This is a genomic window from Polyangium sp. 6x1 (assembly GCF_029946515.1).
In the GTDB taxonomy this organism is placed as follows: domain Bacteria; phylum Myxococcota_A; class Polyangia; order Polyangiales; family Polyangiaceae; genus Polyangium.
This window is the reverse complement of record NZ_JARZHH010000037.1, coordinates 57,422-110,129: the sequence shown is the minus strand read 5'-3', so window position 1 is coordinate 110,129 and position 52,708 is coordinate 57,422. Positions and strand designations below refer to the sequence as shown.

The following is a 52,708-nucleotide window of genomic DNA, read 5'->3' as shown; positions in this document are numbered from 1 at the left end:
AGGTATATTCAGCCGACCAGGCTGACCCAGCGACGATGGCGCAAAGCCTGGAGCAGGCGCGCACGAATGTCGAGCAGGCGAAGAGCGGCAAGGACCGCGATTCGGACGACGAGCCGCCCCCGGAGGGCGGCATCAGCGACGCACAGCGCGAGCGAACCGTCATCGAGGTCGTGGCGGACAAGGGGTATCACAAGGCCGAGCTGCTCCTATCGTTGAAGGAGTCCGGTTACCGCACCTATGTCCCCGAGAGGAGCCAGCCCGTCCGCAAATGGGTCGACAAGGGCTGGGATATGCAGCAAGCGTTTTACGGGAACCGAAACCGTGTGCGTCGTCCGAAGGGGCGCGCTCTTCAACGCAAACGTGGAGAGCTCATCGAGCGAACATTCGCCCATGTATGCGAGACGGGCGGAATGAGGAGGGTGCGAGTCAGGGGCCGGGAGAATGTGCGAAAACGCTACCTGGCCCATGTCGCCGCGCTCAACTTGGGGCTCGTACTACGCCAAATCCTCGGCGCAGGGACTCCGCGGGGCCTGGCCGCGGCCCGGAAGGGCTCTGCCCTTGCAGTTTTGGTGATATGGGCAGCCATGGTGGCTCTGGTGCGGGGCATGTCGAGACAACTGGCACGGTTTTCCCGGGCCGCGTGGCGCGGGATGCGCCCGGGTGAGGTGGGCAATGTTGGGAGCGCGATTGCGGTCGCGTAGATCCACGGGCTGCTAGCCCATGCGGGGATCTTGCTTCTGTCTTGTAACCCCTTCTGATTTCCGCGATGTCGAATCAGGAGTGCCCGTGCATGATATCGTCCAGCACCTCCCTCTTCGAACTCCACCTCGGCCCCCTCGGCGCCCTCTCCCTCGCCGTCGTCTCCTTCCGCGGCCGCGAAGCCCTCTCCAAACCCTTCTCCTTCGACCTCCTCGCCACCGCCCCGCCCCCGTTTGACCTCCTCGAAACCTCGCTCCTCGGCCAACCCGCGACCCTCGTCATCCGCGTCCACGACCAGAACCCCCGCATCGTCCACGGCGTCGTCGCCAGCATTTCCCCCGAGGCCACCACCAAGGCCCGCGACCGCTACGCCATTCGGATCCGCCTGGTCCCGCGCCTCTGGCTCCTCAAGCACCGCGTCACGAGCCGCATCTTCCAGAACCGCACCGTGCCCGAGATCATCGGCGCCGTGCTCGAGCAGGCTGGCGTCCGCGCAGCCTTCAAGCTCTCGCGCTCGTACCCGGCGCGCACCTACTGCGTGCAGTACCAGGAGTCCGACTACGCGTTCATCCAGCGCCTCATCGCCGAGGAAGGGATGTTCTACACGTTCGAGCAGCCCTCGGGCCTCCTGGAGAACTTCGTCCCCGGCGCGGCCAGCGGCGTGATCGCCGCGGCGCTCGACCACGCGGAGACGGTCGTGTTCGGCGACAGCGCGGAAGCGTACGCCGCGCTCCCCGGCGGAGCCTTGTTCAGCGCGGAGATCAACGCATCCGTCTCGCCAAGCGGCGACGTGTCGATGTACGCGTCCGCGACCACCACGCCGAGCCCGCACCTCCCGCTTCGGGACATCTCCGGGACGAACGCCCCCGAGGACGTGGTCACAAGCTTTTCGCTTCGCCGCAAGGTTCGCCCGAGCTCCACGCTCCTGCGCGACTACGACTTCCGCCGCCCGCTGCTCGACCTGCGATCCGAGGCGAAAGCCTCCGCAAACGGCCTCAGCCTCAGCGCCTCGGCGAGCGCCGATCCGCGCGTCGGCGTGAAAGCTTCCGTCGACCTACGCACGAGCGACACGCCCACGACCGTTGCGGGCGATCTGCGCGTCTACGAGCATCGTGGCGAGTACGATGAACCCGAGGTGAACCCCACGCGCGCCCGCGTCGAGCTCGAGCAACACCGACGCAACGCCGTGCACGGCGAGGGCACGAGCACGGTACGGCACCTCTCGCCAGGCCGTCGCTTCCACCTCGACGCCGAGACGAACCCTTCGCTCAGCCAGGAGTACGTCGCCACGCGCGTCGAGCACGAGGGCCACACGCCCGAGCTCACGAGCACGACCGTGAGCACCGAGGCCGGGCCGCGGGTCTATCAGAACCGCTTCGAGTGCGTCCCGGCCTCGGTCGTCTTCCGCCCGAAGCGCCCTCGCCGCTCGCTGCGGCAGGTGCTCGAATCGGCGACCGTCGTCGGCCCCGAGGGCGAGGAGATCTACACCGACGAGCACGGGCGCATCAAAGTGCAGTTCCACTGGGATCTGGACGGCAAGCGCAACGAGCACAGCTCGTGCTGGCTGCGCGTCGTGCAGACGTGGTCCGGCGCTTCGTGGGGGTTCCAGTTCATTCCGCGCATCGGAATGGAGGTGATGGTGACGTTCCTCGGCGGCGATCAGGACTGCCCGATCGTCACGGGCTGCACGTACAACGCGACGCACCCGCCGCCGTTCATGTTGCCGCAGAACAAGACGCGGAGCGGCGTGCGCACGCGCAGCACGCCGCGCGACGAAGGGTTCAACGAGCTGAGCTTCGAGGACAGCGCCGGGCGTGAGCAGGTGTACGTGCATGCCCAGCGCGACTTCGACGAGGTGATCGAGCGCAACCAGACGAGTGATGTTCGCGGCCATCGCGTCGAGAACGTCGTGGGGAACCGGAGCGCGCAGGTCGGCCGCGACGACACGCTCGCGGTGCTCGGCAACCAGGGCGTGCAGGTGAACGGCGACGCGCGGCTCTCGGTGAAGCAGAACCGAACGACGTCGATCGACGGAGACGACACCACGACGGTGCGCGGGAACGCTTCGCTGCACGTCGTGAGGAACCACTCGCTCTCGGTCGATGGCGATCATAGCGTCGTGATCGGCAATGGTGTGCGCGAGGCGCAGAGTGACACGTACGTGTTCGGGTCGGCCTCGATCGGCGCCTCGGAGCGGCTCGTGCTCCGGGCCGAGGGCGGGCTCGTGATCGAGTGCGGGCAGAGCGCGATCGAGATCGGGCCGAGCGGGATCACGCTGCGCGGAAGCTCGATTGACGTGAAGGCGGCGCAGTCGGCGACCATGTCGGGCAAGGGGCCGACGTTGAGCCTCGACAGCGAGGTCGAGCTCGTCGCGAAGAAGATCAGCCTCTACTCGGAGGGCGCGTCCGTGGAGCTCGACAAGGAGGCGAGCATCAAGGGCGACAAGGTGCTGCTCAACTGCGACGCGGGCGAGCCCGAAGGGGACGAGGACGAGAACCGCAAGGAAACGCAGCCGTTCTCGTGCAAGCTGAGCGATTGGTACATGATGCCCTACGCGAACAAGAAGTATCACCTGATGGCGGAGGGGCTGAAGTACGAGGGCACGACGGATGCGGATGGCGTCGTGCAGCAGAAACTCCCGAAGGGCGTGAAGCAGGTCGTGATCAAGCTGTGGGTCGACGAGTATCCAACCGGAAGGCAGCGGCTCTACACGCTCTCGATGGCGGAGGTCCCGCCGGCCGATACGCCGCAAGGGGCGCAGGCACGGTTGCGAGCACTCGGGTTCTACTTCGGCAAACCCACCGAGGAGATGAACGCCGACACAAAGAGCGCGCTCACGGCGTTTCAGAAGGATCACGCCCAAAGTCACGGGCTCGAAGCGACGGGCGAGCTCGACGCGACGACGGTGGCCGCGCTTCAAGACGTCTACGGATCTTGAACGGGAGGAGGTGCGCCGATGGCAAAGCCGAATAACCAGCAAGACGTCGACCTCTCCAAGCCGGCCCATGTCTCCGACAAGGACGCGCCGGTCCCACGGCTCTCGCTCGCCGTGAAGCTCGCATCCGTGGGCAAGGAAGATCGTTACAAGACATCCATCGAGCGAGCGAATCGCGTCGCCGACCTGAGTGATCCATCGAAGTTCCGGGAGAACGTCCAGCTCCTCATGGACCACCTTCGCGAGCGGCTCGAGATGGGGCTCGATGAGGCGTGGGCTTCCAAGTACGGCTACCAGGGCCAACTCCCCTCCTCGAACGAGGAGAAGTGGGCCCGTGCCTTCTCCGAGCTCGTCGTGTACTCGGCCTACGGCGGGACGGCCGGCTGCTACGGAACGAAAGGCTCCGACGGTGGCAAGGACGACATGGACATCATGCGACGCCTCGACAAAGACGAGGTTGATCCCGCGTATCCAATCGTTCTTGCGTGTCAGCACCTCACGACGCTCTGCGCGATGTCGCGTGGCATCTCCCATTCGGAGATGGGCAAGCGGGGAATGACAGCGGGAGCCGGAACCGGCGGGCTGCCTATTTTCAAATCGAAGCCCGGCGAAGAAAAGCGTTGGCACATCGCTAGCTCGGGCGTCGATCCAGATGGAAAGAACATCGAAAAGGCAGGCTATCGCGACGTCAAGCGCCTCTTCGGCGAATTGAAGCTGACCCCGGGCAGCGTCTTCGCCTTCAATTCGCTGGGGCCCGACTCGGGAAGTCAGGCAGGGCAAGCGCATATCGCCTCGGTGCTCCGGATTTACCCCGACAACGAACCGCTGAAGTTCCAGGGGATCGACACCGGGCCGCTCGGGGATGGAAAAAGCGAGCAAGGTACGGCGGATCACGGAGGAATCAAGGGGACGATGACGGCCCTCAACAAGATCCTGGTCGGGGTCGGGATCTTGCCAGCATCCGAGCCCTCGGAGGAGCAGGTGAAGTTCCTCGCGACGGCGCGCCCTCTCGGCTTCGCGCAGCTCGTGATCGTGGATGCCTCGCGCACCGTGCGGTTCATCAGTCGCGTTCTGCCCATGGATCACGGGGGCAAGGGATTCTCGCTCTGCCGTTACATCTGGTCCGTTCGAAATCTGCCCGCAAAGGACGCCCGCGTGTATTGGATCCTGAGTATTCCGCGCGTCGCGGAATTCACGCGTGCGCTCCTCGCCGCGGGTGCACGGGGAAAGCCCGTGCGGGAGCTCCTCGCGGCGGAGCTGCGAGACAAGGGCCTCGAAACGCTGCTCGAGCCGACGCACATCATGGGCTCGACACTGATGATCGACGGTGCCGATGCGGGGCCCGTGTTCGAGCGGCGCAAGATCGACGGCAAGAAGAACGAGTGGAACGGGGTGCCTATCTCGGGCGCCTCGAAGTTTCCCAAGGAGCTGCAGGACCTGAGGTTTGCCGACGCGCCCGGTCAAACCTTCTGGGCGCGCTGGCGTAGAATGACCGTCGACGAGCAGTACACGTGCGCGGATCCCAGCAACAAGGACAACCCGCAGATCGCGGACCTCACGGCGATGATTTCGTACTTCAGCGGTCCTCCGCGATCCCTACTACCCGAGGAGACCGTGGTCGCCGGCAAGCCCGGCATGCTCCCGCTCATGTGATGGCATGCGTACAAGACGAACCATGAACGCATCGAGCACGCTTCGCGCAAGTTCACTCGCCGCAGCGCTCTTCGGCGTCGCATGCGGGAGCGGGACGCCTCCTCCTCCACACACGCTGCAAGGTGGCGCAGCCGACCCGACTATGCACACGCCGGCCTCTCCAGCGGTCGCTTCCGCGTCGGCCTTGGCTCCGAAGCCTCCTTGCGAGCAAGCGGCCGATCTTCTTGCGCGCGTCCCGGGCCTGCGCGCGGAGGGGAAGCTCGACCGTTCGTGGCGCGTGCTCGCCCGTGCCGCGGAGCTCTGCCCGGCGAAGGCTGGCGAGACATGGGAGGCGCAGCTCGCGGTGCTGGGCGAACTCGGGGCGTTCGACGAGCAGAAAAAGCTCGCGTCCGTGGTCCTGTCGACCGCGGGAGCCCCCGATGGCGCGAAGAAGGTGGCACAACAGTCGCTCGCACAGCCAGCTCGGGCGCGATCCCCCGAAGCGGTCGAGAAGGGGCGGAAGGCATTCGAGGAAGCGGCCAATGCCTGGTTGAAGAAGGACTACGACAACGCAATGTCTGGGGCGCGCAAGGCCGTTGCCGAGGCGGCGCCGCTGCCGGAAGCGCTGGTGCTCGCAGGGCGTGCTGCGCTCGCGAAGGGAGACCGTGCGGAGGCGCGGCGTCTCTTCGATCGGGCCCTCGTGGATGCGATCCGGAGCGAGGGGCCAGGGCTCAATGGTGAGCCTCCGCCTTCTTTGGCACTCGTTCCGCCTGACAATGCGTTCGGCAAGATCGTGGCATTACCCGGAGCACGCCCGCTGCTCGCTACGCTGATGGCCTCGGGGGACGTGCTGGTCCTCGATCCGGACAAGGGGTACGAGACGCGTATTGGTACCGGCGCGAGCATACCGACGCCTCCGGTCCTCGTAGGTAATGGAACGCGCCTGTACACCATGGCGGGCAATTCGTTCGGCCGCGAGACGCTGCTCGTGTACGATCGGATGACGTCACAGCTGGTACGCGTCGTCCCGACGTCGAACGTGTCCCCATTCATCGCCTCGGTTTCGCCGGACGAGAAGCGTGCGAGCTTCGTCGGTCGTGACCGCGATGGGAATGCGCTGATGATCCAGGACCTCCAGACCGATCGTGTACTCGGCACGACCAAGCTCGACAATCCTGGCTGGATGTCATTCACGCCGGATGGTCGGTCCGTCGTCGTTGGCAACGAGGTCAAGGGGCAGTTCGGAGATGACTTCTCGGTTCGGTTTTACGATCCTTCCAACGCGCGTCCCCGCCACAAGCTCGCGCCGCAGGTGAAAACCGAGATGTGCGGGCCGCCGACCGCTCTCTCGGCAGACGGCGCTCGCGTGGCAACGATGGTCGCCGAGCCCGAGCAATTTCATCGTTCCAGGCTGTGGCTCTTCGACGCAAGGACGGGCAAGCAGCAGCGGGAATGCGGCATTCCGGACCGAATGAACGTGACGGTCGAGAAGCTGGCCTTTTCACCCGATGGCGCGGTCCTCGTGGGCCTGCTGGAGGACACGAAGGGGCGGCGCAAGCTCCAGCTCTGGGACGCGGGAACTTGTGAAGTGCGTCCTCCTCCGGCCGGGGTCGGACCGATCGAGGATTTCGCATTCCTGAACGGTACGCAGCTCGCCACAGTCGGCAAGGGCGGGATCAGGATCCTGGACGTCGGCAATGGGCAGCTCAAGGGCTCCGTGAATCGCCCTGTGGCCGGAGCGAGCACGGTGACGTTTTCGCCTGATGGTCGACACCTCGCGTGGGGACTCGATGGGGGCACCGTGTTCGTGTGGGATGCGAGCGCGGGAGGCGCGCCACGGCGCATTGCGGCCCACAAGACGACGGTGACGGGCGTAGCGTTCTCGTTGGGCGGGAAGGTTCTGGCGACGGCCGGAGGGGACGCGATTCTCCTTTGGGACCTCCTCACGGGAGAGCAAGCCCGCACGCTGAGCGGGCATGGCGCCGACGTCGAGGACGTCATCGCGTCGCCCGACGGGAAACAACTGCTTTCGGTATCTGACGATAAGACGGCCCGTATCTGGGATGCGGCCACGGGGCGCTTGGTGCAAACGCTGCTCGGGCACCAGAGCCCGGTCTATTCCGCAGCATTCTCGCCGGACGGCTCAATCGTGGCGACCGGCGGCCAGGACGGGAGGATCCTCGTGCACGATGCCGTGACGGGACGGCTCGTCCGTGAGGTCGTGATGGGGCCGGGATACGTGTACGGCCTCGCGTTCATGGGCAAGGAATCTTTCTGGGCATGGACGACCGATCGGGTCCTGCGGCGCTGGGACGTCACCACGGGCAAAATAATCGTCGAGCAGAAGAAAGGGCGCGGAGACGGGTTTGCGAACATCGCGCTCATGCCCGATGGACGCCAGATCGCGGTGACGGGCCTCGCTGGGCTCGACGTGGCCATGCTCGATACGTCCACCGCTGAGCCTGTGCGTACGCTGAAGAAGAGTGCGTTTGCTCATGACAATGCGTTCGACGTCGCGATTTCGCCCGACGGGCGTCTGCTCGCAGGAGCCTCCGCGGATGGCTCGCTCTACCTGTGGGATACGAAGGGCGACAAACCCATCCTGACGGTTCGTTCTGCGGAGGGGCACGATGCCGCGGTCGCCTTCACGGAGGACGGCTACGTTGATTTCATGGGTCCCGAGGCGGATCGCCTGCGGCGCCTCACGATCTGCACTGTGGGCCGCCAATGGTTCCCCTTCGAGGTCTGCGAGGAGCGCCTGCACGTCGCCGGGCTCTTTGCGAAGGCGCTGAAGGACGATTCCTCCTTCCGGGAGCCATGAGACCAGCGTTCCTTGCCCTCGCGCTCGTCGCCCTCGCCGGCTGCCGCTCCGGGAGCTCGACCGCGCCCATGCCCTCGGGCTCTGCGTCGGCCTCGGCGCAGCCCGCGCTGACTTCGCGCGAGCCTGTGGCGGTGCCGCAGAAGGCCATCCCGGCGGCCCCCATGCTGTTTCACCCGACGCTGCCGCTCGTGGGGCAAGTCGAAGGCGAGCTCTGCGACGTCTGGGACCTCGGCGCCGCCCTCTATCGGGGGAGCGTGCCTCGCGCGGATTGCGAGCGCTGGCGCCCTGCCCCACGGCAGGTCCCCGAGAAGATCGCGAAGGGCACGCCGACGGGAATCCTGGCGCAGAGCACGCACCCCGATGACCCTCCGCAGGAGAACGTCGGGGAACTCGTCGCCGCGTGGAGTCCGGACGGGAAGCAAGTCGCGACGGGGCGCAAAGGCAGCTCCGAGGTGTATATCTGGGACGCTGCGTCCGGCGAGCTTTCGTTCTCCGGGCCGCTTCCGGCAGGACAGGGCAACGAACCCGCGCGGCTCGAGGAGATCGCGTGGTCGCCCAACGGGAAGCTGATCGCTGCTGCATTACCGGCTGGGGCCTTCCTGTGGGATCCGAACCGCACGGGAAGCGGGCCGAAGGCAATCGAATCGAGCATGCAGCGATACGAGCGCGTATGGCTCGACCCGGCGACGCGGTATGTCGGCGGCAGCGGGAAGATCCCCGCGCAGCGGAGCATCGGGCACATGACGTCGGTCGTGTCGCTGGCCGATGGGCGCGAGCTGCTCGCGGATCGCAAGGTCGACGTGGAAGAGGCGAAACGCGAGCTCGCCACGGTGAGCGCTGTCTGGGCGCCGAGCGGAACCATCGTCTACGCGGTCCGGAAAACACCCATTCCGGCGGAAGCCTGCGAGGATCATTCGATCGACATCACGGCGCTCGACCTGGCGACAGGAGACGCGAAGAACAGGTCCTTCGAGCGCGCCGTGCTCCACGCCGCGAGCCCGTCGCCCGACGGACGTGCGCTCTTGCTCGCGTTGACGAACCTCGGTGAATGCGGCGAGCAATACCCCGGGGACCATCACGCCTCGAAGGCGCCCGCCACGGAGCTTCATCGCCTGGACGAGGAGAAGGGCGCACTTTGGTCGATCCCTGCAGAAGCCACGTCCCTCACGTGGTCGCCTCGCGGCGATGCCGTGGCGTTCGTCACGGGCGGGCACATCGAGGTCCGCAATGCAGGTCGTGGCGAGCTCCTTGGTCGAATGAAGGGCGGTCCACCGATTGCCTTCTCGCCCGATGGATCCCTCCTTGGTTTTTCCGAGGGAGGCACGTTCGTCGTCCGTCCACGTTCCGGCAAGGGCGTGCCGACCAAGCTCGCGGAGGGAGTCGTCGCGGCGGCCTGGAGCTCGATGGACAGCGTCGCGCTGGCCACGAAGGCAGAGGTCTTGCTTTACGAGGGCAAGACGGGCGCGTCCCGCGGGGCCGTGCCCGTCGCTTCCGTGGTCACGATGGGGTGGTCGCCGAAGGGCGACAGGCTCTTCCTCGGTGGCGACGATGGATCGGTGCGCATCGTATCCGTGGAAGGCGGGATCACGGCTCCGGCGCCGCTCCCGGGCGTCCTGGGATACCGCCGAATTGCCTGGACTCCCGAGGGCGCGCTGGTGATTACGAACGACGGGCACATCCAGCAATTCGTCTACCAGGGGACGTCGTGGTTGCCGCTGGAAGTGCAGCGGCTCCAGGAATGGCAGAACGTGGATCCCTCGGTCCGGTTCGTCCTTGCGTCGCACGATGCGGTGCGACGGCTGAGGGACAGAGAGGTGCTCCATTTCGATTCGCGCCTCGGCCCCTGGGCCGAAAGCCGCGCCTATGCTCGGAAGCCGCCCGAAGATTGGGTCTTCCGCGAAGGGCCGGATGTCCTCGCGGACCGGCTCGTGCGGTCGAGCGAGGCCACGTTCCTTTCGCCGACGCCGGATCTCGTCACGCGGTTCGTTTCTGGGGCTCCCATCTCTTCCGCAGGAAAAAAGCCATGACGCCGACCCGCATCCAGGACATTCTCGATGTCTTTCGGCTCTCGTACGGAGGGGACGGCAAGGTCCAGCGCGCCGAGGTTGTCGACGCCTCGCAGGTCGCCCACATCTCCGATCCAAGCAAGCCGATCCTGCCCTGGCACACCTATGCCGGCCAGAAGCTGCCCGCGGAGACGCTCGAGCAGGTCAAAGACGTCCGCGCGATGGTGCGGGCGTTCGATCCCAAGTTCCGAAAGTGGCCACCCCTGGACGACGCGAAGGCGGCGCTTCTGGAGGGCGGCTGCGATCTCGCAAAGTGCTACATGTTCACGGACACCCCGGCGTTCATTTCCCAACTCGTCTCCGAGTTGCGGGCGGACGCCATGCAGTTAAAGGCTTCGATGGAAGTCGAGACCGATCCTGCCACGAAGACGGCCCTGCGCATCGAGTACATGAAGCGCATGGCATTCGCGCACCTGATGAACGGCCGAGAAGGGCCGACGAGCGCGGTGAACACGTACGACAAGGCGTTCGTGACCTGGGGAATGGGCTGGGCGCTCAAGGGGGGCTTGCCCAAGGTGCTCGGCCGGATTTACGAGCTCGAGGTTGCTCAGAGCAAGGACCCGGAACGGCATTACATCCAGAAGTTCTTTTACCTCTGCGGCTTCATGTACGACGCAGGCCGGTATTACGTCGTCGATACGGAGCAGGGGACCGTCTGGGTGGACGACCTAAATAAGCGGTGGTCCAAGGCTCCGCCAGGGCCAGGCGAGGCACCCGGGCAGGCGGTGCGGGTTATTCACAACACGGACGAGCTGCACTTCATGTGGGTGCAGGCCGCGCGCGACGACCTGACCCGGGCGACCATGACCAATGCCCAACGCGACGCGTTCCTGAGCAGCACTGGCACGGTTCCGCAGGCAGACAAGATCCAGACGGGGGCGCTCTACACGTTCATCGCGCATCTGCAGCACTGGACAGGCGACAAATTCGACGTGGTCGCGTGGGCGCAAGGCTCCTTGTCCCGGCCACGGCTCACGGCGCCGCTTCCCTCGGAGAAGGGCGACGCAGAGCTCGCGATCCAGGCGGTGCACCGCTTTTACCACATGCGGAGCCCCAACATAGGCAGGAACGTCTTCACCCAGGTGCGCGATTACTGGAAGCAGATGACGGGGGAAGATGCGCAGGTCGAGGGGTTGTCCGAGTTCCGGCCGGTGTATCCAGTCATGACGAATGGTCCGGTGAAGTCCGTACCGGAGGGGCATCTTTCGGCCACGGTCGACGCGGCGGGCAAAATCATTTACGATCTTGGCCCGCTCGAAGATTTCGGCCGCGGCCCACCCCCTCCCCCGAACCCCGCCGCGAGCATTATCATCATCCCGCCGACGATTCCGGAGCCCGTCGGGGAAGATCCCGCAGCGGAGGATCTGGCGAAGGAAGAAGCGCGCAGGGCTTCGGAGCGCACGGGGTGGGCTCGGTTGTTCGATTGGTTCTGATGTCGAGGGCGAGGGCGAGGGCGAGATGGGGATGAAACGTGCAAACCCGACGTTCGGGCAGCCGGCCGCGAAGAAGGGCGATCAGGTCGTGGGGATCGACACGCACATCGTCATGACGCCGACGCCCGGGGGCCCGGTTCCGACGCCGACGCCCATGCCGTTCAGCGGCACGCTCGACGGGAACCTGAGCGGTGATGTGTTCATCGAGAACAAGCCAGCCGCGACGACGGCGAGCACGGCGACGAATGCGCCTGCACACGTGCCCGCGGGTGGGCCGTTCCAGAAGCCGCCGGGGAACAAGGGGACCGTGCAGGTGGGGAGTTCGCGTGTGATCATCAACAACAAGCCTGCTGCGACAAACACGAGTGCCGTAATGACGTGCAACGATCCGGCAGACGCGCCGACCGGGAATGTGGCCAGCGCCGGGACGGTGCTCGTCGGGGAGTGAAGCGTCGTGGCCACGACCTCATCGAGCCTGCATGGTGTGTCGCTCGCGCATTATGCGGCCGTGCGCGCGGCGCTCGCAGAAGGGTTTGCCCTGGACGAGGTGCTCGCCGTCGAGGGTATCAAGGCTCGGGCCTGGAAGAAGGCGGATGTCGCGTGGAAGAAGAAGCTTGCGGGTGCCCCGGCGTTTTTCGGTGAGTTCGAGAACGAGCTTGCCGAAGCCGAGGATTGGCTCGCGCGTCGGGTGAAACCGCTCGATGACGATCCCGCGGCCTGGGTGAGCTTTCTGCACGCGTATATGAACAGCGCGGACCCGATCGGGCTGCTCGCGGGGGCGGGGCTCGGTTTGAATGACGTGGCGAGGCTCGAACGGCGGTGGGCGCGGCGGGTTGAGGAGGATGCGGCGGTCGGGAAGAAGCTTGCCGAGCTGGCGCGTGCACCGCGAGGGCTGCCGCGGATCGAGGTCGAGCCGAAGGTGCTGCGGAGATCGCGCCTGGCCGAAGCGCGTCTTCCGGCGGACGCTACAGCCTCGAAGGCGAGCGACGACGGGCCCACGTCGATCGTGCGTCGGCGATGGCTCGAGGCGCATCGAGCGGTTTGGCGGGGGCTTGCGGAGAAGGCGGTGCAGGTTGAGCCCGACGTTGCGCCAAGCCCGGCGCCGCTGCCGCTGCCGCCGCCGCCATTGCCATTGCTACACCTCGGGGGCGTCAACGCGCTTCAGGCGACGTCCCTCGCGCTGGACGTGCCGCGGGGGCCGGCCTTGCCGTTCGTCGAGGGAGCGTCGCCGCTGACGGCGCAGGTGACGGAGCCGAAGCCCGCGAGGGCGGCGGAATCGTTGAGCGGGACGGCGCTCGTGGTGGATGTTCCACGGGGACCAGCGTTGCCGTTTGCGGGGTCGGAGGGGGCAGCGAAGCTCGCCGAGACATCGCTCGTGCTGGATGTGCCGAGAGGACCAGCGTTGCCGTTCCAGGCGGGGGTGGAGGCGCCGGAGGGGGTGAAGGGCGTGCGGCTCGACGTGACGGCGCCGGTGGCGGTGGTGTCACGGGGGCCGGCGTTGCCGTTCGGGGAGGGGGAGCGGGCGGAGACGGCGTCGCGGGACCTCGGGGAGACGGCGCCGGTGGTCGCGGTGCCGCGAGGGCCGGCGTTGCCGTTCGGAGAGAGCGCCGAGAAGGGAGCGGCCACAGCGAGCGGCAGGAAGGCGCCCCCGGGCGCGCAGGAACTGGCGGTCACGGCGCCGATTGTCGACGTTCCGACGGTCGGGGCATTGCCGTTTGTGCGGGAGCTCGAGACTCGGAAGGGGGCTGGGAAGGAGCGAGAGAGTGATCTGGCGCGGACCGTGGCGTTTGAGCTGCCGGCGAAGTTGAGGAGCCCGGGAGCCGCCGGGGGAGCGTCGACGAGGGAGACTGCGGGGAAGATGCCTGAGTTGTCGCTCGAGCAGTATGCGGCGCTGTGTGCGGAGCTCGCGGCTTCACCTGGAAGGGCTGAGGAGACGTTCGCGCGGTATGGGCTTACGGCGCTCGAGTCGAGGAGGGCCGTGGATGAGGCGTGGAAGGAGCGGTTGCGGCGGGAGCCGGAGCTGTATCGGAGGTGGCAGAGCCTGTATCAGTCGTTCCGAAGGTGAACGTCATGTCGTCGGAATGCGTGAGAAGCGAGAGGCTCACGGGTCGCCGTCGGAGTGAGCCGAGGTGCTCTCGAAACGATGCTCGCGGAACAGTCTCGGCATGTCTTCGGGCCCCTTCCAATATGGTTGAATCCAGATACGTTTCCGTTCCGTACGGCCCGGTCCGTGCGCCTGATTACGCCAGTGTCCACGGACGATATATTGGATTCGGGGCAACGCCTTTCAATCGCCGCGCAAGTACGCTCCAATTCCCTCGGTGCAATCGAACTTGATGGGGACATCGGGCGCAAGTACGTATTCCGTCGTCAAGAGGAGCTTGCTGAAGCGCCAGCGGTGATGGTACCCGTCCGGCGACGACCATCCTTCCGCTCTGGCCCTCTTCCGTGCAGTTCTCGACGTCGAAGGAGGTTCGTCATGGCGACAAGGACGACCAGGACCGAGCGCCGGTGGCGGCGCGTTGTGGACGAGTGGCGGCAGAGCGGGCTATCGGCGCGGGAATTCGCTCAAGGCAGAGGCATCAGTGCGGGGATGATTTACGCGTGGAGCAGTCGGCTCGGAAAGCCGGACACGTCCTTGCCGACCGCTCCGCCGGCGGCAGCGCCGAAATTCCTGCCCGTCACGCTCATCGAGGAGGCGCCCACCGTTTCGTCGGAGCGCTCCGCTATGCTCGAAGTCGTCCTGCCGCGGGGTGAAGTCATTCGCGTTTCGCCGGGTGCGGACCTCACCCAGCTCGGCCGCGTCGTCGCGGCGCTACGCGGGGGTGCCGCGTGATTCCGGCGCGAATGGCCATCTACGTGGCGACCGAGCGGCGCGATTTGCGGTGTTCGTTCGATGGGCTCGCGGGTGTCGTCGTACCCGTCCGGCGACGACCATCCTTCCGCTCTGGCCCTCTTCCGTGCAGTTCTCGACGTCGAAGGAGGTTCGTCATGGCTACGAGGACGACCAGGACCGAGCGCCGGTGGCGGCGCGTTGTGGACGAGTGGCGGCAGAGCGGGCTATCGGCGCGGGAATTCGCTCAAGGCAGAGGCCTCAGTGCGGGGATGATTTATGCGTGGAGCAGTCGGCTCGGAAAGCCGGACACGTCCTTGCCGACCGCTCCGCCGGCGGCAGCGCCGAAATTCCTGCCCGTCACGCTCATCGAGGAGGCGCCCACCGTTTCGTCGGAGCGCTCCGCTATGCTCGAAATCGTCCTGCCGCGGGGTGAAGTCATTCGCGTTTCGCCGGGTGCGGACCTCACCCAGCTCGGCCGCGTCGTCGCGGCGCTACGCGGGGGTGCCGCGTGATTCCGGCGCGAACGGCGATCTACGTGGCGACCGAGCGGCGCGATTTGCGGTGTTCGTTCGATGGGCTCGCGGGGGTCGTCCGCGAGGTGCTGCGGGACAATCCGCTCTCCGGTGCGTTGTTCATGTTCTTCAACAAGAGCGCGCGACCATTGGGATATCCGCATCACGCTGCCGGACGGCAAGCGCTCGAATCGGATATGCATGCCCCCGGGGATGTCCGAGGCCATGGCACGCGAAAAGGCGAAGGTCCTGACCGAACGTGCCGCGAAGGAAAACGCGACGCGTGCACCCGCGGGAACCGCGAAAGCGGCATCGGGTCGCGAGACGTTGTCCGCGTACGTCGAGCGGTGGTGCACGGTGCGGAAAGCGCGCGGCATCGTCACGGCCGAAGAGGCGAGCGGCATTCTCGCCAAATGGCTCGACCCTCACGTGCTCGAAAAGCCCTTGGCGGAAGTGACGCGAGACGACCTCGAAGCGTTCGTCGAGACGCTCGACGGAGCCGTGCTGGAAGAGCGAATCACGTGGAAAACCGCGGTCAACGTGTGGGGGCTCGTGGCCAAGCTTTTCCGGGATGCGTGCTCCTCGAAGGTGCGCGCATTGCGGGTGCGCGACACGAACCCGGCGCACGGCGTGCCAGGGCCGGAGCGCGGGGTGAAAAAGGCAAAAACGTATCTCTTCCCGGCGGAGTTCCTGACCCTCGTATCATGCGAGGGTATCTCGCTCGCCTGGCGGCGCTCGATTGCCCTCGCCATCTTCCTCTACATCCGGGCGAGCGAGCTTCGGGCGCTTCGATGGGAGGACATCGACCTCGACCGCTGGGTGATTCACGTGCACCGCGGGCAGGACCGCGAAGGGCAGGCGAGCACGACGAAGAGCGAGACGGCGCGTCGGTTCTCGGTCGAGCCGCACGCCCGTCCGCTCCTCGAAGCGCTGCACGAGGAATCCGGAGGGCGGGGCGAAGTGATCGCCATCCCGGACGATCGTCACCTCGCCCGGTCGCTCCGCGCCTTGCTGAAAAAAGCGAAGGTCGAGCGCCCCGACCTCTTCGTGCGCGACCGCACACGGAAGAACCTGACGTGGCACGACCTCCGCGCGACCGCGGCAACGTGGCTCGCCATCCGAGGCGAGAACCCGTTGACGATCATGCAACGGCTCGGACACACGGAGTTCCGGACCACACAGATTTACATCCGTGAGGCGGAAGCCGTACGGGACGGGTTCGGGGAGGTGTTCCCCCTGCTACCGGACGCGCTGCTCGGCAGCGGCGTTTCGTCCCGGAAACGTCCTCGGGTGGTGCAAGTATGCGAAAAGATTGTGGAGGCGCCGGGAATCGAACCCGGGTCCGCAAGGCCTACAGTTCACCTTCGTTCACGTGCGTAGTCGCCGTATCCCCTGCGACTGGGTCCGCGGATTCGGCCGCGACCTATCCCTCGCTAATCTCGACCACGCTATCGAGGGCGCCCTCGCGCGATCCAGCCCTCGTGGTTGACACCCTTCGGATACCAGGACGATCTCTCCGTCGGGCGGCTATCGTCGGTTCTTAGGCCGCGAGAGCGTATGCGTTGTCGTTCGCACGTATAACGTCCCGCTTGATAGGCGGAGCAGGAGCCGCCAGCACGCAGATGAACCTTCGGTCCCCACGTCGAAGCCGATCGCCCCCTCGTGGTGACCTCGAACCTTCGAGAGGTCCGAGCCCCGAAAGCATAGGGCAGCAGGCTTTGGCGTCAACCCCTCTGTCGGGCGCTCCAGGATTTGCGCTCGGGCGAGCTCGGCTCCCACCCCGTTCCACACCCCGGACCCCGGCCTCCTTCGCGAGGCTTCCGGCGTGCTTGGGGTTCGTGTCGGGGGACGTCAACCTCTTCGTGTTTTCGGCGCGCCTCTCGACGACCTTTCGGGCCTCGACTAGACGGAGAGGGACCCCCAGGGTGGCGTCGGACGGGCGCCTTGGCCGGGGGAAGCTCTTCCCAGCGAGGTCGACATGGCGAGGATGGTGCAGTGCGTGAAGCTCGGTCAGGAGGCGGAAGGGCTGGAGAAGCCGCCCTTCAAGGGGCCCCTCGGCCAGCGCGTGTTCGAGGGCGTCTCCAAGCAGGCGTGGAAGATGTGGCTCGAGCACTCGAAGATGCTCATCAACGAGTTCCGGCTCGACCTCATGAGCGAGCACGGTCAGCGCATCTGGATGACCGAGTGCGAGAAGTACTTCTTCGGCGAGGGCGCCGCGCTCCCGCCCGACTTCAAGCCCGAGGAGAGCAAGTAGCCAGGCGGGCGGCGGCGCGGTTCACTGGAGCTTCCAGACCGCGCCGTTCGTGACCGTCGCCGTCTCCACGAAGTAGAGCGTCTTCGTCGCTCGGTCGAACGTCATCGCCGCGTCCGTCGTCTTGCTCCGCGTCGAGATGCTCGGGATGTGCGTGAACCCAGCGCCCGCCGGATCCACGACGGCGTGGATGAAGCCGCCGTTCGCGCGCACGTAGAGGTGCTGCGGCGACACGAGGTCGTCGATCTCCACGTTCGAGGAGGTCGTGCTCGTGTCGATCGTCGCGAGCTTCGTCGCTGCGGTCGCGAGGGATGCGCGCGGGATGCGGTAGACGCCTTCGCTCGACGTGCCCACGGTCCGTCCGGCCACGTAGAGGAACTGCGTGTCGGCCGCGAGGCCCACGACGTAGTCCACGCTCGTGTTCGTCCCGAGGTACACGGGCGCGCTCGGCGCCGTCGGCGAGACCGCGTGGAAGTCGACCTTCCCCGCGGTGTTACGCGTCGCGAGCAGCAGGTTTGTCCCGTCGAACGTCACCGCGTACGCGGGCGAGCTCGCGGGGTAGGAGGGCGTGAGATCCCAGGTCGTCGGGCCCCAGGTCGTGCCGTCCAGGATGCGGAAGAGGCGGCTCGCGTTCGTCGTCGTCGTGCTGTCGACGCTGAAGAGCTGCCCGCTCGCGAACGTGAGATCGTAGCCGAGGTGCGTCGTCGTGAGCCCGTCGGCCGTGCCTCGCTCGACGGCTTGCGCGCCGCCCGTGATCGGGAACTGGAAGACCTTGCTCAGGCCGCCGACGAAGAGCTCCGTGCCGCTCACGGCCATGCCGGTCGTCGACGCGGCCGTCGAGGGGAACGTGACGCCGAGCGGGACGGGCGTCTTCACGCCGTTGTAGACGACGTCCGTGATCGCGAGCGACGTGACGACGCCGCCCACGGGCACCGCGACGTAGAACTTCGTGCCTGGCGCGTAGACGCCGCCGAGGCTTGCGAGTGGGCTCGAGGGGCCGCAGAAGAGCTGCTGGTTGCCTGCGTCGAAGAGCGCCAGCGTGCCCAGCGGGTCGCCCGTCAGCGCCAGCCCGCCGTTCTGCACCGTGTAGACGTACCAGTGCACGTTCACGCCGACGGGGAAGCAGCTCGGCGCGTCGAGCCGCATCGTCGACGTCGGGTTGATGGGGACCGTGCCTGCCGTGAGCGGCTCCGCCGTCCCCCAGCTCTCGCCGAGGCCGGGGTTGATCTCGCGGATCTTCACGTTCGCGCCGTTGAAGTCCTGGCTCGTCGCCTCGGTGCTCACCCAGACGTAGAGCGGGCCCTTCGGCGCGGGCATCGTGAGGTTGTGCGTGTCGGCGTCCGCGCGGCAGTTGTACGAGACCTTCGTCGGTGACTCGGGATCACACTCGTTCAGCACCTCGACGTCGAGCGCGCTCTGCGTGAGGACCGGATCGAGGTTCTCCACCTCGACTTGGAGGATGCTCGTGGGCGAGGCCTTGTCGTACGCGATGACCGCGTCGACGCCGTGGATGTCGCCGTAGGTGGCGTGGTCGTCGCAGGAGATCGAGCCCGGCTCGCCCCAGGTCGCGGCCATGTCGAACGCGTTCACCGTGTCCGGGAGCGCCCAGACGTGCGGATCCTCGGGCTGCGCCGGAGGCGTGTAGTTCGCGCTCGCCGTCGTGTACGGCGCGAAGCAGCCCTCGCCCTCGGCGGCCGCGGGATCGATCTCCTCGATCGTCACCGCGACGGGCGGGAAGGGCGTGCCGGGGGCATTCTTTGCAACCCAAACGAAATAGGTGCCGGGCGGGCCGTCGAGGTTCGCGCCCCACATCTGCTTGTACCAGAGGCATTTCTCCGAGACGGCCTGCGTGGGGTCGCACGTGCCGCTCATGATCTCGACGTCGAGCAGCGCGCTCGCGGCGGTCTGCGGGGTGCGGGCCTCGACGTGCAGGAGCTTGCCGCCGTTCGCGAGGTCCGCGGACGTCTTCACGTACTTGATGACCGCGTCCGGGCCGGTGCCGTTCGGGTCGCAGGCGAACGCGCCGTCGACCGTCGCGACGCCACCCTCGGCGAGGGTCCATCGGTGCAAGTTGCCGGCGACGAGCGCGTTCGCCTGCGTGAGCGGCTGGGCGCAGGAGTCGCCCGAGGGCGCCTGGCACGAGGGCAGGCAGCCGTCGTCGGTCGCGAGGTTGCCGTCGTCGCAGACCTCGTTCCCCGCAGGGATGCCGTCGCCGCAGGTCGTCGCGCACGTGCTCGGCGTGCCGTTACAAGCCCACCCGAGCTCGACGGCGCAGGCGTCGCTGCAGCCGTCGTTCGCCGCGGTGTTGCCGTCGTCGCAGCCCTCCGCAGAGACCTTCTGCCCATCGCCGCAGATGCCGGCGCAGGCGCTCGGCGCGCTGCCCGTGCAGGTCCATCCGAGCTCGACGGCGCAGGCGCCGTTGCAGCCGTCGTTCGCCGTGGTGTTTCCGTCGTCGCAGGCCTCGTTCCCTGCGGAGATCCCGTCGCCGCAGCTCGTCGCGCAGGCGCTCGGCGCGCCCGTGCAGGTCCAGCCTGAAACCACCGCGCACGCCTCGCAGCCGTCGTTCGCCGTGGGGTTCGCGTCGTCGCAGGCCTCGGCGCCCGCGGGGATGCCGTCGCCGCAGATCGTCGCGCACGCGCTCGGCGTGCCGCTACAAGCCCACCCGAGCTCGACGGCGCACGTGCTGTCGCAGCCGTCGCTCGGAGCCATGTTGCCGTCGTCGCAGGCCTCCGCGCCCGCGAGGATGCTGTCGCCGCAGAGCGTGCCACACGTGCTCGGCGCGCCGCCGCAGGTCCATCCGAGCTCGACGACGCACTGATCGTCACATCCGTCGGACGTGACGGTATTGCCGTCGTCGCAGCCCTCCGCGTCCTCGACGGCTCCATTGCCGCAGACCGCGCTCGCGCCGCCGGAACCGCCTGCGCCGCCGGCTCCACCTGCGCCGCCCGCGCCGCCGATGCCACCTTCGCCGCCCGCGCCGCCGGCTCCACCCGCGCCGCCGATGCCGCCTGACCCGCCCGAACCTCCGATCCCGCCCGCTCCACCGGCCCCGCCGATGCCGCCCGATCCGCCCGCGCCTCCGGCCCCACCGGCTCCGCCGGATCCTGTGCCGCTGCTGCTCGAGCTCGTCGTGCCCGAACCTCCGGGCTCCTCGTCTCCGCACGCGACGAGCAAGGTCGCCGTCGCGAGCGTCACCATCGACATCCAGCGCGTTCGTTTCATGGGACAAACTCCCGAACCCGTGGCGGGTCCGTCTGGCGCCCCACTATCGGACGAACTGTTACGCGTTCAGAACAAATTCGTGCGGGCGTCTGCGGGTCACGGCGGGAGGTCGAACGCGCGCACCATGTCCGCGCCGACGGCGTGGCAATCGGTGCAGATCGACGGCGCGCCCGAGTAGAGCGACGCGCCCTCGGGGCTCCACTCCACGAAGAACCACGCGCCGCCGCGCTTCTCCATCGCGGCCACGATGTGCGGGCTCCCGTCTTCGTCGAAGCCGTCCTTCACGAGGATCGATCCGTCGGGCCAGGCCGTGATCTTCGGGCCGACGAGCGCGCCCGCGATCACGTCGTTCATGAAGATTTCCACCGACGTTCCATGACGCGCGCTCGAACCTTTCCGCGTCTCGTAGCCGGGCGCGCGCTCCCACGTGCGGTACTTCGCGTCTTGAATCCGCGTCCAGAGCTCGTCGGCGCCGTCCGGATCGTCGTCCTGACGGCAGCCGATCGACGCCGCGGCGAGGAGCACCATCGCCGCGATCCCGAATCCTTTCACGCGCCTCGACATGAAAGCCTCCCCATCTCCCTTCACGGCAGCTTCGGCGGCGGCGGGAGCGCGCCTCCGCGGCGCACGAAGGCCACGATCGCCTTCCCCAGCGACTTCTGCGCCTTCTCGCACTTCGCGTTCGTCTGGCCCGACGACACGCCCTTGCACTCTTTCTTTTGCTCGGCGGCGCGCGTCGCGATCTTCTCGTCCTTGAGCAGCGCTTCTTGCACGTCGTCGTCGAGCTTGCGCCACGGGATCTCGGCGTGGAGAGGCTCGGGTGGTACGCGCATCCGGAGCTCCTCGGCCTGGAGCGAGGCGCAGCTGCCGTTCCAGCGCAGCACGTCGTAGCTGCCGCCGCTCGCGCCGCTCACGACCATGCCGCCCGTGTTCGGCGTCCGCTTCACCAGGATGAGCACCTCCTCGTCGAACTCGAGCTTGCTGCTCGACGACGGGCCGCCCGAGGCGTCCCACGCCTCGGTCGCGCGGGCCAGGTATCCGCGTACCCACGGCGTGCCCTTTGCGAACAGGGCGAGCGCCATCTCCGGCTTCCCCGCGGCGCAGAGGCGGGCCACGAAGGCGCTCGGGGGCACGCAGAGGTCCGAGCCCTCGTTCGCGCACGCCGTGGGGAACGCGACGGGCTCCTCCTTCGGCGCTTCGAGGCCGTCGCCGATGTCCACCTTGGGCGCGGGCTTCTGCTCTTGCGACGCGTCTTTCGCGGGCTCCGAAGATCCGCCGCAGCCGGAGAGGGCGAGCGTGATCGCGGCGGCGCCGAGGACGGAACACCACGCGCCGCGGCGGCGCGAGGGGTCGGGGAAGGGGACGTGCATGCGTACAACGCTATCCGAACGTCCGGCGCGTCGGGGCGCAAAGTCGGTGCGTCGCCGCGGTGGAAGCTCGTGTTTCCAGGGCGCGCATTCTTGACGCGACGAGGGGGTCGTTCGACGCTCGTCGTGCTGCCTTCTCACGCATTCGGAGGGATGGAGATGCGCTTGTTCGACCGGACGCTCGCCGCGCACGCGTGGCCCACGTGTGCGCTCGTTTTGATGGGCTTCGCCGCCGCGTGTGGCTCGACTGGAGAGACCGCGTCGAGCGGGATCGCCGCGGGGGGGAACGGTGGGAACGGCGGCGTTCTCACGGGCGTCGGCGTGGGCGGCGAGGGCGGCGCGTCGTCCGCGTCGTCCTCGTCCTCGAGCTCGAGCGGCGAGGGCGGCTCCGGCGGGGGCGAACCGAAGCTCGGGCCGCCCTATCCGATCGTGCTCTCGCACGGATTCTTCGGGTTCGAAGATTTCGCGGGGGTCGGGTTCGTCACGTACTTCTACGAGGTCAAAGACCACCTCGCGTCGCAAGGTGAGCTCGACGTGTTCACGCCCGCGGTCGATCCGTTCAACACCTCGGATTTCCGCGGCGCGCAGCTCGTCGACTACATCGAGCAGATCCTCGCGATCACGGGGCACGAGAAGGTCAACATCATCGGCCACTCGCAGGGCGGGCTCGACGCGCGCGTCGCGGCGAACCTCCGGCCCGACCTCGTGGCCAGCGTGGTCACGGTGGCGACCCCGCACGGTGGATCTCGCGTCGCGGACATCGCGCTCGAGCTCGTGAGTGATCCGGACGCGCAGGACGTCGTGAGTGATCTGCTCGAGGTCATCGGCGCGCCGCTCTACGACGAGTTCGGCGAGCAGACGAACGTGTGGAAGCCCCTCGAGCTCTTCAGCCAGCCCGGCATCGCCGCCTTCAACAAGGCGCACCCGGACGAGCCGGGCGTGTTTTACGCCTCGATCGCGGGGCGCTCGGACCTGCATCTCGGCGGAGACATCTGCGACGCCGACGTCTCGCTACCGTTCATCGCCGAATGGCAGGGCAAGCTCGACACCGTCGATCCGCTGCTCTCGCTCTTCGAGTCGATCCTCGACGGCGGCTTCGGCGACCCGTATCCGAACGACGGGCTCGTGCGCGTCGCCGACTCGAAGCACGGCGAGTTCTGGGGCTGCTTGCCCGTGGATCATCTCGACGAGATCGGTCAGCTCTTCGGCGACTCGGCCGGCATCGGCAACGGTTGGAAGCACAAGGTCTTCTACGCCGACGTGGTCGCCGAGCTGCGCAAGCGCGGTTTTTAGCCGCAACGCGCAGAGCACGATCAAGGCAACGTAGCAGTTTTCCGGCGGGTCGCGCGTGTCGACACGCGCGCTCGAAGATGGACGACGTGGACGAAGTGGCGGCGTGTTGACGCTTCTTCGTCTTCGTTCGTGGCTTGTTTCCCTTATTCGTTCCCTTGTTTGGGGCGAACGTGTGTTCGGGTGCGATTTCCCACAGGGTGTGGCCTGTGGTGTCGATCGTTTTCACGTGCCCGTGCCGGCAGCAGTCGTCTTCCGATTGCGCTTCGTGTATATCCTGAGCGTCTGCGTGTGCGTCGTCGGCTCCGCTGGAGGCGAGTTTGGAAGAGGGTAAGCAGGGTTCGGAGATCGAGCGGCTGAAGGCCGAATTGGCGGCCCTTCAGCAGAAGCTCGAGGAGCGTGAGCGCTCCGAAGCCTCGCTGCGCGCGGAGAACGAAACCCTGCGCGCGCTCTTCCGGCAGCTCCCTGTCGCGGTCTGGGCGACGGACCACGAGGGCAAGGTGACGATGGGCAACCCGGAGGCCGATCGGCTCCTCGGGGTCCCCGAGACGAAGCCCACAGCCCCTCCCGTGGAGGAGTGGGGCGACGGGGCCATCTACCTGCACGCCGACAAATCCACGCCTTATTCGCTGGTGGAGTTGCCGCACGCCCGCGCGCTCCAGGGCGAGACGGTGCGGACGGCCGAGCTCTTCTTCCGCAACGAGAACGTGCCCGACGGCGTGTGGCTCGAGGTGCACTCGTCGCCGCTGCGTGATGCCTCCGGCAAGCAGACGGGGGCGGTCTCGGTGTTCATCAACAGCGAGGCGCGCAAGAACTTCGAGGAAGAGGTCGAGCTGCGCAACAGGGAGCTCGTCGCCAGCGAGTCGGAGAAAACGGAGCTCATCGCGCGGCTCAGGATGGCCGTGGACGAGCTCTCGACCCCGATCCTGACCCTCTGGGAGGACGTGCTCGCGCTCCCCGTGATCGGCGTGGTCGATTCACGGCGCAGCGCGGAGATGATGGAGCGATTGCTCGACGAGATCGTGCGCAGTCAGTCGAGATTCGTCATCATCGATCTCACGGGCGTCGAGGTGATCGACACCTCGACCGCCGATCACTTCATGAAGCTGGTCAAGGCCGTCGGGTTGATTGGCGCGCGTTGCGTGCTGACCGGTATCCGGCCCGCGGTCGCGCAAACGCTGGTCGATCTGGACGTCAACTTCGGTCAGCTCGAAACATTGCGAAACTTGAAGCACGGGCTTCGCTACTGTCTGCGGTGGCTCGATGGCGAGGATACCGGGCAAAACACGGTGAGCGAGGGCGAGGCCAGGAGGGCCCGATGGTCATGATGATGGAAACGCAGCGGATCCCGATCGTACGCCTGTCTGGAAAGCTCATCGTATCGATCCAGACCGCGCTTTCGGACACCGTGGTGGATCGGCTGCAACAGGACGTCGCGGCCGCTTGCGAGCGCGGGGACGCGCGCGGGCTCGTCGTGGACGTCTCGGGCGTCGACGTGCTCGACAGCTACATCACGCGCAGCCTGCGTGACCTCGCGGTCATGGCGCGGCTGATGGGCGTGGAGACCGTGGTCTGCGGCCTCCGGCCCGCCGTCGCGATGACGCTCGTCGAGATGGGCATGGAGCTGCCCGGCGTGCGCACCGCGCTGAACCTCGACCGCGCCCTCGCGCTGCTCGATTCACTCCAGCCCGAGGGGCTGCCGAACGACCTCGCCGGCGAAGGGGACGAGTGGGAGGGCGAGGCGTGACCCACGTCTTCCGGACGACGCGGTGGTGGAGGAGGAGGCGCGATCGATGAACGAGATCGCGGGGGAAATCCTCGCCATCTTGCGGCGGTACCTCTCGGAGCCGACGAGTCGCTCGCTCCTCACGTCCGCCGCGAGACGAGCGAACGTGAGGCTCGAGGTGCTGGTGCGCTCCGAGATCCCGCAGCTCGTCCAGCAGCTCGGTCCGGGCTTGAACATCTTCTTGCAGGAGCCGGAGAAGCTCCAGAACTGCAAGAGCTTGCTCGCGCTCGTGGCCGTGGAGAACGCTCCCTCGATCCCCACGGAGTCGCAGCAGCAGCCGAGCGAGGGGCGCGCCGATGGCATCAGCGTCCCGATCCGCGCCGAGCACGACGTCGTTCGTGCACGCACGCTCGGCAAGGACATGGCCAAGCAGCTCGGCTTCTCCGAGGTCGTCCAGACGAAGGTCGCGACGGCCGTCTCCGAGCTCGCGCGCAACATCTTCCAGTACGCCGGGACCGGTGAAATCCGGATCCGACGGATTGAAGGAAAACGGCGCGGGATCGAGGTCGTCGCGCGAGATCAAGGCCCGGGCATCTCCGACCCGGCGCTGATCCTGAGCGGCGCTTATCGCTCGAAGTGGGGCATGGGCGCGGGTCTCCGCGGCACCAAGCGGCTCGTCGACGAGTTCGAGCTCGACACGCACCCCGGTCTCGGCACCACGGTCCGCATCCGAAAGTACGCCGAGTAACCCGTGGACATAGGCACGGCAGAGCGCCCCGCAGATGGGGAAACCGTCTGCGGCGACGCACACCTCATTCTGGAGCGCAAGCCCCGCACCCTCATCCTCGTGGCCGACGGCCTCGGTCACGGCCCGCACGCGGCGCTCGCGGCGTCGACGTTGTGCAAGTACGTCGAGGAGCACGTCGACGAGCCGCTCGAGATGCTCCTGCGCGGCGCCGATAGGGCCGTGGCGAGCACGCGCGGTGCCGCCGTGATGCTCGCGCGCGTCGACGCGCAGGCCGCGACGCTCGACGTCGCAGGCGTCGGCAACGTCGCGCTCCGCTCGTGGAGCAAGGAGAAGATCCAGCCGCTGCCCGCGCGCGGCGTGCTCGGACGCGGCATCCGGCACGTGCGGATCTTCCGCTACAACCTGGTCCACGGCGACATGTTCGCGCTCTACACGGACGGGATCTCCGGGAGCTTCGACATCGAGCAGGTCAAGAACCTGGGCGCCACGACGATCGCCCGCTCGGTCCTCGAGGGCTACCGGAAATCCCACGACGACGCGACGTGCGTGGTCGTGCGTTACCTGGACCGCTGATGTCGAAGTTGCCCCCAGTCGTAGCCGAGCCGCTCTCGTTCGACATCGGCAACGAGCACGACCGCTTCTGGTGCGCCGCGGAGGGCCGGCGCTACGCCGCCGTGATCGGCTTCGATGCCAAGGCCCAGGGCGAGGTCGCGATCTGCATCGCCGAGCTCGTCTCGAACGTCGCGAAGTTCGCCGGGCAGGGCACGCTCGCGCTGTCGACCGTGACCGAGCCGCGTCTCGGCATGCGCATCGTCGTCGAGGACGCGGGCCCCGGCATCGACAACCCCGCGAGCGTGTTCGAGGACGGTTTTTCCGAGGGGCGAAGGCTCGAGCCGGGCACGCAGCGGCGCATCGGGCAGGGGCTCGGTGTCGGGCTCGGCGCCGTCGCGCGCATGATGAGCCACGTCGAGATGGAGAACGTGCCGAGCCGCGGCTTGCGCGTCGTCTGCCTCAAGTGGCTCGATCCGCCGCGCGGCGCATCCGGCCCGAGCAGCGCGCGCTAGCGGATCAGCGAGGCGCGGCGCGACCACCGCCTCGCGTGAGGAAGGCCTCGTAGCCCTCCATCAACGCGAGGTAGATCCAGCCGCCGAGCACCTCGGCGCCCGCGCTCGACGGATGCGCGAGATCGGCCCCGCCGAGGCCGCGCTGCACCCACACGCCCATCGAGCCGAGCCCGCCCATCGCGCTCAGCGTGTCCCAGTATCCGCAGCCGACCTCGGCCGCGACCTTGCGCTGGATCGCCGCGAGCTTCGGCACGACGGGGCGGCTCGTGTAACCCGAGCCCTTCTTGTCGGCGCGATCCATCGGCCCGATGAGCAGGCACGATCCCTGGGGCAGCGCCGCGCGGACCTGCACGAACACGGCCTTCATCGTCGACTCGTACTGATCGAGCGGGAAGAGCTCGCCGTCCTCGCTCTCGTTCATGCCGTACTGGAAGACGGTGAGCGCAGGATCGCGCGTCTTGAGCTGTTCGGCGAAATGCGCGTCGTCGCTCTTGTCGAGAAAGCGGACGCGGCAGCCCTGGATGCCGATCGCGTCGAGCACGACGCCGGGCACGTCGCGCTCCATGGTCACGCCGAACGCGCGCGCGCCCGGGCCCTCGGCGCGCACTTCGAGCTCGTGCGGGCCGTCGGGGACCTCGTAGACGCGCTGCCGCGAGGCCGAGACGTCGGCGCGCGTGTCGATCGTCTCGCGCAGCGCGCCGTCGATGCTCACGGTCATCGGAGCGCCGCCTTCATGTTCGAGATAGCTCACGGCGAAGCGCGAGACGGCGCGGCCGAAGGTGCCGGTCTTCGTGGTCGCGAAGCGCGAGAACGCGCCCTTGCCTTGCGCGCGGAACGAGACGCCGCCGAGGCCGTAGAAGCCGTCCTTCGCGTAGGGACCGACGACGCGGCTGACCTGCCAGCCCGGCGCCGCGAAGCGCACGACGTCGTTGTGGAAGTAGCCAGGCCAGGCGTTCGCCATGAGCATGAAGCCATGGCCCGCGTCGCCGAAGCGGCGCTGGAGCTTGCGGCGCAGCGTCGCCGTGACGAAGTCGCTCGCGACGATCGAGTCGCCGAAGTAGGTGACGCGCGCGATCGCCTTCGGCTCCTTGCGCTCGGCGGCCGCGAGGCGACCGTAAAACGCGTCGAGCGCGTGGCCCGAGGGATCCTCGATCGATCGCGGGGGTTTTCCCGTCTCGGTGGTGCTCGCCGCGGGCACGATCTCGGCCGCGGCGGCCGGGAGCGCGACCTCCTCGGGCTGGCGCAGCTCCGCCTGCTCCGTCGTCTCCATCGCGAGCGCCGTCTCGCCGACGGTGGCCGCGGGCTCGGGCGTGGGCGATACGGCGACGAGGCCTGCGCCCTCGGGCAACGGCGTGAGCAGGCGCAGGCGCGCGAGCGACGGCGCGAAGTAGGGCACGGCGACGAGCGCGGCGAGCGTGACGAGCGTGATCGCGGTCTGCGAGTACAGACCGTTGATGCGCGGCGCCTCGGGTTCGAGGGCCACCTCCGCGGGCGGCGCGGCCGCCTCCGCGGGCGCAGGCGCGACGCGGGGCGCGTCCTTGGCTGCGGGCGCGTCCTTGGCCGCGGGCGCCTTCTGCGGGGCTTCCTGCGGCGCAGGAGAGGCCTTCGGCGTCGCCTCGACGGCTCGGGCCTTCGCGGGGGCTTGCTTCGATTGTGCGCGCGTGGAGGCGGCGGCCTCGCGGCGCCGACGACGACCCGTCATCGGCGCGCGCTCAGCCGCCCTGCTTTTGCTTGAGCATCGCGACTGCGCGGTCCTTGCAGGCCGTATCGCGCTGATGCCTGCAGATCGCGATGAGCATCTTGATGTCCGCCTCGCTCGCCTTGCCGGACCAGACCCTCGGCTCGAGGCCCTTGCGGATCGCGGCCTCGTCGAACTGTCCGGGGGGCGGCGGCACCGTCGGCGTGGTCGCCGCCGTCGGCTCCGCCGACTTCACCGGCGCAGTGCCTCCCGTGGCGCCGACCGAGCTGCCGCCGTTGAAGCTCCCGCCGCCGGGGTTTGGCGGGACGTACGAGCCGCCGCCGTTGTTCGGTTGCGCCGTCGGCTCGGGCCCGGCGAGCGCGTGGAGCTGATCGGCGGCCTTCTTGCGCTGGTCCGCGCTCACGCTCGGCGTGGAGGCGATCTGCTGCAGGATGCGCTTCTTCTCGGCGACGTCCTCGAGCTGATCGGCCTTGCTGAACATCCAGTCGGCCCACTTCGACTCGAGGTCCTTGAAGGGCTGGCTCTCGCGGACGGGGGAGTTGTCGTTGATGGCCTGGAGCTTCGTGTGCGCGCGATCGAAGTCCTTCGCGTCGACGAGCTCCTTGGCTTCCTTCAGGACCTGCGCCTCGAAGGCGCTCATCTCCGGCGTCTCGACGGTGTTCGTCGTGGCCGTGGTCGTGGTCCGCGTCATCCCGACGATCACGCCGATCACCACGAGGCCCACGATCGCGCCGATGCCGATGAGCTTGCCGAGGCTCGGGCCGCGCGGCGGCGGCGCGGGCGCGCCCACGGTCGTCGCGACGTTGTCGAACGAGCCCATCGGCCGCATGGCCTGGCCGTCGACGCCGAGGCCCATGCCCGCGCGGAAGATCTTGCCCGCGCCGACGAAGCGAAGGCGCACGTCGCCGAGCTCGAGCGCGTCGCCGGCTTCGAGGATGCCGCGCTTCAGCTCCACGCCGTTGATGCGGATGCCGTTCGCGCTGCCCTTGTCGATGATCTCGTAGCGACCGTTGCCGAGCGCGATGAGCTCGGCGTGCAGGCGGCTGACGGAGCTGTGGTTGATCGAGATCGTCGCCTCTTCGGCGCGACCGATCGTGAAGTGCTCGCGATCGAGCGGGTACTCGGCGCCGGGGTTTGGCCCGACGACCACGACGAGGCGGTTCGGCCTTTGATGGACCGGGACCTGCGCGAGCGCGCCTTGCTGCGCGGTCGGGTCCTGGGCCGGGACGACCTTCGACTCGTCGACCAGCTCGATGCGGTAGTCGCCGAGCTGGATGACGTCGCCGCCGTTGATCGCTTGATCCCCGACGACACGGACGCCGTTGACGAAGGTCCCGTTGTAGCTCGACGGATCGGAGATCGACCATCCCTGGCCGTTCCGCTTGAGCTGCGCGTGTTTACGCGAGACGTTGCGGTCGGTCAGGCGAATCGAGTTACCTTCGCCGCGTCCGAGCCCGTACTCGTCGTGGGCGAGAGGGAGTACGGTCTGTTTCCCCTCGTCGTCCTCGATCGTTAGCTTCCACATAGACGGGTTGCCGCGAGGCGTGGCTCGACGGATTGAGGTACTTTACCGATGGATCCCCGCCGAACGCAATGCTCGTTTGTAGACGGGGGTGAGGGGAGCTGGTGCGAGGTGCGCGACGAGACCAACGCGACTTCGGGCCTCGTCGCGCGCACGTTCAACCCGAGGATTTGGCTTTGACCGGGCGGAACGGGTGGAGGAAGGAAGCGAGCGAGCTCGGGTTCCGCGTCTGGAGCCACAGGCGGCCCTGACCCTGGAAGTTGCACACGAGGCCCTCGCCGCCGAGGAAGAGGCTCTTCAGGCCGCCGACCTTGCTGATGTTGTACTGAAGGCCCTGCGTGAACGCGACCATGTGCGTGTTGTCGCAGATGTAGCCGTAGTACTGCTGGCCGATGTCGAGCACGTGCGCGCCGCCGTAGCAGTTGAACCAGAGGTACCCCTGGCCGTACGCGCGGATGAGGAAGAGGCCGCCCGAGAAGAAGCCCTTCGCGCCCTGCCACTTCGTGTCGAGCGTGACGCCCGGCGTGGAGGCGAGATACGCGCCGGACTGCAGGAAGAGCTCCATGCCCGGCTGCATCGTGATGCACACGATCGCGCCCTCGGGCGCGGGCGCGAACCACATGCTCTGCCCCGGCGCCGTCGCCGTGAACGTGTTCTGGAAGAGGCTCTCGCCGCCGAGGAGCTTGCGCTTCAGGGCGCCGCCGATGCCGCCCTGCAAACTCGTCTTCATCTCGATGCCCGTGTCGCGCGCGACCATCGCACCGCTCTCGGTGATGATCTGCTCGCCGGGCTGATCGAAGTAGACCTGGACCAGGCCGAAATCGGGGTTGTGACGGATCTCGTGTCGCACGGTTAAGACCTCTTCACTGCTCGCGCGGTGGCAAGAGAGCGCCGATCGTCGAGCCGTACTCGGCGGCGTTGCGGGACTGCAGGTACACGGTGCCCTGTCCCTCGAAGTGGCAAACGAGGCCCTCGCCCGAGAGGAACGAGGCGATCCAGCCGGATCCGCTCTTGCCGACCTTGTAGGTGAGCGACGACTCCCACGCGGCGAGGTGCCCCGTGTCGATCACCATGCTGCCGTCGACCTGCACCTGTTCGAGCGCGCCGAACGTGCCGATGACGACCTGGCCCATCCCCGACGTTTCGAGCAGGAAGAGGCCCGCGCCGGAGAACATGCCCTTGAAGCCGCCGCTGCGCGTCTTCACGTCGACCGACGGGCTCGACGCGACGTACGCGCTGTTCTGGATGCACCACTGCTTGTGGCCGGCTTCGAGCACCGCCATGTCGCCGCAGAGCGGCGTGGCGAAGAGGACCTCGCCCTGACCGCCTTGCGCGGTGAAGGTGTTGCGGAAGAACGACTCGCCGCCGAAGAGCCGCTTCAGGCCCTTCATGAGGCCGCCGGACTGCGTCTGCATCTGGACGTTGGTCGACATGCCGACCATCGCCCCGCTCTCGGCGACCACGGACTCGCCGTTCTGCAGCCAGCACTGCGCGAGCGACTGCGACGGGCGGTAAAGAAGGTTCACTTGCATCGCTGTTCGTCCTTATCTCCGGAAGCCCATCGCCTCACGGCGGAAGCATCGGCGTGAGCCAGTCGACGAGCGCGCTCGTGTTGCGCGACTGGATGAGGATCTTGCCCTGGCCCTGGAACTCGCAAACGATGCCCTCGCCCGAGGCCATGAAGCCGAGGAGACCACCGCCGCCGCTCTTGATCTTGAAGTTCAGCGACGAGTCGAAGCCCACGATGTGGCCGTTGTCGACGATGTAGCTGCCGTTGCAGTCGATCTCGTCGATCGCACCGTAGCTCGTCACGAAGACCTGACCGTTGCCGGAGGCCTCGATGAAGAACGCGCCCTCCTTCGCGAGCAACGCGCGCAGGCCGCCCCAGCGCATCTTCAGATCGATGTCGCCCGAGCTCGCGAGGAACGCGCCCGCGCTGAAGATCATGGAGTTGCCGGCGAGCTGGATCGGCCTGATCCCGCCCGACAGCGACGGCGCGAGCCACACCCAGCCCCCTTGCGGGCTGGAGAAGTGGTTCACGAAGAAGGTTTCACCCCCAACGATCTTCCGGATGATCGCGATGAAGAAGGCCTTCAGCTTCCCGAAGAACCCTGCGTTTTTCCCCGCGTTGAGCTTGACCTCCATCGTGAGGCTGCTCGAGCGGGCCACCATGGACCCTGCTTCCGCGATGATCGTCTCGCCTGGAGCGAGGCTCACCTGGAGCATCGAGAACGTCGGCTCGTACTTGACGATGTGTTGCATCCGAATCCTTCCCCTTCGTTCGGGAGGAGGCCATTCGGCCGGGACGGCGGGCGTTTCGACGCGCTCCCCCCACGGGCGGCCGAGAGGCGGGCAGGGTATAACGGAGACATGTCGGGAGCGGAAGCGAGAAGTGGGCAAGGTGCGTCGGGTACGGGCTTCGGGCACAGCCCCAAGCGCCTGGTCGCCGAGCTCGGGATCTTGCTCCTCGCCATCGTGGGGCTGATTTTCGCCGCGCGTGGATGCGCCGGATGCGCGTCCACGTCCATCATCGCGGCCATCCCGCCCGACGCCGACGCGGCGATCGGAAAGACGGCCGGCGAAGCGATGCGCGCGCAGCACGGGCTCTCGGGCGCGCCGACCGACGAGCAAAAGGCGCGCGTCGATCGGATCTTCGAGGAGCTGCGATCGAGCCTGACGGACGAGGAACAGCGCATCCTCGTGTCGCCGCGGATCACGGTCTTGAAGGACGATCAGGTGAACGCATTCGCGCTCCCCGGCGGCGAGGTGTTCGTCTTGACGGGGCTCCTCGATCGGTCGAAGGACGACGACGAGGAGCTGCGCGGCGTGCTCGCGCACGAGATCGGGCACGCGGTGAAGCGACACGGCGTGCGATCGCTCGTGCGAAACGCGCTGTTCGGGTTGACGATCGCGTTCGTCGTGGGCGACCTGAACGACATCACGGCGACGGTGATCGCCGGCGCCTCGCAGCTCGACACGCTGAGCTACAGCCGCTCGATGGAGGAAGAGGCCGACGCGTTCGGGGTGGATCTGCTCGCGCGCGCAAACAAGAGCCCCGAGGGGCTCGCGCGTTTCCTCGAGAGCCTCGAATCCGCGCCCGTGCCCGAGCTGCTCTCGACGCACCCGGACAGCGCCGAGCGCGCGAAGGCGATCCGCGAGCGGATGCGCAGCAGCAAGTAGACCAAGAGATCGCGAAGCGATCTCCCTCCAGGGGGTGAATCGGCCGGGCTTTGCCTGGACGAGAGGGGGACGCGAGGCGTCTTCCTCGGGACTAGACCCGGAGGTTTCGCGACGCGCTGCTGACCGCGGGGACGAGCGTGTCGCCTTCGACCCGGCCGAACACGTCGAGCACCGTGCGGCCCTCGGCGTCGCGGCCGGGGCGCTCGCGCGTGTAACGCGAAGGTGCGGCCGCGAGGACGACGCCGAGCTCGTCCGCGACGTCGGCGAGCGATCCCGAGAGCTCGTCGTCGATGGCGCGTCCGCGCGCTTCGTGCGAGCTGCCCGGCGGCACGCGGACGGCGATCGAGCCGAAGACGCGCGTCCCCTCGGCGACGATCGCGTGCTCCTTGCCGGTTTTTTCGAACAAGTGGAGCGCGGCTTCCGCGTCCTTCAGCACCTCGCGCGCGTCGACGACCATGGCCTTGCGGCGGCGGAGCTCGTTTTTTCGATCCGGCGAATCGTCGCCGAGCTTCGCGATCTTCTCCGCGAGCTTGTCGTGTTCCGCCTTCAGACGCTCGACCTCGGCCTCTGCGGCCTTCCGGGCGGCCTCGAGCCTGTCCCGCACTTCGCTGCTCATGCGCGAACGTTGACGTTCGTCCTGGGCCACCGTCAACGGGGGAAAGCGCGAAGCCTCTACTTCGGCCGCGCGAACAGGATGCTTCCGAGGAGGAGCACGCCCGCGCCCGCGGCGCCGTAAAGGCAATACCGGGCGAGCTGCGGCTGGCCGGCGAGGTGGAGCTGCAACGCGGCGAAGCCCGAGGCGATGCCGATCGACGTGTAGATGAGCTGCCGGATCCCGGTGTAGACGAGCCGGGCCGCGCCCGGCAGGCCCTTGACGCGAAGCTCGAACTCGCCGCGGTTCGCGCGGTTCAGATATTTACGGAGATCCTCGGGGATCGTGATGGCCTTGAGGGCCATGTCCTTCGCCGCTTCGACCGCGATCTGCGCCCAGTCGCGGTTGCCGAGCACGAAGTCCTGCAGGTAAGGCCGGATGACCTCCATCGGCGAGAGCTCGGGATCGAGCTGCGTGCAGAGCCCCGTGAGCAGGAGGATCGTGCGCTCGAGCAGGACCCAGTCGCGCGGGATGTGGAAGGCGCCGGAGAGCTCCTTCAGGCCGATGTTCATCTTGCGCAGATCGACGAGGCTCTCGATGCCCTTCTGCGGATCGAGCTTGATGTCCTTCAAGTTGAAGGTGTCGATCTTCACCTCGTCCTGGAAGCGCTGGTGGAAGAACTCGATGACCTTCTCGCTCACGTCGGGCGAGTCCGTGCGCGAGAGGAAGCCCATCTTGCGCATGGCCTTGATGAGCTGGTCGGTGTCGCGCCGGATCACGCCCTCCAAGAACTCGGGGATGCCCTCGCGCATCTGCGGCGAGAGCTCTGCGACGGCGCCGAAATCGAGCAGGACGAGCGCGCCGTCGTCGCCGACCAGCATGTTCCCGGGGTGCGGATCGGCGTGGTAGACGCCGTCGATGAAGATCTGCTGGCAGAAGACCTGGACGACCTTGCGCGCGAGCGCCTTGCGATCGACGCCGCGCGCGTCGAGCGCGGCGATGTCGCCGATCTTCACGCCGGGCACGAAGTCCGTCGTCATCACGCGGCTCGTGCAGTAGCCCTCGATCGGGCGCGGGAAGCGCACCGTGGGATCGCGGAGGAAGTTGTCGGCGATGCGCGTGATGTTCCGCGCTTCGCTCTGGAAATCGAGCTCCTCCAGGATCATCGAGCGGACCTGGTGGTAGTAGGCGTCCAGGCCCTGCACGGGGACGAAGATGCTGACGATCTGCATGATGCGGCGGATCGTGGTGAGATCGAGCCGCACGATCTCGTCGATGTCGCGGTGCTGGACCTTCACCGCGACGTGCGCGCCGTTCTTGAGCCACGCCTCGTGCACCTGGCCGAGCGAGGCGCTCGCGATCGGCTCCTCGCAGAACCGATCGAAGAGCGCGCCGACGGGTTTGCCGAGCTCGCGCTCGATGCGCTCGGCGATCTCGCGGTACGGCCGCGGCGGGACCTGATCCTGCAGCGCCTCCAGGCCCGAGCGGAACTGCGCGGGCAGGAAGTTCGCCATGATGCTGAGGAGCTGCCCGACCTTGATGAACAGGCCTTGCAGCTCGACGATCGTGGAGAGCACGCGGCGCGCGTTGCGCCCGTGCACGTCGGCCATGCGCGCGTCGAGCCACGTTTGCCCGAACCAGCGCCCGAGGAAGAAGAACCAGAGGTAGCTGCCGAGGACGACGAACGTCGTGTAGTAGGCGCGGATGAAACGATAGCTCTGCCGTCCCTTCGGCCTGATGCCGCGCGGTCCGGCGCTTCGCTTCGCGGGCTTCGAAGGCGCCTTCGGCGCGGGCGCGAGGATGCTCGCGCGCGGCTGTTCCTGGAGGGACGGTGCGCCTTCCGACACGGGGGGAGCTTATCCCGCGGCTCGCGAGGCCTCCACCATCGCGTCGAACATGGCGTCGTAGGCGGCCGGTCGGGCGCGCCGGATCGCGAGGGCGGTGCGCGTCGGGTGGACCCGGTTCGTGAGCAAAACGCCGACGAAACCCGCGTCCGGATCGACCCAGAGGCTCGTGCCCGTGAAGCCGAGGTGGCCGAAGGTCCGCGGCCCGAGCCGCGCGCCGGAGCTCGGATCGTCGCCGCTGCGCTGATCGAAGCCCGCGAGGAGCGATCCGCCCGGGCGAGGCCGGACGAGCGGCGCGAGATCGTCGGGGGCGAGGAAATCGCGTCGATGGCCGGAGAGCGCTTCGAGCAAGGCGATCCCGAGCCGCGCGACCGAGCGCGCGTCCCCGAAGAGCCCCGCGTGCCCCGCGGACGCGTGACCCACGAGCGCCCAGGCGTTCTCGTCGTGCACGGCGCCCCGCACGAGCCCGTCGCGGAACGGGACGATCTCGGTCGGCGCGACACGCGCATCAAACGAAGGGTCTTTCGAACGGAGGCTGCGCGCCGATCCGATCGCGAGACTGAGCGGCCCCGTGACCTCCCGCGTCACGAGCGCGTCGAGATCGAGCCCGCTCCGATGCGCGAGCGCCACGCCGAGAAGGACGTATCCGAGGTCACTGTAAACAGGCGAAAAACCTTCCGGCGGCGGATCGCCCGTACAGTCTTCGCGCCTCGCGTTCGCGGCCATGACGAGCGCGGCCTCGACGTCGACGGCCTCGCCTCGCACGAGCGGGCCGTAGAGCGAACCGTGGGCGTCGAGGCCCGCGCGATGGGCCGAGAGCAGATCGAGCGAGGCGTGCGCGGACCGCGTGTTCGCGAGCGTCGGCACGAGATCCGCGAGCGGCTCGGAGCGGGCGAGCGAACCATGGCGGACGAGCCGGGCCATCACGAGCGCGGTGATGGGCTTCGTGACCGAGGCCAGATCGAAGGGCGTATCGAGGTCGGCGAGCGGCGCGCCCTCCTCGAACGAGAGCGCGCCCGCCGCGCCTGCGCCGTGGATCCAGCCTGCGCTCGTTCGCTTGGCGGCGGCGACCACGGCGCACGGCGCGGCGTGGTGATCGTCCACGACGAGGCGCGCGGCGGCCGTGAGGTCGATGGCGGGGGCGGCGTTCTTCATGGCGGTGCGGATCAAGTCCGGGGGTTTGGGGGCGTAGCTCGGCTCGTCCGAGCGTAGCCCCCAAGCGTGGACTGGAGGAGGGGTGTCAACGATCTCGCGATTCGGTCGAACGTGCCGCGTCTTTGACCCCGAGCGCGCTCGCCCCTTATCCTGGTAGGCCGGGAGTCGAGCAAGAAACCATGGCCGAGTTTGCATGGGAAGCACGCGCCAGGACCGGTGAGGTCCGAAAGGGCGTGATGGATGCGGAGAACGAGGCCGCCGTGCAGACCCGCCTGCGCGGCTTGCAGCTCAACCCGACGAAGATCACGGCGAAGCGCAAGGGCCTCGATTTCAAGAACGTCACGATCGGGTCGGGCGTCACCTCGCAGGACCTCGTCAAGTTCACGCGCCAGTTCGCGACGATGATCGACGCGGGTCTGCCGCTCGTGCAGTGCCTCGACATCCTCGCGAACCAGGAGCCGAACCCGCGCTTCCAGGTCGCGCTGCGCGACATCAAGAACAGCGTCGAGCAGGGCGCGACGTTCAGCGACTCGCTGCGGCGGCACCCGAAGATCTTCGACGAGCTCTTCGTGAACCTCGTTCAGGCCGGCGAGGTGGGCGGCATCCTCGACACGATCATGAACCGCCTCGCGGGCTACATCGAGAAGCGCGCGAAGCTCGCGCGCCAGGTGCGCGGCGCGATGGCGTACCCGACGGCCGTCATCATCATCATGATCGTGGTCATCGTCGTGCTGATGACCTTCGTGATCCCGGCCTTCGAAGGCATGTTCGCGGAGTTCGGCGCGAAGGACGCGCTGCCGGGGCTGACGAAGGCGGTCATCGCGACGTCGCGCGCGTTCGTCAGCGCCTTGCCCTTCACGATCGTCGGCAGCATCGGCCTCGTGTTCGGCTCGATCCGGTTCTACCGAACCCCGAAGGGCAAACGCATGGTGCACAGGCTCATGCTGAAGCTGCCGATCTTCGGGCCGGTGATGCAGAAGATCGCGGTCGCGCGGTTCACGCGGACGCTCGGCACCTTGCTCGGCTCGGGCGTGCCGATCCTCGACGCGCTCGACATCGTGGCGAAGACCGCGGGCAACGTGATCATCGAGGAGGGCCTCGTCTACGCGCGGGTCAAGATCTCCGAGGGCAAGAACATGGCCGAGCCGCTCGAGGAGATCAAAGTCTTCCCCGGCATGGTCGTGCAGATGGTGGCCGTCGGCGAGCAGACCGGCGCGCTCGACACGATGCTGAACAAGATCGCCGACTTCTACGAGGAGGAGGTCGACGTCGCGGTCTCGGCGTTGACGTCCTTGCTCGAGCCTTTGCTCATGGTCGTCGTCGGCGTGGTCGTCGGGGTGGTGCTCATCTCGATGTACCTCCCGATCTTCAGCCTGGCAGGCAACATCAAGGGCGAGTGATGAAGCTCGGTCTCCGCGACGGCGCCGAGAGCTCGTTCGCGGTCCGCTTCGCGTGGCTCACGGGGCTGCGCCTGATCGTCCTCACGATCGTGCTCGTCGTGATGACCACGATCTACCTCGGCGGCATCGGCACGCGCGCCGATTCGAGCCGGATCGCGATGCTCACGTTCGCGGCCGCGTTCGCCCTCACGGGCGTCTACGCCGCGGTGCTGCGGCTCGGCAAGGGCCTCCCGCTGCTCGCGTACGGGCAGATGTTCGTCGACCAGATCGCGTGGTCGATGATCGTCTACGTCTCCGGCGGCGCGACGAGCGGCGCGACCTCGCTCTACGGCTTTTCGTGTCTCTGCGGCGCGATCCTGCTCGGCCTTCGTGGCGCGCTCATCGGCCTCATCGCGGGCGCCTCGTCGTACGCGCTGCTCTGCATGCTGCTCGTGCAGGGCTACCTGAAGCCGCCGCCCGATCAGCCGCTCGAAGCGTATGCGACGGACTGGTCGGAGGTCGCGTTCCCGCTCGTCTTGAACCTGCTCGCGATGAGCGTCGTCGCGCTGCTCGGCAGTTACCTGGCCGAGCGCCTGCGCGTCACGGGTGGACGGCTCGTCGTGGCGACGGCGCGCGCCGAGCAAGCCGAGCGGCTCGCGGCGCTCGGCAGGCTCGCGGCGGGGCTCGCGCACGAGATCCGAAACCCGCTCGGATCGATCGTGGCTTCCATCGAGCTGCTCCGCACGGGTGGATCGATCGGGCCCGAGGATGAAGCGCTCTGCGCGATCATCGAGCGGGAGACGACGCGCCTGAACGAGCTCGTGACCGACATGCTCGACGTCTCGCGCCCGCGCGCGCCCTCGAAGGCGCCGACGGATCTCGCCGCGATCGCGCGCGACGTCGTGATTCTCGCAGGGAAATCGGGCCGCGGCCGCGACGTCCCCTTGCGCTACGTGGGGCCGGATTCGCTCGAGATCGTGGCCGACACGGCGCAGATGCGGCAGGTCGTGTGGAACCTCCTGCGCAACGCGATCCAGGCGAGCTCCGCGGGCGCCGAGGTGATCGTGCGTGTCGAGGCGGACGCGGGCGGCGCGGTCGTGCTCGCGGTGGAGGACCACGGCGCGGGGATCCCGCCGGAGGCGCGGGAGCGGCTTTTCGACGCGTTCTTCACGACGCGATCGCAGGGCATGGGCATCGGCCTCGCGGTGGTGAAGCGGATCCTCGACGATCACGGTTTCACGATCGAAGTCGAGAGCGAGCCCGGCAAGGGCACGACATTTCGCGTGCGGATCCCGACTTCGCCGGAGCTCGCGCTCGCGCTGGGCTGAGCAATCAGGGCTCTTCGAAGGGCGCGACCGGCGGAGTGATCCGGAGCGAGGCGTCCGGGAGCAGCACGATGGACGAGGCGTCGAGGAGCAGGATCGGGTCGCGCGGGCCGGCGTCGGGCGCGTCGGACGCGGACGGCGCCTCCGAGGGCGAAAACCCGCGCGACGCGACCCAGCCGAGGCCGAAGAAGCCGATCGCGCCGGCGAGCCCCGCTGCGAGGAGGATCGGGCGGCGCTTCATGCGCTCGATGGTGCCTCGCGAGCGACAGAGGCGCCACGCGTGTCGTGGCCGCCCGTTCACAGAGCTGACATCGGACGCTGAAATCGACTAGATCCGGCGGGTGGCACGGAAGGTGAATAAACGGGGGGCATGGACGTCTGCCTGCAGTTCCGCGACGCCCGGGCGGCGATCGACGGTGAAGGCAGGAGGAGCTGGAACGTGAAACGAACGAACTTTGTCGGCGCGTTGGTCTTGTCGTTCGCCTTGTCGCTCGCGGGCGCCGCGGGCCTCGCGCATGCCGGAGCGGCGACGGACGTGGTGAAGGCCAAGCAGACGGCCTTGTTCGAACTCCTCAAGAAGCCCTCGAACGACGCGAAGATCAGCGCGATGTTCGACGAGCTGCTCGATTATCAGGCGCTCGCCGAGGCCTCGCTCGGATCCGAGTGGGCGGCCCGGACCGACGCTGAAAAGGCCGAGTTCAGCGCCCTCTTGAAGCAGCTCGTCCGCAAGTCGTACGAGCGAAACCTCAAGAAGACGCTCAATTTCAACATCGAGTACACGGCCGAGGAGAAGAAGGGCGACGCGATCGTGGTGAAGACGCGCGCCGTGTCGAAGACGGACGCGCGCAGCGAGCCGGTCGAGATCGCCTACGTGATGGCCGAGAAAAACGGCGCCTGGCGGGTGAAGGACATCATCACGGACGACGTGAGCCTGGTGTCGAGCTACCGCTCCCAGTTCACCAAGATCGTCAAGAAAGACGGCTTCCCGGCGCTCATCAAGAAGATGAAGGACAAGCTCGCGAAGGGCGACGTCTGAAGCGCCTTCCGACCCCATGAAACGCGGCCCTCGGGCGAACGAGCCCGGGGGCCGTTTGCCTTTCGAAGCTTCTTTCCATTCGGAAATTCGCGGTACCGCGCGCCTCTTTGGTAGGCTAGGGCGCGTGGCTTTTGGTGTCGGGCCGGGTGGGCGTGCGCGCCCCTTCGGACGCGCTGAGCCGCTCCGCGTCCCCACGACGACGGGGAGCAGCAGCGCGGAGGCGAAGCCTCGCCCGACGGATCGGCCGATCCTGCTGCTCTCGGTGCAGCGAGGCACGCTCTCGATCGAGCTCGACGCCCCGTTCGCGGTAGGGCCGCTCGTCGTCGACGAGCTCGCGATCTCCCTGCCGAGCGTGCGTTTTCCGGTGGATCTCACGGGCGGCGTGACGCGGTTTCGGCATCGGCGCGGCGTGCTCGGGCGGCTCGGCGTGTCGACGAGGACCGAGGATCTCGCGGCGTTCGCGGCGCCGCGCGCGCGGGGCGTGCTCGGGGAAGGGACGCCCGAGGTCGGGATCGTCGCGACCGAGATGGGGCTCCGCGTGGGGATGCGGCTCGGGCGCGCGGCGCTCGCGTTCGACGTGGTGATCGCGCCGAACGAGCGAGACGTGCGGCTCGTGCCCGAGCGCGCGCGCGGCGTGGGCCTGGGCGCGCCGCCGCACGTGCTCGCCTTGCGCGTGATGGCCGAGGTTTGTCGGCCCTTCGGGCGCCTCGCAGGCAGCGCGGTGATCCTGCCCGACGCCGTTGCGTCGCTCGTCCGGCACGTGATGCCGGCGGCCGGCGCGCGCGCCCCGTCGGTGCATGGCGCGCGGTGGGAAGCGCCAGCCGTGGAGGAGATGCGTTTGTCCCTGCGCGCCGACGCCACCGCGTCGCCGCCCGCGCTCGTGGCAGCGACGATCCGCGCGATCGAGCAGGCTGAGCTCACGGCGGACGCGGATGCGATCGCGGCCTCGGGTGATCTCGAAGAGGCGCGCCGGCGTTATCTGCTCGCGCTGGAGCGCGCGCCGCGGCACCCCGAGATCTCCTCGCGGATCGCGTGGATCGACGTCGCCGAGGGCGAGCGGGCCGAGGCCGCGCTCTCGACGCTGGTCGACGCGATCCCGGCGATCGACGCGGGCCTGCTCGGCGGCGCGCTCCTCGCGGCGATCGGCGACGAAGGCGGGGCGATCGCGGCGTTTTCCCGCGCCGCGCACGCCGAGGCGTTTGGTCCGCTCGCGGCGCTCGTGTGGCTCGAGGTCGCGCGGATCTCGTCGGAGCTCGCGACGCGGCTCGATGCGCTGGATCAAGCCGTCGTGCGCTCTCCGATGCTCGAGGACGCGCGCTGGGCGCGGATCGAGGCGCGGCTCGACGTGGGGGACGCGCAAGGCGCGCGGACCGACGCCGAGCACCTCGAAGCCGCGGCCCGCGGGCCCGAGGCGCGACACCGCATCTGGAGCCGCGCGGCCGACGCGTTCCTGTCGCGCGGATACGTGGCCGAGGCGCGCGTGTTGTTCGAGCGGGCGCTCCGGTACGCGCCCGACAGCCCCGAAGCGGCGCTCGGGCTCGCGCTCTCGCTGCGCGCCGCAGGGGAAGGCCGGCGCGCCCTGGATCTGCTCGCGCGCGCCGCCTCGCTCGCCGCGCGCGCGGGGCGCACCTTGCCTTCGGTCGAGATCGAGCTCGCGCGTGCGCTCGTCGAGCATGCTTCCGATCGCCCGGCCGCGATCGCGCGGGTCCGTGCGATCCCGCCGGGGCTCGTGCAGACCGCGGAGGCGCGCGCGCTCGAAGGTCGGTGGCGCGCCGAGCTCGGGGATCTCGCGGGCGCCTCGCTCGCGCTCGCGCGCCTGCGCGAAGCGGCCGAGGCGGTTTCTCCGGACGATCCCGATCGCGCCGCGGCTGTGGCCGCGATGCTCGTCGAGGCCGCCGACATCGAAGAAAACGCTCGTGGCGATCTGCGGGCCGCGCAGCGCCACCTCAGCGTCGCGATCCGTCTGCGCCCGCGGGATCGCCAGATCGGCGCCGCCTTCCGTCGCCTCTCGACCGAGCTCGGCCGCGTCGCGCCGCCGCCCCAGGCCGCGCCTCCGCCTGTCCCCGTCGAGGAGATCGCGCCGTCCGATCGAGCGCCTTCCTTCACGCCTCCTGCGCCCTCGGTGGAGGCCGCTCGCCCGATGGACGAGGCGCCCACGAACGAGGAGGAAGACGAGAACGACGAGCTCCTCGTCGAGCGCCTCACCGACAAGCTGCGCGCGAACCCGCACGATCACGAGGTCGCGCTCCGCCTCGCCGACGCGCTCGCGCGGCTTGGCCGGGATCTCGAGCTCTTCGCGCTCCTCTCCGCGCGCATCGAGGAGGGTGGCGAGGAGGTCCGACGCGAGCTTTGGCCGCGCAAGCGCGCGGTGCTCGAGCGGCTCGCAGAGACGGCGCGGGCCGAAGGGCGCCCCTCGGAGGCGGAGCTCTACGAAATGATGGCGGCGAGCGAGGAGGACTAGCCTCGCCGCGCGTTTGCCCCTTCCGCGCCGCTCGTGCTAGCGGTCGACGAAGGCGCGCTCGCGTGCCCTCTTCTCTCCGAGGTACCTCGTGCAAGGCAGTGAGTCGAACGGAAGGCGGCGTCCGATCATCGTCCAGAAGTACGGCGGCTCCTCGGTGGCCGACGTCGAGAAGCTCGGGCGGGTGGCCGATCGGGTCGTCGCCGCGAAGCGCGCGGGCCATGACGTCGTCGTCGTCGTGAGCGCGATGGGCAAGACGACCGACGGCCTGCTCTCGCTCGCGCGGCAGGTCGCGAGCCAGGCCGGAGGCGCCTCGGATCCGCCGCGCCGCGAGCTCGACATGCTCCTCTCCACGGGAGAGCGCGTCTCCATGGCGCTGCTCTCGATCGCGATCCAGGCGCGTGGCGAGGCGGCCATCTCCTTCACCGGGTCGCAGTCCGGCATCCTCACGAACGACCGCCACTTCGACGCGCGCATCATCGAGGTCCGGCCGCACCGCATCGAGGACGAGCTCGCGCGCGGGCAGATCGTGATCATCGCGGGCTACCAGGGCATGAGCTACCGGCGTGAGATCACGACCCTCGGCCGCGGCGGCTCCGACACCACCGCCGTCGCGCTCGCGGCCGCGCTCGAGGCCGAGCGGTGCGAGATCTACAGCGACGTCGACGGCGTCTACTCGGCCGATCCGCGCGTCGTGCCCGACGCAAAGCACCTGCCCGAGCTCGATCACGCCATGCTGCAGGAGATGGCCGAGTGCGGCGCGAAGGTCGTCTGCGCGCAGGCCGTCGAATGGGCCCGCCGCGCGAACATCGCGATCTACGCGCGCTCGACGTTCGACGCGGAGGAAGAGGGCGCGCGTCAGACCGTGGTGCGCAAGTTCGGCCCGCGCGAGGATCTCCGCGCCCGCGCGGTCGTCGGTGAAGGCAACGTCGCGCTCGGGAGCCTGCCCGACGTGGCGAAGCTCGACGAGCTCCTCCGTGTCGCCGGCGAAGCGAAGGTGCCCTTGAAGGACCTCGCCGTGAACGAGCGCGGCGCGAGCTTCGTGATCTCGCTGCTCAACGTGCCCGATTGGCGCGGCGCCAAGCAGCGGCTCACGAGCGCCTTGCCGTCCCTCGCGCTCGTCGAGGACGTCGCCGTCGTCAGCGTCGTCGGGGATGGCCTGGCCGCGACGACCGAGCCCCTCGCGCGCTTCCTCGCTGCGCTCCGCGGCGTCTCCGCGTCCCCGAGCGCCCTCACGGCGACCCCGCTCCGGCTCGGCGCGGTCGTCCCCACGAGCGCCCTCGCCGAGGCGCAGCGCGCGCTGCACCGCGCCTTCGTCGAGAGCTGATCCCCCGCTGTCAGTGCGGCCGCGCCGGAGGCCCCAGCGCGACGAGGCCGAGCCGGCTCGCGATCCAGACGAGCTCGCGCGAGCCGTCCCACGCGATCGACGCCTCCCCGAGGCCCGTCCCGTCCTGCCCGCGTAGCTCCGCGACGCGCGCGACGTCCCCGTCCTCGCCCACGCGCACGACGTAGGACGTCGCGTCTCCCCGGGGCGCCATCAGCGCGTAGAGCGGCGCATCCTCCTCGTCGCCCGCGAAGCACGCGCCGATCACGTCGTGCAGATCGACCGACTCGAACGAATGCCCGCCGTCGTTCGACAGGAGCAACCCACGCGGCGATACGATCGCCACGCGCCTCCCTGCCGCCGCGACGGCCAGGCCGGGCTTCGGAGCCCCCGTGGCGAGATCGGCCGCCGCGCCTTCGAGCGGCGCCCTCTGCCAGGCCTCGTCGTCGCCGCGCAGCCTCTCGATCGCCGCGCCGTCGGGCCGCGTCGCCAGCACCACGAGCGTCCCGCCCGCTGCCTTGATCGCGCGCACTCCGCCTTCCCGTGCGAGCACCGGCGTCCCTTCGCGGCCCGTCATCGACCAGAGCGAACTCTCGTGCAGGATCCAGATCCGCCCCGGCGTCGCCCCGAGCTCCACCGGCCCCTTCTCCGACCGGAAACCCGCGACCGGCGTCGCCGACGCGCATCCATCGCGGCTCACGAGCAACCCGCCGCGCGAGAGCGCCACCACCGCCACCTCATCCGTCGCGACGACCGCCGTGCTCGGCGTGTCGAGCCCCGTCTGCCGCGCCGCGTGCGCGCCCTCGTCCACCGCGAGCACCACGTCCCCCGCGGCGAGCACGCGCCCCCCGCACACCGTCACCGCGATGCACGGCACGGGCGCGCCGGCGCCTTCGAGCACGACGAACCGGCTCGGCGCCCACGGCGGCACTTTTCCGCGCGCGGCTTCTTCGAGCAGCTCGTCGGCGAGCGCGTCGTCGCCCGCCTCGTCGTTCGCGCTCTCGTCGAGCTCCGGTAGCGCCGACTCGTCGATGTCGATCTCCGCGCTCTCGCCCGTCCCTTCCGCGCCGCCGTCGTCCTGGGTCGCGTCGAGCTCCAGATCCGCATCGTCGTCGCCGAACGTACCTTCGTCCCGGTCCTCGTCGAGCGCGCTCTCCTCGCCGTCGAGCGTCGCCAGATCCTCATCGAGGGACCCGACATCGACGCCGTCTTCAGCATCGTCACCCGAGGCCTCGTCCGCCTCGTCGTCCACGTCGAGCCCCACGTCGAGATCCTGGGCGTTCGCGTCGTCGAGCGGATCTCCGCCGTCGTCGCGCAGATCCGGCAGCGCGTCCTCGAAGGCGTCGCCTGCGGCCTCGTCGTCCCCGGCGTCGGGGTCCGTGTCGAGCGGCGGCAGGTCCATATCGTCGTCCTCTTCCTCGGTTTTCCGGGGCGCGCGCGCCGGGGCTCCGAACGCGAGCGCGCGCCCGGGTTCGTCCTCCCACCTGGCCTCCCCCCCGAGGCTCCGCGGATCGCAAGCGACTTCGGCAACCCGATCGTCTTTCCCGTACGACATGGCGGCACGAATCTAGCGCCTTTGCCTCGGCGAGCACGGCGGGACTTCTGGAGAGGCCGCCTCGGCGCATCACGCGCGGCCCGAGGTGCCCGTGCTGGATCCCGGCCTCCGGCGGTGCTTACCTGTCCCGTCCCATGCCCTCGCCCGACACGGCGCATCCCTCCGATGGCGCCTCTCCGCCGCACGCCGACCAAGCGCCATCCTCCGCGCGAAGCCCTGGCCACGGCGGTCCCGCAAGGCGACGACGGCCGCTCCCGATCGCCGAGGCCTCGGCGGGCATGCTCGTGCGTCGCGTCGACGTTCGCCCCGCGGATGTCGTTTTTCTCAAGGGCATCCTCGAAGCGAGCGAGGGCCTCGGCACCATCTTCGCCGAGCGAGGCGGCGAGCTCGTCGTGGCCGCGCCGCCCGATCGCGAGCGGGAGCTCGTCGAGCTGCTCGACGATCTCGCGCGGGAGATCGACGCGCGCGTCCATCCCGAGGCCGAGGCGGGGAGGGATCGATGAACGAGCCGCAGGAGCCTGGAAACCCCGAGCCTCGCATCCTCGCGGCCTGGCGTGAGTGGCTCGGCGCCCTCGCCAACGACGCCGACGCGGCCCTCGCCGCGGCCGACGTCTACGCCGGCCTCGCGCCCGAGGCCCGCGACGCTTGGCTCGACGCGCTCGCCGAGGACGCGCCCGGTTTGTCCGTTCCCCTCGTCGCCCTCTACGCCCCGCTCCTCGCCGTCGAGGCCGATCCCGACCGCCGAGCGCGCATGGAGGCGGCCATCATCCTCGGCGACACCTCGGCGTGGCGCGGCCGGCCCATCCGCGCCCTCTCGGGCATCGCGCCCCGCGGCGCGCGTGTCGTCGCGCTCGTCCAGCCCGTCTACCTCCGCTTCGTCCGCGTCCTCTGGTGCCGCTACGTGCCCGACGAGGGCTTCTTCTGGGCCCGGCACGACAGCCTCCTCAGCGAGGGCGACGCGCCTCGCTGCGGCGCGGTCGTCGACGGTGTCATGCTCGAAACCACGCCGCTCACCCCGGTCGTCGAGGAGCTCGCGCATGCGATCCTCGCCCATCGCCGTCGTGGCGCCGAGCTGCCCGCGTCGCTGCGCGAGTTCGCCGACCTCTTCGACACCGACGTCGAGGCGATCGATGATCCGCGCTAGGCGCGCACTGCTCCTCGCCCTGCTCGCGGCGCCTGTCGCGTGCTCGTCCACGCCTGCGCCCGACGCGCCCACGCAGTCCATCACGCGCGGCCCGCGCGTCTCTTTCTCGTACGAGACGCTCGACGGCGGCACGCTCTCCACCGACTCCGTCGCGGGCCGCTTCACCGTGATCGCGTTCGTCGCGACGTACGACGACTCGTCCCACGCGCAGGCCCGCTTCCTCTCGACCCTCGTGAGACGGCACGTCCCGCGCATCAACGCTGGCCTCGTCGTCCTCGAACCGCCGCACCACAAGTTGCTCGTCGAGTCCTTCGTGAAGGTCGTCGCTCCGCCGTATCCGGTCGCCATGGCGGACGAGGCCACGATCGAGGGCACAGGGCCTTTCCAGGGCCTTCACCACGTCCCGAGCCTCGTCATCCTCGATCGGCAGGGGCACGAGGTCTTCCGCAACCTCGGCCTCGCCTCGGCCGACGCCCTCGACGCGGCCCTGCGCTCGCTCGAGCAAGGCAAGGCGCCGACGACAAACGCTCGCTAGGGCTCTTGCTCGTGCCTGGCGATGAGTTTCGCCAGCGGATCCAGGTGCTCGCTCCGCGCCACGACGAACCCTTCCGCGCCGAAGAGCACCCGCGCGGCCCGACCGAGCTCGCTGTCCCCGCTGTCCACGAGCGCCCGCTGCAGCTTGCGCATCGACGACACCGGCACGCGCACGCTCGCGGCCATCACGTCCGCCGGGATCGGCCCTGCGCACGTGATCACCTGCACGTCCGCTTCGCCCCATCCGGCGCGCACCACGCGCTCGCCGCGCGGATGGCTCGGATCCGGCTCCACGTGCACGAACGTCGCGCCCACGTCCGCGCTCCCCTGGAGCACGGCGCGCGCCACCTCGCCGTGCGACCCGAAGAAGAGGTTCTCGCGGAACGCGCGATCGAGGTCCACGCCGATCGAGCGAAGGTGCGCCCGCAGCACGATGTACCCGGCCGCGCTCTGCCGATCGACCCACGCCGCGCGCAGCTCCTGGAGATCGCCGATCTCGCGGAGCGATGAGCCCTTCGGTGAGAACAGCGCCGTCATGTACGACGACGCTCCGTTTCGCACGGGCAACACGATCGGCATGACGCGCGCGCGGCCTGTCGCGCGCATCGCCACGAGCGGCGGCAGCCAGCCGAGATCGACCTCGCCTGTCTCCAGGGCTTCGAGCAGCGTGTTGTAGTTCCAGCCCCCGAGGCCGTGCACCTCGAAGCCCGTCGCCTCCGACAGCGCCTTGCAGAACGCGTGGAGCGACGCGCGTGACCCCTCTGGATCCGACGTGAGCACGACCCCCACGGTCAGGGCCGTCTTCTCTGCTTCCGGAGCCATGCCCCACGGTCGCAGGGGGTCACGCGGTGGTCAAGACGGGATCATTCCGCGGCGATCGGCTCGTAGGTCGTCGTGCGAATCTCGGGGTTGTTCTCGAAGACGGCCTTGCCCATGAGCTGCTGCAGGAGCGGACGGAAGCGCTCCATCGCCTTGCCACGCACGATGTCGCGGAGCACGAGCGCGTCCTCGCGGACCTTCGCGATCGTCTCGGGATCCGTCGCCTTCCGGTAGACCTCGGTGATCGTCCCGGGCGCGCTCACGGCCACGTCGCGCAGCGCCTCGGCCGCGTGTTTCGCCTTGTCGATCGCGCGCTCCGCCGCCGTCTTCTTGATGAACGGCGCCACGGCGTAGACGAGGTTTGCCGCCGTCCCCGCGACGCGGTGGGGCGGGTAGTAAAGCGCGCTCTTGTACTTCGGGTTCGCGTCGAGGAACGCGCGCACCTGCTCGAGCGTCAAACCCTCCTCGGCGAGCACGCGCTCGAGCTCCTGCTCGGCCGCGATCCGCGCCTTGAACATGTACATCTGGATGCGCGAGTAGAAGTTCGTCGCGCCGTCACCGCTCGTCTCGACCGCGCAGAAGATCGTGCCCGGGTACTTGCCGGTGATCAGCGACTGCACGCCGTCCGAGACGCCGGACGAGGGCATGCATCCGAACGGCTTCACGCTCACCGTGATGTGCGCCTTTGCGCGCACCGTGTTCACGATCAGCTTGCCGACCTCCATGTGCCCTTCGCCGCCGCGGAGATCGTTCGAGTAGTAGTCCTCGGCCACCTCTGCGACGAGATCCATGTCCGGCAGGTGATAGTCGTGCAGGCCGATCGGCTGCGCGAACGCCTGGAAGCCGACCTTCAGCGCCGCCTCCGCGAGCCGCATCGTGGCGATGCGCTTGGCGATGTCGAACTCGCCCTGGTGGTCCTTGAGGCCCATCGTCCCCTCGTCCACGCCGCGCAGCACCTCGCGATCCTGCGTGTCGTGACGGACCTCCCACACGTTGTAGAGCAGCCACGCCGTCGTCAGCTGGATGTCGTTCTCGGCGCCCTCGCTCTCGAGGAACTTTTGCAGCTGGTAGTTGCCGTCGCCCTCCGTCGTCATCGCCCAGAACTCGCCGATGATCGACGCCTTCGCGCGCACCCGCAGCCTGTCGACCTCGATCGCCTCGAAGAGCTTGCGGCACTTGTAGAGCGCGACGAACACGTTCGTCTGATCGTGCAGCGCCGTGTAGATGATGCGCTTGGCCTCTTCGAGCGCCTTGTTCGTCGCGCCGGGCACGACCTCGTAGGGCCGGATGCGATAGCCGAGCGCGTTCAGCACGTCGCCGCACACGATGCCCTTCACGATCCCCACGAAGAACGCGGGGTTCATGTCGATGCCCACGTCGTCGCCCGTCGCCTGCGAGAGGCCTCCGGTCTGCTGGAACAGCATCACCCGGAAGCCGTCGAAGCCCGCGTCGCGCAGCGCCTTCCTGTACTCCGTCACGTACATCCCGAAGCGGCAGGGGCCGCACGCGCCGGCCGTCAGGAACACGTAGTTCTTGATGACCTCCTCGCTGGTCAAACCCTTCTCCTCGCGGAGCTTGATCAGGTAGTTCACGAGGTTGCCGACGGTGAAGTACGTCGGGTTGCACTGCCCGCGGTTGCCGAACTCCTTGCCGACCTGCAGGCCTTCCTGGTCCGGACAGCCGATGTTCTTGATCTTGTAGCCGAGTCCGCCGAGCGCGCCTTCCACGAGGAAGTCCTGCGCCGCGGTGAGCCCCGAGATCAGGAGCGTCACGTTCTCGCGCTCGCTCCGCTTCACGTGCGGGTTCAACATCGAGTCGACCCACTGCTTGCGCTCGGCCTTGATGCCGAGGCGCTCGCGCTCCGCCTCTTCGAATGCGCGGAGCTCGGCTTCCAGAGCCTCGTCGACCACGGACTGCTTCGCGCCGCCGTTCATGACCGGCAGCCGCGTCTTCTGCACTGCAGTTTCCATCGATTCCTCCCTGACTCCTTCGACGTCAAACCGACACGACGCTGCCGTCGGCGCGCTTCTTCTTGAGCTGAACGAGGCCCTTCGGCGGCTCGGGCGGAGCCGGCGGGGGCGCCTCGTAGGCCCGCACCTTCGCCGAGAGATCCATGATCTGCTTCTCCAGCTCCGGATCGGACGCGCGCCGCTCCGCGAGCTGATTTTGTTTGAGCTGCAAGAGCTCGAGCCGCTTCTTGTCGATGTTGTGCGAGAGCTCCGCCTTCTTCTTCGCGAGGTCCTCCAGCGACTCCTGGTAGAGCTTCAAGCTGTGCGCGTACGTCTTCACGCGGATCTTGATCGAGCCGCCGGGCTTGTTCGCGTCGATGTCGTGCAGCGCCGCGTAGGGCGTCGCGCTCGACGACACGATCCCGTCCACGATGCCGTACGTCGGCGCGTCGTGGCCGCACTTGAAGCTCGACAGATCGAGCAGAACGACGTTCGGGTGCCGCGCGGCGAACTTCACGGCCCACACCTTCTGGGCGCTGTTCGCCGAGTAGTTCTCTGGCCACACGTCGTTGATGTCGAGCGGGTGCTGCCCGCGCGCGTACTCCTCTTTGAAGTATCGACGCAGGTAGTCGTCGTCCCGCGGGATCGAGCGCACGCTCAGGATCGGGTAGCCGAGCACCTGGAACTCCTCCGGGATCCCGTGGTTCAGCCCCGGATCCGAGTGGTACGGCCGGCCGACCATCAGGATCGCCACGCGGTTCTCCGCCTCGACCGTCTCCAGGATCGCGCGCCCCTTCTCCTGCAGCTCCCGCTCGAACGCCGCGAGCGCCGCCATCGCCTCACGATGCGCGTGATCGCTCTCGTCCTCCGTGATCCCGAGCCGCGGACCCCAGCACTCGTACATGCGCCGCGCCGTCAGAAGCGGCTCGGCGAACGTGAGCGGCGGATCCAGGTACTCGATCCCGCGCGTCGCGAAGAAGTCGACCTCCTTCGTGAACGCCGCCTTCATCACGTCGGGCACGCCCGCGACGATCGGGCAGCTCGCGTTGTCCATCACGTTCTTCCCGAAGCTCGGCACGTGCGTGAGGATCGGGAAGAAGACGTACTTCAGCGGTTTGTCTGCGGAGTGATGGTGGAAGAGCAGGTTGTGGATGTGCGCCTGCGTCACCTTCGACGGGAAGCACGGATCGACCGAGCCGTACTTGCCGCCCTCGACCCACATCTCCTCGGTCGTCTCGTCGCTGAAGATCACGTTCTGCTTCGGGATCCCGAGCGCCTCGAAGTAGGCCCGGAAGTACGGGCCCGTCGAGTACAGGTTCAAGACGCGCGGGATGCCGATGCGCGTCCTGCGCAGCCGCTCCTGCACCTCGAGCCCGCTGCGCCGGAAGGGCCGTGTCGTCTCCACGCGACGCACGCTGAACAGGCCCTTCTTCACGACGCTGTCCTTGATCGGCGTCCCGTCCGCGGGCATCGCGTTGCCCTTGTGGAAGCTCCGGAACGCGAGCTTCGACTCGTAGTCGACGCAGTTCGGGAACTGCTTGGCGATCTTCTTCCGATCGGCCACGAGCGCGAGCATCGCGTCCTCGCTCTCGACCGTGCCCTTCTCGCAGGAGAAGCCCGAGATGTACCGCGCCGTCGATCCGTCGGGCCGCTCGGCGTCGATGAACGTCCGCTTGCACTCGTTCGGGCAGAAGTGGCAGACGGTCTCGTCGTCGTTTTTCGTGTGGTACTTGAGGTCGATCGCGGCATCGAGCCCGATGAACGTGCTCGTCCCGCGCCGCTTGATCACGCGCAGCGTCTCGAACGCCGCGCCGATCGCGCCCGCCTCACCCGTGTGCGGGTGGACGAACACCTCCGCCTCCGGCACGCGCTCCTTGATGTAGTCGACCTGCGCCTTGACCGCGGCGAGGTTGTACTGCGTGCCGCCCTGCAGGACGAACCTGCGCCCGAGCGACGCGAGCCGCGGGATCTGCACGACGTACTGCCACACGTTCTTCGGAAGGACCTGCGCGAGCCCGGCGAGGAGCTCTTCCTTCGAAAAACCTTCCTTCTGGAAGTTCACACGATCCGTGTCGAGGAAGACCGCGCAGCCGTAGCTGAACTTCGGCGCGAGCTCGGCCTGGAACGCCGTCTCCGCGTACTCCGTCACTTTGAGCCCAAACTGATCGGCCATCGCCTGGAGCAGCATCCCGTTGCCGGCCGAGCACGAGTTCGAGAGGCGGAAGTTCGCGATGTCGCCGTTCTTCATGAACAGGACCTTGATGTCCTGCCCGCCGATGTCGCAGATGACGTCGACGTCGCCGAAGTACCGCACCGCGCTCATCATGTGCGCCACGGTCTCGACGATGTTCACGTCCGCGCGCATCGTCTCTTGCAGCACGTCGGCCGCGTAGCCCGTCGCTCCGAAGCCGAGCACCTCGAGCGTCGCGCCTCGCCCCTGCACGTACTCGCGAAGCTGCGCGAGCAGCTCCTTCGTGTCCTGGATCGGGTTGCCCTTGGAGAGCTGGTAGGCCTTGCAGACGATCTCGCCGTCCTCGTCGACGAGCACCGCCTTCGACGACGTCGACCCGCCGTCCACGCCGATCACGCCG

Annotated in this window: 42 protein-coding genes and 1 other RNA gene (1 of these 43 only partly in view); 25 read left to right on the top strand and 18 right to left on the bottom strand. The window is 68.4% G+C overall.

The features are described 5' to 3' along the window. The 9 genes from QHF85_RS30040 to QHF85_RS30000 form a co-directional block, all read left to right on the top strand. On the top strand, positions 1 to 701 hold a 701-nt coding region (locus QHF85_RS30040; RefSeq protein ID WP_281330791.1), incomplete at its 5' end, for a transposase. 89 nt (positions 702 to 790) lie between these two features. After that, positions 791 to 3,637: a type VI secretion system tip protein TssI/VgrG gene (gene tssI / locus QHF85_RS30035; RefSeq protein WP_281330790.1), complete on the top strand. Its 2,847-nt coding sequence runs from the start codon at positions 791 to 793 to the stop codon at positions 3,635 to 3,637. 18 nt (positions 3,638 to 3,655) lie between these two features. Next, complete coding sequence (locus QHF85_RS30030) at positions 3,656 to 5,287, top strand: hypothetical protein (protein WP_281330789.1); 1,632 nt, start codon at positions 3,656 to 3,658, stop codon at positions 5,285 to 5,287. A 184-nt stretch (positions 5,288 to 5,471) separates the two neighbouring features. Further along, positions 5,472 to 8,087: a hypothetical protein gene (locus QHF85_RS30025; RefSeq protein WP_281330788.1), complete on the top strand. Its 2,616-nt coding sequence runs from the start codon at positions 5,472 to 5,474 to the stop codon at positions 8,085 to 8,087. Beyond that, positions 8,084 to 10,114, top strand: a complete 2,031-nt coding sequence (locus QHF85_RS30020; RefSeq protein WP_281330787.1) for a hypothetical protein — start codon at positions 8,084 to 8,086, stop codon at positions 10,112 to 10,114. The genes QHF85_RS30025 and QHF85_RS30020 overlap by 4 nt, the downstream gene beginning before the upstream one ends. Next, entirely contained in the window at positions 10,111 to 11,586 is a 1,476-nt protein-coding gene (locus tag QHF85_RS30015) for a hypothetical protein (RefSeq protein ID WP_281330786.1), read from the top strand. The genes QHF85_RS30020 and QHF85_RS30015 overlap by 4 nt, the downstream gene beginning before the upstream one ends. Before the next feature lie 31 nt (positions 11,587 to 11,617). Continuing rightward, positions 11,618 to 12,034, top strand: a complete 417-nt coding sequence (locus QHF85_RS30010) for a PAAR domain-containing protein (RefSeq protein WP_281330785.1) — start codon at positions 11,618 to 11,620, stop codon at positions 12,032 to 12,034. A 6-nt stretch (positions 12,035 to 12,040) separates the two neighbouring features. After that, on the top strand, positions 12,041 to 13,651 hold the full coding sequence (locus QHF85_RS30005) for a hypothetical protein (RefSeq protein WP_281330784.1): 1,611 nt from the start codon (positions 12,041 to 12,043) through the stop codon (positions 13,649 to 13,651). Positions 13,652 to 14,179: 528 nt separating this feature from the next. Beyond that, entirely contained in the window at positions 14,180 to 14,422 is a 243-nt protein-coding gene (locus QHF85_RS30000; RefSeq protein ID WP_281330783.1) for a hypothetical protein, read from the top strand. Positions 14,423 to 14,696: 274 nt separating this feature from the next. Here the strand turns inward: QHF85_RS30000 and QHF85_RS29995 are convergent, their stop codons facing one another. Both QHF85_RS29995 and ssrA read right to left on the bottom strand, forming a co-directional pair. Then, positions 14,697 to 15,317 (bottom strand): hypothetical protein, encoded by a 621-nt coding sequence (locus QHF85_RS29995; protein WP_281330782.1) that lies wholly within the window; start codon positions 15,315 to 15,317, stop codon positions 14,697 to 14,699. A 929-nt stretch (positions 15,318 to 16,246) separates the two neighbouring features. Then, positions 16,247 to 16,594: a transfer-messenger RNA gene (ssrA, locus tag QHF85_RS29990) on the bottom strand. 318 nt (positions 16,595 to 16,912) lie between these two features. On the opposite strand from ssrA, the gene QHF85_RS29985 reads away from it, so the two are divergent. Further along, on the top strand, positions 16,913 to 17,188 hold the full coding sequence (locus tag QHF85_RS29985) for an oxidative damage protection protein (protein ID WP_281330781.1): 276 nt from the start codon (positions 16,913 to 16,915) through the stop codon (positions 17,186 to 17,188). Positions 17,189 to 17,209: 21 nt separating this feature from the next. On the opposite strand, the gene QHF85_RS29980 is transcribed toward QHF85_RS29985, so the two are convergent. From QHF85_RS29980 to QHF85_RS29970, 3 genes are all read right to left on the bottom strand, one after another. Beyond that, complete coding sequence (locus tag QHF85_RS29980; protein ID WP_281330780.1) at positions 17,210 to 20,407, bottom strand: DUF4215 domain-containing protein; 3,198 nt, start codon at positions 20,405 to 20,407, stop codon at positions 17,210 to 17,212. 96 nt (positions 20,408 to 20,503) lie between these two features. After that, entirely contained in the window at positions 20,504 to 20,971 is a 468-nt protein-coding gene (locus QHF85_RS29975; RefSeq protein WP_281330779.1) for a hypothetical protein, read from the bottom strand. Positions 20,972 to 20,991: 20 nt separating this feature from the next. Beyond that, positions 20,992 to 21,777 carry a hypothetical protein gene (locus QHF85_RS29970; RefSeq protein ID WP_281330778.1) on the bottom strand — a complete coding sequence of 262 codons (786 nt, stop codon included), beginning with the start codon at positions 21,775 to 21,777 and terminating at the stop codon, positions 20,992 to 20,994. Between the two features lie 156 nt (positions 21,778 to 21,933). Between QHF85_RS29970 and QHF85_RS29965 the strand changes: the two genes are divergently transcribed. The 6 genes from QHF85_RS29965 to QHF85_RS29940 all read left to right on the top strand — a co-directional run bounded on the left by QHF85_RS29965 (position 21,934) and on the right by QHF85_RS29940 (position 26,602). Continuing rightward, positions 21,934 to 23,067, top strand: a complete 1,134-nt coding sequence (locus tag QHF85_RS29965; RefSeq protein WP_281330777.1) for an alpha/beta fold hydrolase — start codon at positions 21,934 to 21,936, stop codon at positions 23,065 to 23,067. 317 nt (positions 23,068 to 23,384) lie between these two features. Continuing rightward, positions 23,385 to 24,392, top strand: a complete 1,008-nt coding sequence (locus QHF85_RS29960) for an STAS domain-containing protein (protein ID WP_281330776.1) — start codon at positions 23,385 to 23,387, stop codon at positions 24,390 to 24,392. Continuing rightward, positions 24,389 to 24,811, top strand: a complete 423-nt coding sequence (locus QHF85_RS29955; RefSeq protein WP_170319789.1) for an STAS domain-containing protein — start codon at positions 24,389 to 24,391, stop codon at positions 24,809 to 24,811. Before QHF85_RS29960 ends, QHF85_RS29955 begins: the two co-directional genes overlap by 4 nt. A 46-nt stretch (positions 24,812 to 24,857) precedes the next feature. After that, positions 24,858 to 25,538 (top strand): anti-sigma regulatory factor, encoded by a 681-nt coding sequence (locus tag QHF85_RS29950; RefSeq protein WP_281330775.1) that lies wholly within the window; start codon positions 24,858 to 24,860, stop codon positions 25,536 to 25,538. Positions 25,539 to 25,541: 3 nt separating this feature from the next. Further along, positions 25,542 to 26,111, top strand: a complete 570-nt coding sequence (locus QHF85_RS29945) for a SpoIIE family protein phosphatase (RefSeq protein ID WP_281330774.1) — start codon at positions 25,542 to 25,544, stop codon at positions 26,109 to 26,111. Continuing rightward, positions 26,111 to 26,602, top strand: coding sequence for an ATP-binding protein (locus tag QHF85_RS29940; protein ID WP_281330773.1), 492 nt, complete (start codon positions 26,111 to 26,113; stop codon positions 26,600 to 26,602). Before QHF85_RS29945 ends, QHF85_RS29940 begins: the two co-directional genes overlap by 1 nt. 4 nt (positions 26,603 to 26,606) lie before the next feature. Here QHF85_RS29940 and QHF85_RS29935 read toward each other — a convergent pair whose 3' ends face one another. From QHF85_RS29935 to QHF85_RS29915, 5 genes are all read right to left on the bottom strand, one after another. Beyond that, positions 26,607 to 28,304, bottom strand: a complete 1,698-nt coding sequence (locus tag QHF85_RS29935; RefSeq protein WP_281330772.1) for a hypothetical protein — start codon at positions 28,302 to 28,304, stop codon at positions 26,607 to 26,609. Positions 28,305 to 28,314: 10 nt separating this feature from the next. After that, positions 28,315 to 29,826: an FHA domain-containing protein gene (locus tag QHF85_RS29930; protein ID WP_281330771.1), complete on the bottom strand. Its 1,512-nt coding sequence runs from the start codon at positions 29,824 to 29,826 to the stop codon at positions 28,315 to 28,317. 154 nt (positions 29,827 to 29,980) lie between these two features. Next, a complete protein-coding gene (locus tag QHF85_RS29925; RefSeq protein WP_271926507.1) occupies positions 29,981 to 30,673 on the bottom strand; it encodes a TIGR00266 family protein in 693 nt (230 codons plus the stop codon). Positions 30,674 to 30,686: 13 nt separating this feature from the next. Next, a complete protein-coding gene (locus tag QHF85_RS29920) occupies positions 30,687 to 31,355 on the bottom strand; it encodes a TIGR00266 family protein (protein WP_281330770.1) in 669 nt (222 codons plus the stop codon). A 34-nt stretch (positions 31,356 to 31,389) separates the two neighbouring features. After that, complete coding sequence (locus QHF85_RS29915) at positions 31,390 to 32,085, bottom strand: TIGR00266 family protein (protein ID WP_281330769.1); 696 nt, start codon at positions 32,083 to 32,085, stop codon at positions 31,390 to 31,392. A gap of 108 nt (positions 32,086 to 32,193) precedes the next feature. Here QHF85_RS29915 and QHF85_RS29910 point away from each other — a divergent pair, with 108 nt between their 5' ends. Continuing rightward, the gene (locus tag QHF85_RS29910; RefSeq protein ID WP_281330768.1) at positions 32,194 to 33,003 is read left to right on the top strand and encodes a M48 family metallopeptidase; all 810 of its coding nucleotides are present in this window, start codon (positions 32,194 to 32,196) and stop codon (positions 33,001 to 33,003) included. 91 nt (positions 33,004 to 33,094) lie between these two features. Here QHF85_RS29910 and QHF85_RS29905 read toward each other — a convergent pair whose 3' ends face one another. The 3 genes from QHF85_RS29905 to QHF85_RS29895 are packed head-to-tail and all read right to left on the bottom strand — an operon-like array spanning position 33,095 to position 36,594. Beyond that, positions 33,095 to 33,619, bottom strand: coding sequence for a hypothetical protein (locus QHF85_RS29905; protein WP_281330767.1), 525 nt, complete (start codon positions 33,617 to 33,619; stop codon positions 33,095 to 33,097). 56 nt (positions 33,620 to 33,675) lie between these two features. Continuing rightward, entirely contained in the window at positions 33,676 to 35,442 is a 1,767-nt protein-coding gene (locus tag QHF85_RS29900) for an AarF/UbiB family protein (RefSeq protein ID WP_281330766.1), read from the bottom strand. Positions 35,443 to 35,451: 9 nt separating this feature from the next. Further along, positions 35,452 to 36,594 carry a serine hydrolase domain-containing protein gene (locus QHF85_RS29895; protein ID WP_281330765.1) on the bottom strand — a complete coding sequence of 381 codons (1,143 nt, stop codon included), beginning with the start codon at positions 36,592 to 36,594 and terminating at the stop codon, positions 35,452 to 35,454. A gap of 179 nt (positions 36,595 to 36,773) precedes the next feature. Between QHF85_RS29895 and QHF85_RS29890 the strand changes: the two genes are divergently transcribed. After that, positions 36,774 to 37,994, top strand: a complete 1,221-nt coding sequence (locus QHF85_RS29890) for a type II secretion system F family protein (protein ID WP_281330764.1) — start codon at positions 36,774 to 36,776, stop codon at positions 37,992 to 37,994. Then, positions 37,994 to 39,301 (top strand): ATP-binding protein, encoded by a 1,308-nt coding sequence (locus tag QHF85_RS29885; RefSeq protein ID WP_281330763.1) that lies wholly within the window; start codon positions 37,994 to 37,996, stop codon positions 39,299 to 39,301. Before QHF85_RS29890 ends, QHF85_RS29885 begins: the two co-directional genes overlap by 1 nt. Before the next feature lie 4 nt (positions 39,302 to 39,305). On the opposite strand, the gene QHF85_RS29880 is transcribed toward QHF85_RS29885, so the two are convergent. Then, a complete protein-coding gene (locus tag QHF85_RS29880) occupies positions 39,306 to 39,539 on the bottom strand; it encodes a hypothetical protein (RefSeq protein ID WP_281330762.1) in 234 nt (77 codons plus the stop codon). Between the two features lie 198 nt (positions 39,540 to 39,737). On the opposite strand from QHF85_RS29880, the gene QHF85_RS29875 reads away from it, so the two are divergent. The 3 genes from QHF85_RS29875 to QHF85_RS29865 all read left to right on the top strand — a co-directional run bounded on the left by QHF85_RS29875 (position 39,738) and on the right by QHF85_RS29865 (position 44,119). Then, positions 39,738 to 40,334 carry an ABC transporter substrate-binding protein gene (locus tag QHF85_RS29875; RefSeq protein ID WP_281330761.1) on the top strand — a complete coding sequence of 199 codons (597 nt, stop codon included), beginning with the start codon at positions 39,738 to 39,740 and terminating at the stop codon, positions 40,332 to 40,334. Positions 40,335 to 40,458: 124 nt separating this feature from the next. Next, a complete protein-coding gene (locus QHF85_RS29870; RefSeq protein WP_281330760.1) occupies positions 40,459 to 42,795 on the top strand; it encodes a hypothetical protein in 2,337 nt (778 codons plus the stop codon). Positions 42,796 to 42,883: 88 nt separating this feature from the next. Beyond that, positions 42,884 to 44,119 (top strand): aspartate kinase, encoded by a 1,236-nt coding sequence (locus QHF85_RS29865; protein ID WP_281330759.1) that lies wholly within the window; start codon positions 42,884 to 42,886, stop codon positions 44,117 to 44,119. 10 nt (positions 44,120 to 44,129) lie between these two features. On the opposite strand, the gene QHF85_RS29860 is transcribed toward QHF85_RS29865, so the two are convergent. Continuing rightward, positions 44,130 to 45,671: a hypothetical protein gene (locus QHF85_RS29860; protein WP_281330758.1), complete on the bottom strand. Its 1,542-nt coding sequence runs from the start codon at positions 45,669 to 45,671 to the stop codon at positions 44,130 to 44,132. 278 nt (positions 45,672 to 45,949) lie between these two features. Between QHF85_RS29860 and QHF85_RS29855 the strand changes: the two genes are divergently transcribed. From QHF85_RS29855 to QHF85_RS29845, 3 genes are read left to right on the top strand one after another with little or no spacing between them, the layout of a single operon-like run. Further along, entirely contained in the window at positions 45,950 to 46,174 is a 225-nt protein-coding gene (locus tag QHF85_RS29855; protein ID WP_281330757.1) for a DUF4911 domain-containing protein, read from the top strand. Continuing rightward, positions 46,171 to 46,815: a hypothetical protein gene (locus QHF85_RS29850; RefSeq protein ID WP_281330756.1), complete on the top strand. Its 645-nt coding sequence runs from the start codon at positions 46,171 to 46,173 to the stop codon at positions 46,813 to 46,815. Before QHF85_RS29855 ends, QHF85_RS29850 begins: the two co-directional genes overlap by 4 nt. Continuing rightward, positions 46,802 to 47,350 carry a TlpA family protein disulfide reductase gene (locus tag QHF85_RS29845; RefSeq protein ID WP_281330755.1) on the top strand — a complete coding sequence of 183 codons (549 nt, stop codon included), beginning with the start codon at positions 46,802 to 46,804 and terminating at the stop codon, positions 47,348 to 47,350. Before QHF85_RS29850 ends, QHF85_RS29845 begins: the two co-directional genes overlap by 14 nt. Here QHF85_RS29845 and QHF85_RS29840 read toward each other — a convergent pair. The 3 genes in view from QHF85_RS29840 to QHF85_RS29830 are tightly spaced (at most 41 nt apart) and all read right to left on the bottom strand, a layout consistent with a single transcriptional unit that may run on beyond the window. Then, a complete protein-coding gene (locus QHF85_RS29840) occupies positions 47,347 to 48,171 on the bottom strand; it encodes a PhnD/SsuA/transferrin family substrate-binding protein (protein WP_281330754.1) in 825 nt (274 codons plus the stop codon). The genes QHF85_RS29845 and QHF85_RS29840 overlap by 4 nt on opposite strands. 41 nt (positions 48,172 to 48,212) lie before the next feature. Beyond that, positions 48,213 to 50,138 (bottom strand): 2-hydroxyglutaryl-CoA dehydratase, encoded by a 1,926-nt coding sequence (locus tag QHF85_RS29835; RefSeq protein ID WP_281330753.1) that lies wholly within the window; start codon positions 50,136 to 50,138, stop codon positions 48,213 to 48,215. Between the two features lie 25 nt (positions 50,139 to 50,163). Further along, a protein-coding gene (locus QHF85_RS29830) for a BadF/BadG/BcrA/BcrD ATPase family protein (protein WP_281330752.1) crosses the window boundary here: on the bottom strand, positions 50,164 to 52,708 show its 3' portion. It continues 1,052 nt past the right edge of the window; 2,545 of the gene's 3,597 nt are visible here — the last part of the coding sequence; its start codon lies off the right edge, out of view; it ends in the stop codon at positions 50,164 to 50,166.

Excerpts from the sequence above, each read along its gene's own strand:
- tssI (WP_281330790.1), top strand. The coding sequence starts at position 791 with ATGATATCGTCCAGCACCTCCCTCTTCGAACTCCACCTCGGCCCCCTC.
- QHF85_RS30030 (WP_281330789.1), top strand. The coding sequence starts at position 3,656 with ATGGCAAAGCCGAATAACCAGCAAGACGTCGACCTCTCCAAGCCGGCC.
- QHF85_RS30020 (WP_281330787.1), top strand. The coding sequence starts at position 8,084 with ATGAGACCAGCGTTCCTTGCCCTCGCGCTCGTCGCCCTCGCCGGCTGC.
- QHF85_RS30015 (WP_281330786.1), top strand. The coding sequence starts at position 10,111 with ATGACGCCGACCCGCATCCAGGACATTCTCGATGTCTTTCGGCTCTCG.
- QHF85_RS30010 (WP_281330785.1), top strand. The coding sequence starts at position 11,618 with ATGAAACGTGCAAACCCGACGTTCGGGCAGCCGGCCGCGAAGAAGGGC.
- QHF85_RS30000 (WP_281330783.1), top strand. The coding sequence starts at position 14,180 with ATGATTTACGCGTGGAGCAGTCGGCTCGGAAAGCCGGACACGTCCTTG.
- QHF85_RS29985 (WP_281330781.1), top strand. The coding sequence starts at position 16,913 with ATGGCGAGGATGGTGCAGTGCGTGAAGCTCGGTCAGGAGGCGGAAGGG.
- QHF85_RS29980 (WP_281330780.1), bottom strand. The coding sequence starts at position 20,407 with ATGAAACGAACGCGCTGGATGTCGATGGTGACGCTCGCGACGGCGACC.
- QHF85_RS29975 (WP_281330779.1), bottom strand. The coding sequence starts at position 20,971 with ATGTCGAGGCGCGTGAAAGGATTCGGGATCGCGGCGATGGTGCTCCTC.
- QHF85_RS29970 (WP_281330778.1), bottom strand. The coding sequence starts at position 21,777 with ATGCACGTCCCCTTCCCCGACCCCTCGCGCCGCCGCGGCGCGTGGTGT.
- QHF85_RS29965 (WP_281330777.1), top strand. The coding sequence starts at position 21,934 with ATGCGCTTGTTCGACCGGACGCTCGCCGCGCACGCGTGGCCCACGTGT.
- QHF85_RS29955 (WP_170319789.1), top strand. The coding sequence starts at position 24,389 with ATGATGATGGAAACGCAGCGGATCCCGATCGTACGCCTGTCTGGAAAG.
- QHF85_RS29950 (WP_281330775.1), top strand. The coding sequence starts at position 24,858 with ATGAACGAGATCGCGGGGGAAATCCTCGCCATCTTGCGGCGGTACCTC.
- QHF85_RS29940 (WP_281330773.1), top strand. The coding sequence starts at position 26,111 with ATGTCGAAGTTGCCCCCAGTCGTAGCCGAGCCGCTCTCGTTCGACATC.
- QHF85_RS29935 (WP_281330772.1), bottom strand. The coding sequence starts at position 28,304 with ATGACGGGTCGTCGTCGGCGCCGCGAGGCCGCCGCCTCCACGCGCGCA.
- QHF85_RS29930 (WP_281330771.1), bottom strand. The coding sequence starts at position 29,826 with ATGTGGAAGCTAACGATCGAGGACGACGAGGGGAAACAGACCGTACTC.
- QHF85_RS29920 (WP_281330770.1), bottom strand. The coding sequence starts at position 31,355 with ATGCAAGTGAACCTTCTTTACCGCCCGTCGCAGTCGCTCGCGCAGTGC.
- QHF85_RS29915 (WP_281330769.1), bottom strand. The coding sequence starts at position 32,085 with ATGCAACACATCGTCAAGTACGAGCCGACGTTCTCGATGCTCCAGGTG.
- QHF85_RS29910 (WP_281330768.1), top strand. The coding sequence starts at position 32,194 with ATGTCGGGAGCGGAAGCGAGAAGTGGGCAAGGTGCGTCGGGTACGGGC.
- QHF85_RS29905 (WP_281330767.1), bottom strand. The coding sequence starts at position 33,619 with ATGAGCAGCGAAGTGCGGGACAGGCTCGAGGCCGCCCGGAAGGCCGCA.
- QHF85_RS29895 (WP_281330765.1), bottom strand. The coding sequence starts at position 36,594 with ATGAAGAACGCCGCCCCCGCCATCGACCTCACGGCCGCCGCGCGCCTC.
- QHF85_RS29890 (WP_281330764.1), top strand. The coding sequence starts at position 36,774 with ATGGCCGAGTTTGCATGGGAAGCACGCGCCAGGACCGGTGAGGTCCGA.
- QHF85_RS29885 (WP_281330763.1), top strand. The coding sequence starts at position 37,994 with ATGAAGCTCGGTCTCCGCGACGGCGCCGAGAGCTCGTTCGCGGTCCGC.
- QHF85_RS29880 (WP_281330762.1), bottom strand. The coding sequence starts at position 39,539 with ATGAAGCGCCGCCCGATCCTCCTCGCAGCGGGGCTCGCCGGCGCGATC.
- QHF85_RS29860 (WP_281330758.1), bottom strand. The coding sequence starts at position 45,671 with ATGTCGTACGGGAAAGACGATCGGGTTGCCGAAGTCGCTTGCGATCCG.
- QHF85_RS29855 (WP_281330757.1), top strand. The coding sequence starts at position 45,950 with ATGCTCGTGCGTCGCGTCGACGTTCGCCCCGCGGATGTCGTTTTTCTC.
- QHF85_RS29850 (WP_281330756.1), top strand. The coding sequence starts at position 46,171 with ATGAACGAGCCGCAGGAGCCTGGAAACCCCGAGCCTCGCATCCTCGCG.
- QHF85_RS29845 (WP_281330755.1), top strand. The coding sequence starts at position 46,802 with ATGATCCGCGCTAGGCGCGCACTGCTCCTCGCCCTGCTCGCGGCGCCT.
- QHF85_RS29840 (WP_281330754.1), bottom strand. The coding sequence starts at position 48,171 with ATGGCTCCGGAAGCAGAGAAGACGGCCCTGACCGTGGGGGTCGTGCTC.
- QHF85_RS29835 (WP_281330753.1), bottom strand. The coding sequence starts at position 50,138 with ATGGAAACTGCAGTGCAGAAGACGCGGCTGCCGGTCATGAACGGCGGC.